The following is a 45,463-nucleotide window of genomic DNA, read 5'->3' as shown; positions in this document are numbered from 1 at the left end:
TAAATTATCTTTTATCCACGCTCTTCCCTTTCCACTTTTTAATGCTTTTTCTCTTAGTAAGGATTCGTTTCTTGAAGAAGGAGTTTTTGAAAAAAAAGTGGGCCCACCAGGACTCGAACCTGGGACCAACGGATTATGAGTCCGCTGCTCTAACCAACTGAGCTATGGGCCCTTGAAACGGAACACAAAAGTAATTTTTTTTAATGAAATTACTATTCTTTTTTAAAAGTTTTTCTTCTATGCCACAAAGGTTTTAATAACTTTGATAGATTTAAAAAAATTAAATGAAAGGGTTTGTTTCTAAAAATCTGCAAAGTTCTATCGAATACCTCAAGGGAGTAGGCCCGCATAAAGCAGATATTTTAAAAAAAGAAATTCAAGTCTTTTCCTTTGAAGATCTGCTTTTTTACTTTCCCTATAAATATATTGACAAAACCAGATATTACAGCATCAGAGAGCTGTCCGGCTTGCAGCATCCCGTTCAGTTTAAAGGTCAGATAGTTCAAATGAATGTTATTGGAATGGGTCGTAAACAAAGACTCTCCGCTATAGTGAGTGATGGCAGCGGTCAGGCTGAGCTGCTTTGGTTTAAAGGAGTGAAATGGTGGGCCGGAAAATTAAAACCCGGTACGAATTATGCTTTTTTTGGGAAGCCGAATGTTTTTAAGGGTAAAGTCAGTGTCGCACACCCGGAAGTCGAAACAGACTTGCAAAACCAAACACCCAAATCAATCTGGCAACCGGTTTATAACACCACAGACAAAATGAAACGACATGGTCTGGACTCTAAACAAATTGAAGTTCTGATAAAAACGATTTTTGAAAATGTAAACCAAAATGATATTTTAGAGACTCTCCCCGAATATATGATTCAAAAATTCAACTTACCTAATAAGTATGAAGCGTTAAAACATAAGCACTTTCCAACTGACTTATCCCTCGCTGAAAGAGCTACAAAAAGGCTGAAGTATGAAGAATTGTTTTACAATCAATTTCGGTCTCTTTTTTCAAAACACATAAGAAAAGTACATTTTAAAGGGCATGTTTTTAAAGAATTGGGTGATACTTTTAATCAATTTTATGAGAATAATCTGCCTTTTGAACTAACAAATGCTCAAAAAAGAGTCATAAAAGAAATTCGAAAAGATTTTCTTACCGGTCAACAGATGAACAGGCTTTTGCAGGGAGATGTGGGAAGCGGCAAAACATTGGTAGCCCTAATGGTCATGCTCATTGCAATTGACAACGGATATCAAAGCTGCATAATGGCTCCAACAGAAATACTGGCTAAGCAACACTTTTTAAGCCTGCAGGAATTTTTAAAAGGATTGCCACTTAAAACAGTGGTGCTTACCGGCAGCACTAAAAGCAAAGAAAAAAAGCAGATAAAAACGCTTCTGGAAAATGGTGATATCGATTTACTCATAGGCACGCACGCTTTAATTGAAGACAGCGTAATTTTTAAAAACCTGGGACTGGTTGTTATAGATGAACAACACCGCTTTGGAGTTGCACAAAGAGCAAAACTCTGGAGAAAAAATGATCCTCCGCCTCATATTTTGGTAATGACTGCCACACCCATTCCCCGTACACTTGCTTTAACACAGTATGGCGAGCTGGATGTATCCATGATAGACGAACTACCACCCGGTCGGAAAGAAATCAGCACTTTTCATGCAACTGATGGGGAACGTTTGAAACTTTTCGGATTTATGAAAAGAGAAATTGAAAAAGGCCGGCAAATTTACGTGGTATATCCGTTAATTAAAGAGTCGGAAAAAATGGATTATAAAGATTTAGAAGATGGGTTTGAAAGCATCAGTCGCGCATTTCCACTTCCGGAGTATCAGGTAGGTATAATACATGGTCAAATGAAAGCGGAAACCAAAGATTACGAAATGAAACGTTTTGCAGAAGGACATTCCCAAATTCTGGTAGCCACGACAGTAATTGAAGTAGGTGTAAATGTGCCTAATGCCAGTGTTATGGTAATTGAAAGTGCTGAGCGTTTTGGACTTTCACAGCTGCATCAGCTAAGGGGAAGAGTCGGTCGGGGAGCAGAAAAATCATACTGTATTTTAATGACTAAAGATGACTTATCTCAGGATGCCAGGAAACGAATTCAAACAATGACTCAAACTACAGATGGCTTTAAAATTGCAGAAGCAGACCTGGAGTTGAGAGGCGGTGGAGATTTAGATGGAACCCGGCAAAGCGGTGCGGCCTCATGGATACAGGTAAATCTTTCTGAAGATTATCCGATTCTGAAAACAGCCAGAGACATGGCAGAAATAATTATGGAAAAAGATCCTTTATTGAAAGATAAAAGTAATCAAACGATAAGATGGGTTATATCTAAAACTTATCGGGAGCAGGAAATCGACTGGAGTAAAATATCTTAATATACATTTTTAAATAAAATTTCCGTTTACCTTATTAAAGAATATAAAATGAATTCATTTTTAGAAAAAACAAAACCTATTCAAAATATCTTTCGACTCAGTCTGTTTTGCAGTTTGATTATACTTATGGTTGCCTGTGAAGAAGATGAGGCAAGCAGATTGGGAATGCTGCCTCCGGCTCACGGATCGAATGATGAAATTTTGGTTATAGCAGACAGCAGAGCGTGGGCAATGAATCATAAGGAAGTTGCTGAGGCTGTGTTTAAACGGGATTTTATTGGTTTGCCGCAGATAGAACCTGTTTTTGACATGCGACATGTGAGCTATGATGAGTTTAGTAATTTATTCAGACGAATTAGAAATATAGTTTTCATTGCCACTCAGGATGAAAATACAGAAATGGCTCAGTTTATCCGCAGAAACATTTCTGAAAGCAATAGCAGTAATATTTTAGAAAATCCCGACTTTTTGTACTTTTTTAAGCGGGAAGTCTGGGCAAAGCCTCAATTGGTTTTATTTTTCTTTCCAAAAAACAGAGAAACTCTTGCAGAACTTATGGAAAATCAGGCAGATAATATTATTTCCCTAATTCAGGAGCATGAGCTAAAAAGATACCGGGCATTGACTTTCTTTAAAGAAAAACAACCTCGTTTAATGAATGATATTCACAAAAATACCGGTATAAAAATGCAGATTCCCGGGGAATTTCTAACTGCTAAAACCGATGAACAATCCTATTACTGGTTGCGTAGAGACATAGATGATGCAAGCATGCATTTATTTATTTATGGAAAAGACGTATCCCGGGACACATTAGGGCGAAATCCGGGAATTCATCTGCGTGATGAGTTAGGTAAATTTGTCGAAACCCCCACCCCGGGAGCTTTCATGAAAACTGAGCATAACCTCCGACATTTTGAAACGGAAATTCAAATCAATAATAAAAATATAATGGTTACCAGAGGGCTTTGGCGCATGGAAAATGATTTTATGGGCGGTCCATTTTTAAACTATACCTGGTTTGATGAGTCCAAAAACAAAATTTATATGGTAGATGGCTTTGTTTATGCTCCGGCAGTTAGAAAAAGAAAGTATGTACGTAAATTAGAAGCCATTTTATCTACGATTGACTTTGAAGAAGTTGTCGCTAACTTGTAAAAAATCTTGATTTTGGGTGACCCATTGCACAAAACAGGCCTGTGAGATATAAGACACTTTTATCCCTCCCAACCACTACAAAGTAGTCATATCATTCAAAGGAATTATTTTTTCAACTTTGTTTTTACTGATAAAGTGTTTCAAAATGCTTTTTATATCTCTGTTTTCTTCCATCAGCTGAATGCAATCCCGCAAATCTTCTATACTCCTTACATAGTTTTTATCCGCATAACCATAACCTTTAAAAACTCCATTTTCAACTAAAACACAACTCATTTCCTCCTCCGATCTTCCTTTATCAATAAGCACAGCATCCGGCAAATCATATTCAAGTGTAGCAATTAGCTTTTCTGCACGGCGGTTATAGCTTTCAGACTTTTCTTTTTGTTTCATGGCACCCAAACAATTACCCATTGAAAAGTGAATGCAACTCTTACTGCAATCGCCCACTCCGCAAAGTCCGTAACAAAGTTCAAAAGCTTCACATAATTGCAACATTCTTTTCCCGGCCTCCATTTTAGAAGCAAATAATGCTATTGGCTTTTTCGCTGAATCGGTTTTTCCAAAGGTAAAATGTATATACCCAAACAAATCAACACTACTGTATATGGCAAAGGGATAGTTTTCTTTCCTTCGCGCACGATTATAGCGGGGCTGAAACCTTTTTATTTCTCCTGATTCCTTTATCAGAGATACCAACTCTGAGCCAGTCAGTTCATAATCTATTGAGTGAATCTCCTGTTGCATAAGTATTGTCCGCTCAGATTTGCTGAGCCTCAAATGAGTTAAAACTCTTTTTTTAATGTTTTTGCTCTTGCCGATATAAATAATCTCATCCTTCTCATTCCGAAAATAATAAATACCTGTTTTTTCCGGTAAGTGATTAATTTCCTGATAATAAGTTTTTGATTCTAAGCCCGAGAAATACTTATAAGAAGTGACAGTTTGAGTCTTCATCTTCGGCTCAAGCTTTAAAAGCTTTTCAAATAGTGCAACGGTAGCCAATGCATCACCGGCCGCCCTATGTCTGTCGTGTACAGAAATTCCAAGACTGGAGCATAATTTACCTAAAGAGTAAGAGGGTAAACCGGGAAATAGCTGTCTGCTTTTTCTAACTGTGCATATCTTTTCCCTTGAAAACACATAACCGAGTTCTTTAAATTCCTTGCAAATAAAACTGTAATCATAATTAACATTATGAGCAACAAAAATATTCCCCTCGGTAATTTCAACTATCTGCTTGGCTATTTCAAAAAACCTCGGTGCATCGGCAACCATTTCCTCAGTAATGCCGGTCAAAAAACTTATATATCTTGGAATTTCCGTCTCCGGATTTACCAGACTTATAAACTCATCAATAATTTTTTGGCCATCGTGTTTATAAACAGCAATTTCGGTTATTTTTCCTGTACTATGATTCCCACCGGTCGTTTCAATATCTATTATGCAATACAAGCTATACTTTTTATTTGAAAAACTTTCTTAAAAGTAAAACAGAATTATCGATTTTCAAAAAAGCAAGAAACACAAAGAATAGCTATAGAAAATATTTAGAAAATTAGTATAATCCTAAAAAACAATTTCAATTTTTTAAACTTTTAATTTATATATTGTGTAAAATGACTAACTTTAATAATTGGTTTGAGATAACTTCTTTAAAAATGACTAGAACTAATACATACATTCAAAGTAGAAACACTTTGCAGGCATATAATATACTAGACACTTTGCCTGAAAAAGAGTATGATAACATAACTGAGTTGATCGCGCATATTTGTAATGTACCTATTTCCTTTGTTAGTTTACTTGATACTGAAAGACAATTTTTTAAGTCCGGCTATGGAATAGATATAAATGAAACACCCATTGAACATTCTTTTTGCAAACATGCAGTAAAAAGCCCTGATGATATTTTCATCGTTTTAAATGCAAGAAAAGACAACCGATTCAAAAACAACCCTTTAGTTACCGGAAAGCCAAATTTTGTATTTTATGCCGGAGTTCCTTTAATTACTCCCCGGGGAAATCCAATAGGTACATTATGTGTGGTTGATAATAAAGAAAAAAAGATAAACGATTATCAAAAAAGAGCTTTAAAGAACTTAGCAAATCAGGTTGTTGCACTATTAGAATTAAGGAAAAGTCGTTTAGACATTAAAAATTCAAAACTAAAGTATGAAACCCTTTTTCGAAGCAGCCCTCAGGCTGTATTACTTTTCAGTTATGAAGAAAATAAATTTTTAGATGCTAATGCTGCTGCCAAAAAGCTATTTGGTTTCTCCGCAAATGAAATAAAAAAAATGGGTTTAGCCGAAATAGGTTTACAAAAACTTTCTCAAGAAACTTTAGATTTATCAAATCTCAAACAAAAAGAGCTCCATACACTTTTAGTCGGTGACCAAAAAGTAGTGAAAGTAGAAATCACTACAAGCGAACTACTCCTTGAAGGAAAAAAATGTTGCCTGATGGTATGTAATGACAGAACAGAACAAATAATTCAGGAAAATCGCAAAAAAATCGTAGATGCTATCAGTAATATTTTCAACCGGGAAAAAACAATTAAAGGCTGTTTAAAAAAGCTTTTACAATATATATACAAATTTGGCGAATTCAATCTGACTGAAATTTGGTTAACAGATTCAACTTCCTCAAAACTTTTACAAGCAGCTACGTTTACAAACACAACTGTTGGCTACACATTTTATGCAAAAAGTCAGTCTGTAAAAAGCTTTTTTCGGGGAGAAGGATTGCCCGGAACCGTTTGGGAAACTAAAAAGTCTAATATTTGGGATAATGTAGATAAAAAAAACTTATTCATTCGAAAAAAAGCTGCTCAAAAATCCGGGCTGACTAAAGTGTTTGGCATACCCCTTTTTCACAACAAAGAGATTATAGGTGTTTTGGTATGCGGCATTGAAAAGTCTAATAGATTATACCCATATTTTACTGATGTATTAAAGCAAATGGGAAATTTTATTGGTTCTGAAATAATTCGTAAACAATCCGAGATCGAACTAAACAGCTTTTTTCAACATTCACCTGACATCTTGGCTATAGCAGGTCCGGAAGGACACTTTAGAAAAGTTAACCCGGCTTTTACAAAGCTGATGGGATATACAGATATTGAATTAACTTCTCAACCATTTGAAAACTTTGTCTTTTCAACAGACACAAAAGATACCCTAAAAGAATTTAAAGAAACAATAAGTGGAGAAAGGCACTCTAACAACTTTGTCAATCGCTATATCACTAAATCCGGAGATATAAAATGGATTGCATGGAGTTCATCTGACCTAATCCGAGAGGAAGGGCTTGCATTTTGTTACGGAAGGGATATAACCGAACAGAAAAACATGCAGAATTTATTAGACAATGCTAATAAGTTAGCCAGAATTGGCAGTTGGGAAGTAGATTTGGTTAAAAACACAGTTTACTGGTCAGACATAACCAGGCAAATCCATGAAGTAGATGATGATTTTGTGCCGGACACTACAAACACCATAGGTTTTTATAAAGAAAACTATCAGAAAACCATCAATAAAATTTTTACTGATTGCATTGAAAATAAGAAGCCTATTGACTTTGAAATGCCCATAATCACCGCTAAAAAAAGAGAAGTCTGGATAAGAATAATTGGTCGCGCTGAATATGAAAACAATAAATGTGTTAAGCTAAGCGGAAGTTTTCAGGATATAAATCAAAAAAAAAAGGCGGAAATTGAGTTAAAAACCATTTTAAATGAAAAAAATACGATACTGGAAAGTATCAAAGACGGCTTCTTTACAATTGACAAAAACTGGATGATAACCTACTGGAATAGAGAAGCAGAAAAAATCTTAAGAGTTAAACGACAAAATATTTTAGGTGAAAATCTCTGGGAAGTTTTTTCAGATTCTGAAGAACTCAGCTTTTTCAAAAAATATCAAAAAGCAATGAAATCCGGAGTGGTTGTTCATTTTGAAGAGTTTTATCCCTCATTGAATATTTGGATGGAGTTAAGCATTTACCCTTCAAAAAAAGGACTTTCTACGTATTTTAAAAATATAACTACCCGAAAAATAGCGGAAGAAAAGTTACGTCAAAGCAATGAACGCTTTGAAATTGCAGCAGAAGCAACTAATGATGCAATCTGGGACTGGGATTTTAAAAAGAAAACCCTGAGTTGGGGAAAAGGATTTGAAACGCTTTTTGGATATAAAATTGAAGACCATAAGCCTAATTTAAAAACCTGGACAGACAGAATACATCCTGAAGACTTGGAAAGAGTGATAGGCAACCTTAATGAAGTAATACAATTGAATGACGAAAAACATTTTGAAGCAGAATACCGCTTTAAAAAATCCAATGAATCATATGCATATGTAGTAGACAGAGGTATTGTTGTTCGAAACAAATCAAACGAGGTAGAAAGAATGATTGGGGCAATGACAGATATAACTTTCAGAAAAAATTATGAAAAAAAACTCCGAAGTCTGAATGTAAAGCTTCGAAATCATTCAAGAGAGCTTCAAATTTCCAATGCTGAGCTGGAACAATTTGCCTACATTGCGTCTCACGATCTTCAGGAGCCATTAAGAATGGTTACTCGCTTTTTATCCCAATTGGAAAAAAAATATAACGATAAATTAGATGAAAAAGCTCGTCAGTATATCTTTTTTGCTGTAGATGGAGCTAAGAGAATGCGACAAATTATTCTGGATCTCCTGCATTTTTCAAGAGTTGGCCGATTAAACGAAATAAAAGAAGCCGTAAACATAAATAAAATCATAGATGATTATTCAACTCTGAGAAAAGAGTTAATAGGTCAAAAGGCTGTTACTTTAATCAAAAATAAACTACCTGAAATTTACAGCTTCAAAACCCCTGTAACTCAAATTTTCCATAACCTAATTGACAATTCTATAAAATATAGTAGGGAAAAAGTGAAACCTATTATAGAAATAAACAGTAAAGAAGAAGATGAATATTGGGAATTCTCAGTAAAAGATAATGGCATTGGCATTGAAGAGGAATATTTTGAAAAGATATTTATTATTTTTCAGCGACTTCATGACAAAGAGGAATATAGTGGAACCGGTATGGGTCTGGCCATTGTAAAAAAGATTATTGATAATATGGGAGGTAAAATTCGAGTTGAATCAACACCGAATGAAGGAAGTACATTTTACTTTACCTTAAAAAAATAATGATTATGAAGAGCGCTCACATACTTCTTGTAGAAGATAATGAAGGAGATATAATTTTAACTATTGAAGCTCTGGAAGAAAGAAAAATCATCAATAGAGTAGATGTTGTAAAAAACGGGAAGGAAGCTTTGGATTATTTATTTCAAAAAGGTAAATATGTTAATCAACAAGCACCCGATTTGATTCTGCTCGACGTGAATTTACCTAAAAAAAATGGTCACGAAGTATTAGAAGTCATTAAAAGTAATAAAAAAACAAAAAAAATACCGGTTATTATGCTAACCACATCTTCCTCTAAAACCGATATAGATTTGTCTTATGAGCATCATGCAAACTGCTACATCACAAAGCCTGTCGAAATGAGTGAATTCCTGAGTGCTATTTATACTATAGAAGATTTTTGGTTTCAGCTTGTTAAACTTCCAAAAGGAAACGCTTAATGACATTTCAAGAGAATGTATATAAAATCTTAGTGGTAGAAGACAACCCGGGAGATTTTCTGCTTGTAGAAGAATATATTGAAGAGTATATGCCGAACGCAGAAATTACTCATGTAAAAAAGTTTAAAGAGTGCCTGAATAAGCTCGATAATAAAAACTATTTTTTTGATATTATTTTGCTGGATCTCTCACTCCCGGATGTTACTAAAGAAATCATTACACAAAAAGCCGGACTTATAAGTGAAATTACTCCTGTAATAATCTTAACCGGCTATACAGATTTAGATTTTGCAACAAATTCATTGTCTTTAGGATTTTCAGATTATCTAATTAAAGATACTATCAATGCTTTGATTTTGTACAAAAGCATTCTTTACGCATTGGAAAGACATCGCTTTGTTCAGTCTTTACGTGAATCTGAAAAAAGGTATGTGAATTTATTTCATTCAAGTCCTGCTCCAATGTGGGTAAGTGATGCAAAAACAAAAGGCTTCTTAGACGTAAACAAAGCTACCATTAAACACTATGGCTATACCAAAGAAGAATTTCTGGAAATGACTGAAAGTGACATTAAGCCTAAGGACAATTTACTTTTTAAAAAATTGAAAATAAAACCTGCCATCAGAAATAACCTGCTGACTATTGAGCCGATCTGCCACCAAAAGAAAGATAAAAGCATCATTTTTGTTGAAATTATCAAAAACAGCATACATTTTAAAGATAAAAAAGCTGAAATAGTCATTGCCACAGATGTAACAGAGAGGACTTTTCATTTAAAAGAAATAGACCAACAAAATAGTAGATTACGTGAAATAGCCTGGACACAATCGCATGTCGTAAGAGCCCCTGTAGCCAGACTATTAGGCTTGGTAGATCTATTAAAAACAAATATGATTAAAGATTCTGAAAGAGAAAAAGTATTGGAACTTTTATATGCCTCCGCATCAGACATAGACAATATAACTAAAGATATAGTTGAAAAATCTCAGGTTGTCTTAAAATCAGATTTACCGAATTATCCGGAAACAAAAAAATAGTTTAAACTTAAAATCTGTTCTTACAAATCTAACTTAAACTTTCCGGAGGTTTCTCTGGCTGTAAGATAACCGGCATCTGCATGTCTGATAACTCCTGTAGCCGGGTCATTGTGTAAAACTCTGCGCAATCTTCTCTCAGCATCTTCAGTACCATCAGCTACTATTACCATACCTGAATGTAAAGAATAACCCATTCCTACTCCTCCCCCATGATGAAAAGATACCCAACTCGCTCCGCCGGCAGTATTTACTAGTGCATTTAAAATCGGCCAATCTGCAACAGCATCTGAACCATCTTTCATCCCTTCGGTTTCGCGGTTTGGAGAAGCTACAGAACCTGTATCTAAATGGTCTCTGCCAATTACAATTGGCGCTTTTACCTTCCCGTCTTTAACAAGGTTATTGAATAAAATGCCGGCCTGCTCTCTTTCTCCCATTCCTAACCAGCAAATTCGTGCCGGCAAACCCTGAAAAGAAATCTGCTTTTTAGCCATTTTTAACCATCTTATCAAACCTTCATTTTGAGGAAATAAATTCATCAGGGCTTTATCGGTAGTATAAATATCTTCCGGATCTCCTGATAATGCCACCCAGCGGAAAGGGCCTTTCCCTTCGCAAAACAATGGCCTCACATATGCCGGTACAAAACCCGGAAAAGAAAAGGCATTTTCAAGTCCGTGTGCATGCGCCTGGCCTCTCAGATTATTTCCGTAATCAAAAACGATTGCTCCCTTTTTTTGCATATCTATCATAAGCTCAACATGAGTTACCATAGTGTCTAAAGACAATTGCTTATATTTTTCGGGATTTTCTTCACGCATTACATTCGCCTCTGCTACACTCAAACCCTCGGGAAAATACCCGAACAACTCATCATGAGCGGATGTTTGATCTGTCAATGTATCAGGAATAATATCTCGCTCAATTAATCTTTTTAGCAAATCTACTATATTGCAAACGACACCTACCGAATAGGGCTTTTGCTCTTTTACTGCTTTCAGTGCCAAGTCAATTGCCTCGTCTACATCATTAGAAATCTCATCGATATAACGGGTTTCAAGTCTTTTTTTCACCCGCCATTCTTCCATTTCTGCAACTAAACAAACTCCTTCATTCATAGTAATTGATAGTGGTTGAGCCCCGCCCATTCCGCCTAATCCGGCAGTAACATTAAATTTCCCTTTTAAACTTCCGCTGAAATGTTTTTTAGCTAAAGCCAAATAGGTTTCATAAGTGCCCTGTAAAATTCCTTGCGAACCAATATAAATCCAGCTTCCCGCTGTCATTTGACCATACATCATCAAGCCTTTCTTTTCCAGCTCCCGAAAATGATCCCAATTGGCCCATTTTCCAACTAAATTTGAATTGGCAATCAATACTCGCGGAGCATCTTTATGACTTCTCAATACACCCACGGGTTTACCGCTTTGCACTAACAAAGTTTCATCTTCTTCTAAGGTGGTGAGTATTTTTAATATTTTTTCTAAATCCTCATGAGTCCTGGCAGCTTTGCCTATTCCTCCGTAAACGATAAGTTCTTCAGGCTTTTCAGCAACCTCAGGGTCCAGATTGTTCAGTAGCATTCTGTAGGCCGCTTCCTGCACCCATCCTTTACAGTTCAAATTTGTGCCGGTTGGTGATTTATATACTTTAGTTTCCATAATACTATTTTATGTCCAAAGTTAACAAGAAAAAATTGGAGATGTTCGATATAAAGAGAGATATGCGACTTTTAATCCCACCGATTAAAAAAATGATTCTTCAGTAAAGATTGATTGAAAGTAGTTTTGTGTTCTAACCTACACGTATTCTGGGATCCAGAATTGCATAAATAATATCTACCAAAATGTTTATCAGAACAAAGGCTGCTGCTGTAAATAAAACAGATCCCATAGCTACCGGAAAGTCAAAATTCATAAGAGCACGCACAGTTTCATACCCCAATCCTTTAAAATCAAATATAATTTCAACAAAGTAAGCGCCTGCAAGCAATGCTGCAAACCAACCGGAAACTGAAGTTATTACAGGATTTAGAGCGTTTTTTAAGGAATGCTTGTAAAGTATTTTTGAAAAAGCCAAGCCCTTTGCCTTAGCTGTTCTGATGTAGTCCTGAGATAAAACTTCCAGCATTGAACTTCGGGTAAGCTGAGTGATAATAGCTATAGGCCTTATTCCTAATGCAATTGCCGGCAGAATAAGGTTTTTCCATACGATTATATCCTCCCCATAATCATTTAATTCAAACAATGACCCAACATGGTTGAGCCCCGTATAGTCATGCCAAAGAAAGCCAAACAAGAGGGCGAGTATAATTCCTGAAAAATAGGAAGGTTGAGATATACCAATGATAGACAAAGTCACCGCGGCATTATCTATAAATTTATTATGGTTTATCGCTGCAATAATTCCTAAAAATATTCCCACAAAACTTGCCAGTAAAATGGCTGTTATGGCTAATATCATTGTTGGTGGTATTTTTTCTGCTAAAATTTCAGATACCGGCCTGCCGGTTTGTATGCTCCTTCGAAGATATGGCCATTTAACCACCAAAGCCTTTTCACCTCCTACCTGAAACAATGCTGCGTAACCATATTTTTCTTTTTCTTCCGGACTGCTGCCATGCACCCAAACAGGCATTAAATCGCCTAAATACATCAAAAATTGAACAGGCAAAGGCTTATCAAATCCATGTTCCTTCCGGATGGCTTCAATGGAAGAAACGTCAGCGCGCTGACCTAATGTAAGACGGGCAGGATCTACCGGTAATACATTGAATAAAAAAAACACAATGACTACTACTCCAAAAAGTACTAATATCCCGTAACCTAATCTTTTTAATAAATAATTTAGCAAATCTTTATTTTAAATACTCCTGTTGAATTTTCTCAAAATCAGGTATTCTTCTATGGTGCCATTTCCCTTTAACGGTTCCATTTTTCAAAACTAATAAACCGGGGTTAGATCTAATAATTGTTTTCAAAAAAATCGGGTCTCCCTCATAAAAAGGGAAAGCTGCCTGATGTTCATGCCTGAATTCTTCTATTGATTCTCTTGAGTTTGAAGCCAAAGCATAAAAATGGTAACCGGCATCCTGTGCTTTCTCAGCCAGTGGATTAATTTTTTCTTCAAAAACTCTGCTTCTGGTTTTATTTAAATCCCATGCGACAACCATAAAGCTGTAATTTTCATCAAAAAGCAAATCCTCTCTAACTTCATTCCCAAACTCATCAGTCGTTCTGAAATTAATTATTTTTCCTTCTTCACCGCTCACTAACTTATCAACTCTGTCAACATACTCCCAGGGAGCCCCCGGTAAGTTAGCCATATCAAACTCTTTTTTCTCTCCGGTTTCCGGGTTTTCATAAATGAAAATAAATTCGTAGACCGGCCTTTTATCTTCCGGCATGTATTCCGGGATTTGCTCCGGGATGTTTTTCCCTACTGCATAAGGTCTGAAATCGAACTGAGGCAAATCAGTATAAAAATTCGAAAAACAGTATAAAGTAGACAATATAAACACTATTCCCATTAAAGGATTGGACGCCGCCGAAGGGAGTAAAGGCTTTATGTGTTTCTGCCCGATATATAGAACCGCTATAAAAATCAGTAAAACTATGTCTTTTAAAAATGACTGCCAGGGCTCTAAAGGCAGGAAATCGCCAAAACAACCGCAATCAGTAACATTGCCGGTAACAGTAGTGTAACCTGTTAAAAATGTAAAAAAGATAATTATCAATAACAATAAAATGATGGTGAACTTTGTCATAAAGCCTATGAGCAAGGCAACACCTAAGACAACCTCCAGTACAATCATAAAAATTGCAAAAGCCAGCGACAGAGGAATCATAAAATCCATGCCGAAAACAGCAAAATATTCTTCCATTTTATAGGCAGTACCTAAAGGGTCAACTGCTTTTATAAAACCGGAAAAAATAAACAGACCCCCAACAATGAATCTGAAAAATTGTACAATCCACTTCATCTTATTTTTTTTAAAATTTCATAATTTAAATCTTGCTGAATAACGTTTTTTTGTATCGTGCATTGTTTTAGTTATTTTCGTTTGTCTCGTCGATTTTTATCAATCCAAAAACTGCATAGTTTATTATATCAACATAATGGGACTCAATTCCCTCTGAAATAATGGTTTTTCCACCATGGTCTTCAATCTGACGAATGCGCATAATTTTCATTAAAATCAAATCTACATAAGAGCCAATACGCATATCCCGCCACGCTTCGCCATAGTCATGATTTTTATTTTCCATCAAACGCATAGCTTTTTCAGCTTTGCTGTCATAAAGGGTTTTTGCTTCACCAACTTCCAGCATTCCACTTTCTCCATTCACTTCTTTATCTTTTAAATCTAACTGTATAAGCGCTATAATCCCATAATTAATGATTCCGATAAACTCTGAGGCTATGTCATCTTCAACCTTTTGCTGTCCGGTCTCTTGTATCGTCTGAATTCGCTTGGCCTTAATAAAAATCTGATCCGTAAGTGAAGCTAATCGCATTACCCGCCAGGATGTCCCGTAATCATGGGTTTTCTTTAAAAAAATATCCTGGCATTTTTTTATTGCCTTTTTATATTGTGATATAGTTTTTGTAGCCAATTTCTTATTTACTTTTGAAACTTAATTAAACAAAAAGTTATGGGTGATAAAGATAGTTTTTTTAATAAAAATTACACGATTAATGCCGGAGGAAAATTAATTACTCTTTCAAAACCATTAGTCATGGGTATTTTAAATACGACTCCTGATTCATTTTTCGATGGAGGAAACTACCAAAACGAAAAAGAGATTGAAAAAAGGATTTCAACTATGATAGAGGATGGGGCAGACATAATAGATATTGGAGGCATGTCTTCAAGGCCGGGTTCGGAAACTGTTGACAGCAAAACTGAAATAAACAGAATTGAATATGCCCTTACTTTTACTGCAAAAAACTTTCCTGATACTTTAATTTCTGTGGATACCTATCGTTCAGATGTTGCCAAATTCGCTCTGGACAAAGGGACGCATATCATAAATGATATCTCTGCCGGAGAAATTGACCCAGAAATCATCAAAGTAGCCGCGGCATACAAGGTTCCTTACATTTTAATGCATATGCAGGGAAACCCTGCTAACATGCAGAAAAATCCTCAGTACAAAGATGTTTTAGCAGATGTTTTTAAATTTTTATTACAAAAAACAGAACAACTGAGTCAATCCGGTATAAATGATATAATTATTGATCCGGGCTTTGGTTTTGGAAAAACTATGGAACATAACTTTAAATTACTTGCTCATCTGGATTATTTTAAAAATTTAAACAGACCGATTCTGGCGGGTACTTCAAGAAAATCTATGCTTTGTAAAGCTTTAAATATAAAACCGGAAAATGCTTTAAATGCAAGCAGCTGGTCAAATACTATCTCTCTTTTAAAAGGGGCTGACATTTTGCGGGTTCATGATGTGAAAGAAGCTGTTCAGGTATGTAAACTTCACAATTTACTGGATGAATACAGTCAACCGGATTAAACTAAAGTATTCAGGATTTCAACCAATCGTTTTGTTTGGTTTTCACGACTGTAGTTTTTCATTTTATCAGTCATTGTCAGGAAAGTTTTTTGCTGAGCATTTTCTTTCCATTTCTCATAGTTAGCCAGTAAAAAATCTTCAATTTGCATTTGCTCCGTTGACAGAAACATTTTACCAATACCGGAATCCAAAACTACTTCTCTGGCATCAGAATTTTCTGGACCTACCCCAAGTACGGTTGTACGGGCAGCTATAAAATCAAAAAGTTTTCCCGGGGGTGGCGGCTTTTGAGGAATGTCTTGCGCCAAAAGCAACAAAAGAGAAGATTTTTGTACCATTTTTTTAATTATCTCATTGTATGGCACATAATCACTGACTTTTACATTTTCCCGGTGAGGGAAACTTTTGAAAAGATGACGGGTCTCATTGTCCAAATTTCCGGTAAAGTCAAAACAAAAGTCTTTTTTAAAGGATTCATTTTTTTCGATTAAAGATTGAATTGCATTCAATACCACTTTTAAATCCTGTCCGGGTAATAAATTGCCGGGGTATAAAAGCAAAAACTTATCCTGCGGATTTTCGACAAAAAGTGATTCAGGGAAATTATCTTCATCAAATCCATTATAAACAAGCTCTACCTTTTTTGCCTCAGGAGTCAATTCATTCATTAAAGTTCGGCCAACTGCCAATGTAACATCAGCTTGCTTAAGCACTTTGTTTTGTAAGTTAAGGTCTTTCTTTTGAGTTGATTTTGTTCTTGGCAAAAACTGATTATAATAAATATTAACCCAGGGATCTCTAAAATCAGCCAACCAGGGCAAACCGATTTTTTCTTTTAGTTTCAGTCCCGCCAGATGCGTGCTGTGAGGAGGCCCGGTAGTTAAAATCGCTCGTATATTTTCATCTTCAATGATTTTTAAAGCACTTTTGTAAGCATAAGAAACAAATCCTTTGCGGGCATCCGGAATAAAAAAATTGGCTCTTATATATGTGGCTAATTTTGTTAAAAAAGATGAGTCCTTTTCCATTCCTCGCATTCCGACTGGAACCGTCTCATTTTTTCCTCCTTTTAGACGGGCATAAATAGCTAAAGGTTCGAAACTTTTCGTTTTATATACTTTTAGAGATGGGTCTATTTCTTCCAACAATTGATAATCGACAATTGGATAAGTTCCTTTTTTAGTTGTCAAAACAACCGGCTCCCAACCCAATTTTGATAAGTATTTGCAAAACTTTAGAACACGCTGTACCATAATACCACCGGCCGGTGGCCAGTAGTAAGTGATAATCAGTATTTTTGGCTTCTCAGATTGCGCATTCATTAATCAAAAGTAAACAATGATTTTTTCTCTTCCGGGACTTTTTTTCTATCGGAAAACCCAAAATACCATATCAAAGTCCCAATAAAAAATAAGCATAATATTAGGGAAAAGACAAGCGTAATATTACTGCTGACAAAATACACACTTGGTTCAAATCTGAAAACTAATTCATGATTGCCGGCGGGCAGCTTCATCCCTCTCAAAACATAGTTCACCCTGATATGGTCAACTTTTTCCCCATTTAAATAAGCATTCCAACCCTTTTCACCATTATAATATATTTCAGAAAAAACCACAAAGGCGTTTTGCTGTATATCAGCTTCATAAACAAGTTCCAAAGGAGAATATGACAACAGATTTATCTCTCCCCTTCCGCTGCTAAAATCAAAGTCATTAACATAATCCCTTTCTCTACTTTCAATCACAACCGTATTTCCAGTGTTTATTTCACCTAAAAAGTCGATTGCTTCTCTGGCCGTCTCAGCTATTCGGGCTTCGTTTACTACCCATGCATTTCCCAATGCCGATTGATTCAATTGAGCTGTTGGCGGAGCTCCCTCTTCTTGCTGAACTATAAAGTACTTAGTATTTAGCATATTTAATACCGGCATGTAAAATTCCCTTAGATGCTCATCTATTAAATCCTGATAACGCAAAAGCTTAGCCGGATGATAACCACCTACTGACTTGTGGTGATAAGAGGTTATTGCATCATTAAACGGACTTCTGGTTGTATTAAATACTCTGTAGTGAATATCCGGATCCTGTAAAATCTGTAAATCAGCTTGTGTAGGAGCAAAAATCTGCTCGTACTCGGCAGGGTTTAAAAAATCGTCATTATTAAAATAACGCTTGTTTACGGGCCACATATCAATTACAAATAATAAAGCCAGTATGCCTAAAAACACATTTTGGCTTAGTTTTTTCTGATAAAAGAAGAAAATAGCTGCTGATGCTGCTGCAACAAAAAATAAAGTCCTGAAAGCATCCATTCGCAACATAGATGCTCTGTCATCATGTATGGCACTGACTATCCATTGAGGCAGTTGGCTGTCAACACTTGCTCTAAAATCAAAAAATATTCCTCCGAGAATAGCAAAAGCGGCCGCTAATCCACCGGTAACACCCAATCCGATTTTTAAGGCATTTATAAGTTGATCTTTAGTGTATTTTAAATTAATTATATTCCATAAAGTAGCAAAAGCAAGCAATGCCATCGCCACCTGAGTAATCATTAAAATCATGGTTACTGCTCTGAACTTATTATATAGGGGGAAATAGTAAAAAAACAAATCAGTAAAAAATTCAAAGTTTTTACCCCAGGAAAGAAATAGTGTAATTATTACCGTAACTAAAAGCCAAACTTTAAACGGTCCTTTAATAAGAACTAATCCCATTACAAAAAGCAAACAAACAATAGCTCCCATATAAACCGGACCGGAAGTAAACGGCTGGTCACCCCAGTACATAGGTGCATTTTCAACAAAGCTTCGCGCTTGTGCCGGTGGTACATTATTAGATGTTAATGCCTGATAGGTACTACTGTTTTCGCCAATATCAATTGCATTTCCACCTCCGTAAAAGTTAGGGATTAAAAAAGTCATAGTCTCTAACTTTCCATAACTCCACATCAAAGCGTAATCTTTATCCAATCCACTGCTTCTGCGTTCACTTTCATCAACTAGTTCTGACTGACCGCCCCTCATAGTGTCATTACTGTGGTCAAGCAAAACCCATATTCTGGCCGTGTTAGCTCCAAGAGCTAATAAAGCTGCAATAAATAAAACACCGGTAACTTTTAAAAATTGATTTAAAGAATTCTCTTTGATTGCATATATTAAATAGACTATTCCAAAAATTAATATCATCATCATCAGATAATAAACCACCTGAATATGGTCCATATGAATCATGAGCCCGAGGAAGAAAGCTGCAACAGCTGCACCTAAAATAAGCTTCCCCCTGTAAGCCATCCAGATTCCGGCTAGTGCCGGCCCCAGGTAGATCATACTTCGCACTTTATTATTATGCCCCGCTTCAATAATTATAAAATTATAGGAGGCAAACGAAAAAGCAAATGCGCCAATCATACTTACAAAAGGAGACATTCCAAAACCAAGCAAGAGTATGTAAAACCCAAGCAGATAGTAGAAAATAAAATTAGCCGGTCTTGGAAAAATATTTTTCATTAAAAAAGTGTGGATATGACTCAAAACATTTTTGGGAAAGTTTACATCAATGATATAACCGGGCATTCCTCCAAACATAGAGTTTGTCCACAAAGGCTCTTTACCTGTTTCTTCCCTAAAATCAATGCTCTCTTGCGCACCACCTCTCCATTGAACAATGTCATCCTGGCGCAACTCCTTTCCTTGCATTACCGGGCTGGCATAAGCAAAAGCTATGAAAATGAAAACCCCTATGGCTATCAGATGGGGATACAATTTTTTAAAATCAAATTTTTGCATAAATATTTTTTTGGAGTATACGTCCTTATTAATAGTTCAAAAAAAAGAATTTTTTTAGCATTAAGCAAAAAACCCACCTAATAAAAAGTGGGTTTCTTTAAACTAAATTGCTTTACAACAAAGATATTTTTTAACGAATCAGAACAAGACTACCTCTCAGGGTTCTTTCCACACCATTTGTGAATCGAACATTCGCCACATAAACATAAGTTCCTCCGGTAGCTTCCGAACCATTATAAGTACCGTCCCATCCGTCACTTAAACTCATATTTGTATTGGTGTACACTTCTGCTCCCCAACGATTGAAAATTCGCATTTCCAATAGTTCAATGTCGTAACCAAATACCTGAAAAATATCATTAGTTCCGTCTGAATTTGGACTAAATGCATTTGGAATGTAAATCTTATACTCTTCTCTTTGTTCTACAAATACAGTAATACTTGCCTCGCTATAACAGCCGTCCTCATCCCAAAAAGAAATGGTATATAAAGTAGTTTGTCCGGGAGAAAAATCAGGAATCAGACAATCAAAACAGCTCAGACCTTGTTGAGGGCTCCAGCTAATACTGTCTGCCTGAATACCCTCCGGCATAATTGCAATTTCAGGAGTTACCGTTTCTCCACTGCTAATAAATAAGTCCGGACCTGTGTTTATAATTATTTCCTCCGGTTGAGAAATTTCAAAGGTTACAAAATCGGTACATCCCTTATTATCTTTAGCTACACCATTATAGATTCCGGCATTTAAATTGCTAAAATCCGTATCCGGAGTAAATGCTATACCATCAAGACTGTAAGTAAAAGGAGCGCCGTTACCACCGGTAGCTGCTAATTCCACTGATCCATTGTTTTCTCCAAAACAAGCTGCATCCGTTACCGAAGCAGATACTTCAATCAAATCCGGTTCTGTTAATGTAATTGACTTAACTATCTCACAATTATTATTATCTGTTATAGTAACACTGTAACTGCCGGCCTCTAAATTATCCGCTATATGCCCTGTCTGATTTACACCGGCACTCCAATTGTAAGTATATCCATCATTTACATCCGGATTTCCACCTTGAACATTTACACTTACCCATCCGTTTTGGTCTCCAAAACAAAGTAAATTTTGCCCGTCGATTTCAGCAATAATGGCAGAGGGTTCCTGTATTGAAAAAGATGCTGTTGCCTCGCATCCATTAGCATCTGTAGCCGTAACCTGATAACTGCCGGCAGATAAATCTGAATTTACAGAGGAAGAGTTTCCATCTGACCATTGATAATTTACCGGATTGGTAGCATTTAATACAGTGAGCTCTATACTTCCTGTATTCTCTCCGTTGCAAAGTACATCTGTTTTATCAGCTGTAATTTCTAAAGGAGCTGATTCTTCAATTGTTGTCTGAGCAACTTCCTGACAACCATTAGCATCAGTTACAACTACCACATAAGTGCCCGCCGAAATTTGATTTATATTTTGCGTGATTTGAAAATTACTCCATAAATAAGAGTAAGGTTGCACTCCACCACTTACAGTCAAATCAATTGAGCCGTCTGATGCACCGTTGCAGGTTGCATCTGTTGAAACCAGCTCAAGCATTATAGAATCAGGTTGAGAAACAGCCAAACTCTCAATAACTTCGCAACCAGCCTGATCTGAAACTGTAACCGTATAAGTTCCAACTGATAATCCACCGGCTATAGAAGTAGTATCTCCTGAAGACCAGTTATAAGAAAAAGGAGCGGCTCCACCTGAAACAGTTACAGTTGCACTTCCGTCCTGACCGTTAAAACAACTCACATCATTTACATTTACTGCATCAACAAAGAGTTGAGAAGAAACGGTAATCTCAACAATATTACTAACAGAAGAACAAGGACCGGATGTTACAATTCTTCTAATCCATGTATTTTGAGTAATCTGTCCGGGTAAAAGATTTGGGCTATTTGCTCCACCAATATTTGACCAGGTAGCGCCATTGTTTATACTGGTTTCCCATTGATAGCCATAACTACCCGTTCCTCCGGTTGGAATGAGCCCAGTAATAGTATCTGCAATTCCGGGGCCACACAAAAATTGATTTTCAGCAATGATATTATCATTAATTGAGTTGGTCACAAAAACGGTTACATCACTAGTCCCCTGACATCCATTGGCATCAGTTACCGTTAGTGTATATGTAGTAGTACTTCCCGGATTTGCCTGCGGATTCGGAATATTTGTTGCGCTCAAACCGGTAGACGGGCTCCAAGAATAAGATAAAACACCTACACCTCCGGAACCTTGTCCGCTTAGAGTTGTGACGTCTCCATCACAAATTGTGGCGTCTGTACCGGCATCTGCCAAAGGCAAAACTGCATTTGGATTAGCTCCCTGAAAAAAGCTACCGTTTGCTCCATTAGAAGCTCCATTACCGCCATCTGTTTCAAGAGTGGGTGTAATAACATTATTTAGGCAGGGATTTACAAATATTTTAATTCTGCCGCCTCCACCGCCTCCACCATTACCGGCAGAACTGCCAACTGAAGAGCTACCTGATGTAGAGCTGCAAAATAAAGCATTATGACTATCTGAAAATGCAGGAGTTCCACCGTTTCCGCCATTCCCGCCATTTCCACCTGATGCCTGTAAATTACCTGTTATATTGGCTGTTCCGGCAAGACTCTCCAACATTATTCCACCCCCGGAACCACCACCGGATCCTGCTCCTGCACCTCCACCACCGGTAAATGTAGCTTCATTCATACCGTTGCAAGCATCATCACAGCATCTTGGTGAACGACCGGGTTGGCCACCATTTCCACCGTTGCCACCATTTTGTCCGTTTGCCAATATTGTACCGCTAACTGTAATATCACTATTTGCCTGCAGTCTCACTAATCCTCCACCGGCTCCGCCTGCCTCACCCGGAGTACCTGCCTGCCGGCCTCTTCCTCCGCCGCCTGCACCTCCGCCACCGGAGCCCATATTTATATCATAAGACTGATCCAACTGATACGGCAGTAATTGATTTCCTCCCGCACCGGCAGTACCACCTCCAAAACCTCCACAGCTTGTTTGATTGGATACACTTGCTCCACCTCCGCTGCCTCCGACAGTTGCATCTCCTCCGACTCCACCATAACTTCCTCCGCCACCGCCACCGGCTCCGCCACTTCCGTGAACTCTTCCTCCATTATCCCCAAATGTACCACAGCTTTGCTTTGACCCCAATCCATCATTCCCGTTATCACCGCCTAACCCACGACCGGGGCCCATACCCTCTGCACCGGCAAAACCACCTACCGTTCGTAATGAACGACAGTTATCTTTAGTCCAGCAATCACTGATTCCACGGCAGTCAGTGAAGTTTCCTTCTGCCCAGCAACCACCCGGCAAACCACCTTCACCACCTGAAAAACCTGAATGATTCGCATCTATAGTACCTAAAACTTCTATCTCATCAGCAAAAACTATTAACTCACCACATCCGTTTACTGAAAATGGAGTAACTGTTACCGTTACTCCGGGATCTACTCTAAAAATACCGCTTACTGTATATGTACCTGATAAATTTGTATTTGAAGTTATTATTAAGTCTCCGGTAATATTATTACTAACACATTGTGAAAAGACCGGTTTGAAATTCAACAATAAAGCAAAACATATAAAAATAAAAATGCATTTTTTATTAAGTAACAGCATGGTTTTTTTAAATTTAGTAACGAAAGAAAATTTTATCCGAAAGTAGAATTTTTTTTCTAATTTTAAGAAATTTTTTTCTCTAATAGTGAATTTTGGCAAAAAGGCTATATCTGTTTAATTATCTCCGACTTTTCAATGATAATTTGATTTTTAAAGGTAAATCAGATACAGTTTATCTCACTTTTGATGATGGACCTCATCCTGAAAGCACAGATTTTATCTTAAATGAACTGAATAAAAATAATATGACCGGAAGTTTTTTCTTCCTGGGTAATCAGGTTGAAAAATTTCCTGATTTGACGAAAAAAGTAAGAGATTTAAATTTCTTTATCGGTAGTCATAGTTGGCATCATTTAAATGGCTGGAGTACAAATAACAAAGTTTATTTTGAAAATTACGATAAATGTGCCGATGCATTAGAAACTAATTTTTTCAGACCGCCCTACGGTAAAATAGGTTTGTTTCAACTTTTACATTTAATCAAAAAAAACAAAATAGTTTTTTGGAGCATCCTCAGCAGAGATTATGATACCAACTTAAGTGCTGCTGAAATTTTAGGTACCCTTAAAAAAATCACCAAAGGCGGAGACATCATAGTTTTTCACGAAAACGATAAATCTTTAGTAAATTTGAAAAATGTTTTACCGGAATATTTAGCTTTTTTGAAAGAAATGAAATGGAAAACTGGTAAAATCAGTGACTTAGTGTAAAAACCTCTTTAACCTTATGTATTCAATAGATACCCATGCCCACTTATATGCCAGGGAGTTTGACAATGACCGAAAAGAAATGATTGAACGGGCTATCGCTCAGGGAGTAAAAAAAATCTTTTTACCGAATATAGATTTAGCGTCTGTACAGCCAATGTTTGAAATGCAAAAACAATGGCCGGAAGTTTGTTATTCTATGTTAGGTCTTCACCCTTGCTCTGTAAAAGAAGATTACAAAGAAAGTTTAGAACTTTTGGAGAAAGAAATTGATAAAAGTATGGAAGGCAAAAACCCGAAAATATTTGCCATTGGTGAAACCGGTTTAGACTACTTTTGGGATGAAAGTTTTAAGGAAGAACAAAAGTTAGCATTAAATAAACATATAGAATGGGCGAAAAAATATAAATTACCATTAGTTTTGCATAACCGAAATGCAAGTGCTGATTTAATTGCAGAAATTAAATCAGCGCAAGATGGAAGTCTAACAGGTATATTTCATTGTTTTAGTGGCACAGAAGAAGAAGCCCGGGAAATTATCTCATTGGGGTTTATTTTAGGAATTGGAGGAGTAGTCACTTTTAAAAACAGTAAATTAGCAACTGAATTGCAAAATATTCCTTTAAATAAAATCGTTTTGGAGACTGATTCGCCCTATTTGGCACCAATGCCTTTTCGGGGGAAGCGAAATGAAAGTAGTTTTATTCCTTTGATTGCAAAAAAGATTTCAGAAGCAAAAAAGCTTGATACATCGACTGTTATTGAGGAAACGACACTTTCAGCATTGAAACTTTTTAATTTATCAGATTAATTATTTTATTTTTTTTAATGAACCTTTTGATATTTAACCCTTTTTTAAGACTTTTGGATTCATTATATTGCCGGAGAGGTGACCGAGTGGCTTAAGGTGCACGCCTGGAAAGCGTGTGTACAGTTGTAACTGTACCGAGGGTTCGAATCCCTCCCTCTCCGCAAAGAGAACACACATTTTAAACATTTTTAATTGCAAAATGAACACTATGAAAAAAACGATTTTTTTCAACCTGGTATTAATGATGAGCATTTTTATTGCTCCTATGAATTTGTTTGCCGAACAAGACGCAGCAGACGAAGACTTGATGAATGAAGAAATTGAAATGATTGAAGAGGAAACTGAACAGGCTCAGGAAGTAGTTGAGGAAGAAGTTCCTGAATTAGCCGACCTTGCGACTCCGGGAGCTGATGAAGAAGAGCAACTGAGAGGTCATCAGATAATCAAAAGATACTTCATTGAAGGTGGTCCTGAATTTATGGGTATAGTTCTTATCTGTTTAATCTTAGGATTAGCTTTTTCATTAGAAAGAATTATTACCATCAATTTAGCTTCTACCAATACCAAAAAACTATTGGAACAGGTTGAAAATGAACTTAAAAATGGCAATGTTGATGCAGCAAAGGAAATTTGCAAAGCCGACCGAAGTCCGGTAGCCAGCATTTTCTATCAGGGGCTCGACAGAGTTAAAGAAGGTGTCGATGTAGTTGAAAAATCCATCGTTTCTTATGGATCTGTTCAAATGGGACTTTTAGAAAAAGGATTGGTATGGATTTCACTCTTTATCAGTTTGGCCCCGATGTTAGGATTCATGGGTACGGTAATTGGTATGATCGGAGCATTCGATGCAATTGAAGCAGCAGGTGATATTTCTCCATCTTTAGTTGCAGGTGGTATTAAAGTAGCACTTTTAACAACCGTATTTGGTCTTATAGTAGCCATTATTCTTCAAATTTTTTACAACTACATCGTTTCTAAAATAGATGGATTAGTAAACAATATGGAAGATGCAACAATTTCTTTTGTTGATATTCTTGTAAAATATGACGTAGTCAAAAAACAATAATTATGATTGATTTTGCAATTTACGCAGCTTATGTATTAATAGCTATTTGTGCAATTACAGCAATTGTGTTTGGAGTTATGCATCTCTTAAGAGATCCCAAACAAGCACTGTGGAGTGTGGTTGGAGTAGTAGTAGTTGCCGTTGTTTTCGGAATAGGCTATGCTCTTTCATCCAGTGACTTTACATTCCCCGGTATGGAAGAAAAATTTAGTATTTCCCCCAGCGGTGTGCAAATGGTAGGAGCCGGTATTATAACTTTTTATTTACTTGCCGGAATTACAATTGTAGCCGGCGTGGTAACAGAAGTAATGAATGTTTTTAAATAATTCAGATAGCCAAACAATATTACATTTATGGCAAGAAGTAAAATAAAACCATCTCAGGAAATTAATGCAGGTTCAATGGCTGATATAGCTTTCCTGCTTTTAATTTTCTTTTTGGTAACAACAACCATCGAGAGTGACAGAGGTATACTTCACAGGCTACCACCATGGTCAGATGAACCACCTCCGGTAGTTGATATTAATCAAAGAAACACTTTAGTAATTTTGATTAATGCAAATGATCAGTTGTTGGTTAGAGATGAGCCTTTGAGTATTAATCAGTTGAGACAAACTTCTAAAGAGTTTATTGATAACAGAGGTCGTGACCCAAGAAAATCTGATAGCCCGGATGATGCCGTTATTTCTCTTCAAAATGACAGAGGAACCTCTTACAATATGTACATTCAAGTTCAGAATGAGTTAAAAGCCGCTTATACCGAACTTAGAAATGAGTACAGTCAACGTATGTATGGTAGACTTTATGATGATTTACCGGAGGATTTGCGGAGTGTTGTAAGAAGCGAATACCCAATGAGAATCTCTGAAGCAGAACCAAAAGATGTTTCAAATTAAACTAATTCTGAACTATGAGTAAATTCAAAAAAGATAAAGGGAAAGGGAAGCCGGGTATAAATACCGCTTCTTTACCTGATATTATTTTCATTCTACTGTTCTTTTTTATGGTTGTAACCGTGATTAGGGAATTGGAGTTGAAGGTAAGAGTTACCTTACCTCAGGCATCTGAAATAACAGTTATAGAGCCTAAATCACTTGTGAGCAATATCTATATCGGCCCTCCAACCAGACAATATGTTGAGCAATTAGGAACAGCACCCAGAATACAGCTTAATGATGCCTTTTCAACGCCGCAAGATATAGCACTATTTGTTGAAATGGAGAGAAATAAAGTAGATGAAAGACTTATACCGGCCATGACATGGTCTCTAAGAGTTGATCAGGAAGTTAGAATGGGTATTGTTAGTGACGTTAAACAGGAGTTGAGAAAAAGTGATGCATTGAAAATAAACTATGCTGCATTGCCTGATTTAGACTGATTTTTTATAAATTTTAAGATATATAACACTAAAAAACTGCTGAGAACTTAGCAGTTTTTTTTATTTTACTTATATTTATAGTAAAATTAAATTATGAAAAATACAATTGCTCTTATCCCTCTTTTTTTTCTAATGATTTCTTGTACCGACACTGATATAAAAACTGATAAAAGCATTTATATCACAGATGAAGGAGACACGCTACATTTAAAAAATCCTGATGCAACAGTTTACGCTCATGAAATAGATGGAGAAACAAAATATTTTGAAGCGGTTGGTGAGCCGGAACAAACAAAGAAAATTGTAGACGGCGATACTATTTGGATTTTTGACTTTAAAGAAAGACATAATCACTACTAAAATAGATTTTAATATCTGAACAGATTTCCCTCTTAAAGAAATCCTGTTGTTGAATAATGCAATTACAGGAAGTTGAATTTACAGGTTTCTTATCCAAACAACTCTTTCACTTCCTTTTTCATTATTTCTACTACTCTTTCCTTAGAGAAACTGTCTTCTTCTTCCATAACTTTCGTTAAGAGGATTCTGCTTAAATCTTTAGCTCCTGCATTTTCCGGAAGTTCTGATGCAGACATGTTTACCAATTTGACCACATCATCTCTTATAAGGCAGATTTCTGCCCAAAGCTGGGGAGAAACATAAATTTGCTGTGTGATATTATGCTCATACTCTGCCCTGATAGAGCTAATCAAAGCCATTTGCATTTGCTTGGACGTCATTTGAGGTTGACGTATCCTTTGCACTAAATTTACCGGTGAAATCCTTTCAATGAATAAGCTTAAGCGTTCATAAGCCTGAAGCCTGACCGGTAAGCCTTCTTTTTGTCTTGCAATCTGCATTTCAAGACGAATTTTTTTATACTCTGTTTCCAGGATTTTTTTTGTTACAAAATACGCAGTGGCAAAAACAATAATTGCCGGTATTGTAATCTTCATTATATCAAATATGGCTTCTGACATGGTTTTAAGTACTTTAAAATGACACTAATTTGACAGACGAATGTACAAAATTAAAGCCTATGAACTATAAAATACTTAGTTTTGTTGTGTAATCTACACAAATTTTAAAAATATGGTTGAAAATAAAAATCTAGTATCAATTACTGATGGAGCTATTCAGGAATTAAAAAAATTATTCAAAGAGCATAATTTACCTGAAGAACAAGGATTACGTATAGGAGTAAAAGGAGGTGGTTGTTCAGGATTTTCCTATATCATGGGTTTTGATAAAAAAAAGGATAACGATGCTGTTTTTGAACAGGATGGCCTTAAAGTTTTCATTGAAAAAGCTCATGGTTTATACCTAAGTGGAATGCAAGTCGATTATCAGGATGGTCTTAATGCCCGGGGATTTATTTTTAATAACCCGAATGCAGACGAAACCTGCGGTTGCGGAAGTTCTTTTTCAGCATAGCTATCATAGTATTTAATCAATAAAAAGGCGGGTAATTCATTTTACCCGCCTTTTTTATTTTTAGCGACAAATAAGGGTGAAAATTATCTGCTCATTAAGTACTCATTTAACTCATCCACAGAGAATGAATAGGTAAAAACATCATTTACCATATAGTAATTCCCCAGATCGTGGGTATAGTCATAAGCAAATTTTGCATACTCAAGTTTGGTTTCTTCAAATGTAAATAAAGTCATTACTTCTCTAACCTGACCTGCTGTCAAACAATTGCTTCTGGTCATTTGCTTGGCAATATTCATTTTACTGTCTTCAAAAGACTGAGATGAAATAGAAGATTTTGCTCTTTGAAAATCAGCCGGAGCCATTGGGTAATGACAACCTATAGGTCCGTTATATCCCGGAATTGGAGAAACGGGTACAGGTTCTGCACTGGTAGTCGTAGTTGTAGTATGATGGTGTGTCGAGTGAGAATGGTGTTCTCTAACTTGCATATCAACACCCATTCCGCCCATCTGCATATCTACTGAAATATGCACGCTTTCACCATTAGGATTTGTACCGTGGGTATGTGTTTCTGTAACAGTCACATTTCCACTACCTCCGTGTTGTTGATGGGATACCGGTGCTTGTTGTCTGCTTTGCTGTTGGGCAGGAGGAGTATGCTCAACCGGGAGGACATTCACATCCAGTGTTCTCAACACATAAAGTTCACGATCATCGTCTGCATCATCTCTACGGGCATTTAAATCTGTAGCAATTCTTCTAAACTTCTGACCGACACCCGTTTCACGACGCTCCCTGATATTCATGATGTACTCATGGCCTGCTTCAGGGTGGATTGTACGATTTACTTCGCCTAATTCCTCATCTTCAAAAATAATTTTTACACGATAACTGTTGGGCTGTAAATCTCTTAGTGCAACATTTGTCTCAGGACTATCATTTTGCCGAACACCGTTTAATACAACATAGAACCTTTCACCTTCTTCCGTGAAAAAGACTAAATCACATGTAGGACGTGCAAACAGACTTCCTGCAGTTACAAGACAAATTAAAATTAGTAAATTTAATGCTTTCATTTTTTAAGAATTTTTATGAATAATTTAGTTGGTAAACAGATTTTATGCCAAAAAATATATTTTACAAATTTCATTATCTATAAGCATTATTCTTCTTAACTTTATACCTTAACCAAACCCTTACTATATATGCTTAAACAGACTTTAACTCCTCGTTAAATAATTTATAAATATTTGTCTTCCAACATAAAAATACAAAAACAGCAAACATAACAAAAGATTTAATTATTATATTTACCCAAAAGGATGAAAATTCCGGTATAATCCAGCCTGCAAAGAAACAGACAATACAAATTACACAAGCCAAAATGGTTTTACTGTAAAAGGGAAAAAGCTTAAAAAAGTAAGCAATTGTAATTAATCTTAGTGTATTGATGATGACTAATGAAAGAAAACTGGCAATCGCAGCTCCGCTTAAACCGTATGCAGAGATTAAAAAATAGTTTAGTACAACCGCCAGAATTAATAACAACAGATTGAAGAAGGTATCAAACTTATATTTTTCTGATACAGATAAAATCATAAACCCTATACCTGCTGAAGCTTCAAACAGTTTTCCAATACCAACATAAATAAAAACGATAAAGCCCTGTGCATAAACATCAGGCATCATTTTATAAATATATTGGTGGTTGACAACTACCCAAAGAAAAATAAAGCCTCCGGTCAACACATTAGCTACAGAAGTTTTTCTGTAAATGCTTAAAACATCTTCTCTTTTGTGATGCATCCATTTATCAGAAACTATTGGAAAAACAATTTTATACAGAGATCTGGCCGGAACAGTAATAGCGGCAGCCATAAAAAAAGAAGTTGCGTAAATTGCCACAGCATCTAAGCCCACTAAACCGGTTAACATAACTGTATCAATCATAGCAATTAAAATGCTGGACAAACCGGCCATTAAAGTAAAAAACCCATATTTGAGAACCGGTTTAAGCTTTTGAGTGCTAAAAAAGTCAGAAACGAACGAAAGGGTATACCAGTTTTTTTTCTTTAAAAAAAGAAATTGCATTAAAGCTATTAAAAAATAGGTAGCTGTAAAAAACAACAGGAATAACTCAAAATTAAACTCCTGAAAATAATAAAAGACTAATAAAACGGAAAGGGCAATTCTTAAAATTACATCTCTCAAAAAAGAGGGATAAACGCTTGAAAGATTTGCTCTGGAGTAAATATCAAGCATATTAAAGTAAAGGGAGAAAAGGGCTATCGGAAAGATAAGTAAGTAATAATCAATTACGAGAGGCGACTCTGTGCGAACCAAATCAAGTATGGGCTCTTTAAAAAGAAAAAACAGGAAACTAAAAATTAAAAAACCAATGAAAATCCAAATATGCATAAAGCCGAAAAATCCGGATCTCATTTTAGTGGAATCTTTGTAGGCAGGATAATTTCTGATAAGTACATTTGCCATACCAAAAGCACATATATGGGCAAAAATCACAGAAACGTCTATAAGTACTCTGATTAGACCGACTTGCTCCAGCGGTAGTATATTGGGTAGTAACAATATTACATTCAAATAGCCGACAAGCATTCCAATATAGGACCAAATTGAGTTTTTAATACCCTGTGATGCAATTAATCCCATTTATTTGTCAATTTGTCTAAAGTAAGAAAGGGCATGAATTTGCATAAATTATTTTTTTACTTTACAATCGTCTGAAACATTGAATTTAAGAGCCTTTTTATGAACTTTAATTTCAGCAAAATTTGTATTAAACATTGTAAAGCAAGTAAATTGAATATTTATTAAGAATTTGTTAAGTTTGTAGTATTGATTGTCTTCAGCAAAATTAAAAAATTGTAATCTTAAAACAATCAACTTTAAAACTAACTAATAATTCATGATTTATGAATGCTAATCTACATAAGTTTCTGTTCATTTTCTGTTTCAGCTTTTTTGTACATAATACAATACATGCACAGTTAATCATTGACCAAACGTTAACAAACCAGCAACTGGCACAAAGTCTAGTAGGCTCAGGGGTTGCAATTTCAAATGTAACTATAACTTGCGGAGCAAATTCATACGGTCGCTTTGAAGCCGGAACATCAAATATCGGATTACCTGAAGGCGTATTATTAACAACCGGAAATGTTACAGAAGTGGCCAACCCTTCCAGCTTTTTCATGAGTTCAACTATTGGCACACCCGGAGACCCGACATTAAATCAAATAGTAGCTCCACAAACAACTAATGATGCTTGTGTCATGCAGTTTGATGTAATCCCTCAAGGAGACACCCTACGTTTTAGGTATAGATTTGGTTCTGAAGAATATCCTGATTATGTATGTTCTCAGTTTAATGATGTTTTCGGATTTTTTATTTCCGGGCCAAATCCTGCCGGAGGAAATTATAATCAAAATAATATCGCTATTATTCCCGGAACTAATTTACCGGTTGCGATTAACTCAATTAATTCAGGAATACCGGGTATATTTGGGGCCGGTGGATGTAATGGTCCAGGTGAGTCATTGGCTTATTCTGCCTTATATGTAAACAATGAGTTACCCGGATCTCCTACCTTTGGAACAATAGCCTTTGATGGCATCACCACTACTTTAACTGCTGAAATTGAAGTGGTTCCCTGTGAAACGTATACGCTAAAGCTTGCCGTTGCAGATGTCGTTGACGGAGCTTTTGATTCAGGTGTTTTCATTGAGGAGTTAACCAGCCCGGAAATCACCTTAGGCATAGAAACAGAAGCAGGCACTCCCTTTGCTATCGCAGGTTGCAATAATGGGATATTAACTTTTACTTCAAATTTTACCAGTCAGGATCCCATCACTGTTTTTTATAGTATTGGAGGAGATGCTGTCCCGGGTATTAATTATGAACCCTTTCAGGATAGTGTAACAATAATGCCGGGAGATACATCCGCAACAGTTACAGTAGTACCCCTAATAGACACATTCGGTGTAGGTGGAGATTCAATAGTTATAAGTCTTATTAATCCATGTACAAATCAAGCATTTGACAGTGTCGTTTTATTCATTCAAAATCAAATTGAAATTGAAGTGCCATTTACAGATACTACAATATGTGAAGGAGAAAGCGTGCAATTGGGTGTTTCAGGTGCCTTTTTATATAATTGGACACCCACTAACAGTCTTGACAACCCGAATATAGCCGACCCTGTTGCTACCCCAACAGATACAACCATTTATCAAGTCGTAGGGCGGATTGGGCTCTGTCCGCCCGACACAGCAGAAATCACCATAAATGTGAGCCCACAGCCCTTTGTTTTTGCCGGTCCCGATTTAACCATCTGTCAGGGTGATTCGGTCGTAATCAGTGATGCAATAAGTGATGCTAATAGTGTGAGCTGGGAACCGACCGGCAGTTTAGTAGATCCGAATGTTGTAAATCCGGTTGCTTTTCCAACCGTAAGTACAGAGTATTTTTTTACCGGTGACAACAATGGTTGCTCGTTTACAGATTCAATGATTATATTTGTTGAAACAGAATTAAATTTATCTGTAAGTGCAGATACTTCCATTTGTGAAGGAAACAGTGTTCAACTTTTTGCTACCGGAGGTGCAAATTACTCATGGACTCCAACAGCAAGCTTGAACAATCCAAACTCAGCAAATCCTATAGCAACACCTACAGATACTACGACTTATGTTGTAGTCGCTACTTCAAATAATTGTCCACCGGTAACTGATTCTGTTACAGTTAATGTTATACCTGTCCCGGGCCTTCAGTTACCACAAGATGAGGTAATTTGTATTGGTGATACAGTTGAACTCTCTGCACAAGGTGGGGATACATACTCCTGGTCTCCGTCAAATAGCCTCTCAGCTGATGATGTTTCGACTGTTTTAGCTTTCCCTCAAACAACTACTACCTATACACTTGTAACTACCACAGCCATTTGTGATGTTACCGGTACTGTAACAGTAGAAGTCAATAATTTACCGGATGTTATTGCGGCAGATGATTTTACCGCCTGCACAAATGAAGAATTTACATTATCCGCATCCGGAGCAAATGTTTATAGTTGGTCACCGGAAGATTTATTGGACAATCCGGATACGCAAAACCCAACAGCTGAATTACAAAATACGACTACTTTTTATGTAGTAGGTACAAATACATTAACCGGTTGCAGCAATATAGACTCAATGACAGTAACTATTGAAGGTCCTGTTGCAGATGCCGGTGAAGATATCAGTTTCTGTACAGGAGATTCCGGATTTTTAAATGCACAATCCCCGGCAGCCGGAAATACTTATGAATGGATAACAACTAGTGGACTCTCAAATGCCCAAATCCTAAATCCGGAAGTAAGCCTTACTAATCCCGGTTCTTCTAATTTAATAGAAGATTACGTGTTTGCAGTTACAGATGCAAACGGATGTGTAGCATATGACACAGTCGCAGTAACGGTCTTTCCATCTGCTCAGGCAGATATATTTGTGGTATCTCCACCTGCTGACAATCAAGGTAATTATGTAATTATGGAAGGTGAATCAGCAATTGTAAATGTAATTGATGGAGTAGACTGTAGCTGGTCCCCGACAACAGGGATTGACAATCCTCTTTCCTGTTCAGTTTCTATGAGCCCGGATACCACCACTACTTATACAGTTACAAGCCTTAGTCCGGATGGTTGTGATGCTATAGCTTCCGTTACTATTTTTGTAGAGTTTGAAAAAGGAGTAATAGTACCAAGCGGTTTTACTCCGGATGGCGATGGATTAAATGACGTGCTAAAGCCTATACTTACCGGCACCTATCAATTAGAAGAGTTTAAGATTTTCAATCGCTGGGGACAATTATTGTTTGAAACTACCGATGAAAACATTGGATGGGACGGCACATTTCAGGGAGCAGAACAACCGGTTGCCGTTTATGTATATTACTTAATTGTAAGAGATCATACAGGTGACACAGAAATCATAAAAGGCAATGTTACATTATTAAGATAATGTAATTTTTTGTTTAATTTTTTTTAAATAACATTTGAAAAGTTCTAATAAGCTAATTAGATTTGAACCCTAAAGTTTAAATAATGAATAAAAAATCATCGATACTACTTTTTTTAGTTTTTATGTTTGTTTTAATTAACAAACCCGTAAAGAGTCAATTGGTCATTGACCAAACATTAACAGATGTTCAACTTGCGCAAAGCCTTGTTGGTTCAGGGGTTACTATTTCCAATGTAAATATAACCTGTGGGGGAAATTCCTATGGCCGCTTTGAAGAAGGAACCTCTAATCTGGGAATATCTGAGGGTGTTTTATTAACTACCGGTATTGTTACCGACGTTGCTAACCCTTCCAGCTTCTTTATGAGTACTACAGTAGGCACTCCGGGGGATCCGACTCTCAACCAATTGGTTGCACCACAAACAACAAACGATGCTTGTGTTATGGAATTTAATGTAATTCCTCAGGGTGACACTCTTAGATTCAGATATAGATTTGGCTCGGAAGAATATCCGGACTACGTTTGTTCAGAATTTAATGATGTTTTCGGGTTTTTTATCACCGGACCGGATCCGGCAGGAGGAAACTATAATCAGGAAAATATAGCAATCATTCCGGGCACGAATTTACCTGTTGCCATTAATTCAATAAACTCCGGAGTGCCGGGTATCTTTGGCACAGGTGGATGTACGGGCCCCGGTGAATCACTGGCATACTCCAGTTTATTTGTCAATAACGAATTAGCCGGCTCACCAACATTTTCATCTATAGTATTTGATGGTATAACTACCATTTTAACGGCAGAGATTGAAGTAGTTCCTTGCCAAACCTATACTTTAAAACTGGCTGTGGCAGATGTTTTTGACGGCGCATTCAATTCAGGTGTATTTATTGAGGAGATAAGTAGTCCTGAAATATTTTTAGATGTAACCACCGAAGCCGGTATTCCTTTCGCTGTAGCGGGTTGTAATAATGGGATTATTGAGTTTTCTACTAACTTTACAAGCTCAGACCCTATTACCATATTTTTTGATCAAAGCGGAACGGCTCTGCCGGGCATTAACTACAATCCTTTACCGGACAGTGTAGTTATTCAACCGGGTGACACTTCAGTCTCCTTACTCGTTGAAGTGCTTGTTGATTCATTAAACTTAGGAGGTGACAGCTTAACATTAAGTCTTATAAACCCGTGTACAGGTCAAGCCTTTCAAAGTATAACTTTATTTATTCAGGATAATATTGATGTACAAGTTCCATTCGCTGATACAACTGTTTGTGCAGGAGAAACAGTACAATTAGATGCTTCGGGTGCCTTTTTATATAATTGGACTCCGGAAGCAACTCTTAGTGACCCGAATATTAAGAACCCGATAGCCAACCCCTTAGACTCAACACTATATACTGTAGTCGGTCGAATCGGGTTATGTCCGCCGGATACAGCCGAGATAATGGTAAATGTCATCCCAATACCGCAGGTATCTGCCGGTCCGGATCAAATTATTTGTACGAATGATACCCTAATACTTACTCAGGCTTTTTCAGATGCAGACACTTCTTACTGGTCTCCTTCCACTTTTATGACAGACCCAACAGTAGTTAATGCGGAAGTGTTTCCAACTTCTACTATTCAGTATATACTAACCGGTGAAAATGATTTTTGTGTAGCTTCTGACACGGTAGAAGTAAGCGTTGCTACAGAGCTGAGTCTGACACTTTTACCCGATGCCGATACTGTTACAATTTGCGAGGGTGAATTTATACAGCTAAGCGCAAGTGGTGCACCAAATTTCACCTGGGAGCCTGCTACCGGTCTCTCGGATGCTAACATTTCAAACCCTGTGGCCTTCCCTACGACTACAACAACTTATGTAGTTACCGGAACTTCTAATAATTGCCCTCCGGTTTCTGATACCATAACAATAGAAGTAATTCCTGTACCGGAACTTATCGTAAGTGATGAACAGGATATTTGTATAGGAGATTCAGTACAATTATTTGTAAGTGGAGCTACTGATTACAGCTGGACTCCCAATAGCTTCATAGATGATACCACTTCTGCTAATCCAACCGTATTCCCAGAAACAAATACGCAATATGTAGTAACAGTTGTAGAAGGTATTTGTGTAATTACCGACACTGTTCTGGTAAATGTTAATCCTTTACCTACTGTAAATGTTTCTAATGATACCCTGATTTGTTTAGGTGATACGATTCAACTGACAGCTTCAGGAGGAAATGATTACAGTTGGTCACCGGATGTAAATATAGTTGATACAGAAACACAGAATCCATTAGTGTTTCCTGATGTAGAAACCACATATACCGTAACAGTAATAAATACAGCTACTACTTGTGTAAATTCTGCTGAAGTAACCGTAGATTTAAGCATACCTGAAGTTGATGCCGGAACAGATGTTTTTGTTTGTCCGGGAGAAACCGCTTCTATTGGAACGCAAGGGTTACCGGGTTATACTTATGTTTGGTCACCTGAAGAAGGAATAGATAATCCAAATGTAGGAAATACAATTATCTCTTTAGAAAATAATACAGAAGATGACATTTCAAGCTTTTACTACCTTACAGCTACCAGTCCTGAGGGGTGTTCTATTACAGATAGCATAGAAGCAACTGTATTCACACCGGCACTTACGGCTACCACTGTAGATCCGCAACCGGATTCAGAAACAGGAATCACAACTATATTCCAGGGTGAAACCGTTCAATTAGAAGCAATAGATGCCAGTGATTGTGTTTGGTCACCTGATATGTGGTTGGATAATGCCAATAGTTGCTCACCTATAGCAACTCCTGATAGTTCAACCTGGTATTATGTTACAGCGACAAACATGAATGGCTGTACAGGTACAGATTCTGTTTTCATTGAAGTAGAATTCCTTTCTGACATATTCGTACCTAATGCTTTTGCTCCAGGCAGAGGAGGTGAAAATGCTACGATTAATGTGTTCTTGATTGGGCGTTATAACTTAAAGTACTTCCGGATTTTTAATCGTTGGGGTGAGTTGGTATTTGAAACAAATGACGACCAGATGGGATGGAACGGAACCTTTAAAGGCAGCCTTCAACCAAATGGTACATACGTTTACTTTGTTCGTTATGAAGATGATGAAATGGTAGAGCGTGATAAAACCGGAACGATTCACCTTCTTAAATAAAGATTGGTTTATTAAAAACACACGAAAGGGAAGCTATATTAAACAGCTTCCCTTTTTTTATTTTTTCAAAGAATTAAAAAGTAATATCCCCCAGGCTACCAAAAACAATATCCCCCCGACAGGTGTCACGGGGCCGGCTATTCCTCTAACAAAAGAAGGTATATACTCACTGAATGCCAGTAAGTAAATGCTCCCGGAAAAAAGCAATATCCCGAAAAGCATCAATTTAGGAATTATGATGCTAATATTTTTATACTGAAGGCAAAGAAGCAAAATGATTAAAGCGGAAAGCGTGTGGAAGATTTGAAATAATAATGCCGTTTCAATATTTTTAATAGCTTGTTCATCTATAATATCATCAAGCCAATGAGCTGCCATTGCACCAATCATTACCGATAAAAAACCCGAGAGGGCTATAATGGCTAAAATTTTATTATGTTTCATAACTCATGCGTAAATTAATTACCGACTCAGCCGATAAAATTCATAACCTCATCAAACTCTTTTTTCACAGCCTTTTCCCATTCCTTTTGAGTTTCTTCATCAATGTTTAGAAAGGAAGCTATCCAACCGGAAACAGCTTCTGTTTTATTCATGTAAAAAGGCCTTTCAAAATAAAGATTGCCCGTTCTTCTGATTAAAAAATCATTGGGGTGATAAACCATTTCAAAATGAACTGAATATTCAACTTCGGCCATCAAAAGAGCATTATAGGGGTGTAATCCGGAACGTACATTTTTTAATGCTTTTTCTATTATAGAATATAATTGTGTTCCGTAACGATGAAAATAAATCATATAAGGCACTTCTTCACCTTTTCCAACGAGCTCAATCCATTTATCAAACTGTAGTGCCATAAATGTTTTGTCATCTGCTTTTTCGGCTCCTACCAGCTTAATGCTATCTGTTTTGCAGGGATAATCTTCATATTTGAGTCCCTTTTGTTTAACTATATAGTTAGTGAGACGCTCTGCCATTTTGCGGTAACCTGTCAACTTGCCGCCGGCAATAGATATCAGACCGGATTCAGATATAAACACTTCATCTTTTCTCGAAAGTTCTGAGGGCTCCTTGCCCTCTTCAAAAATCAGAGGTCTTAATCCTGCCCAGCTGGATTCAATATCAGACTCGGTCAAGTCAACTCCCTTTAGAACTCTGTTTATACTTTTTAATAAATATTTAACATCCTCTTTTGTTACGAAAGGGTTATCAGGATTTTTATCATATACCGTATCGGTAGTTCCTAAATAAACTATTCTTTCGCGTGGGATTGCAAATATCATTCTGCCATCAGCAGAATCAAAGTACATGGATTGTTTAATAGGTATTTTTTCTTTTGGAAATACTAAATGTATTCCACGGGTTAACTGCAATCGCTTTTGACTCAGCGAACCATCTAATTTTCTTAAATTATCAACCCAGGGACCGGCTGCATTAATTACAAAATCAGCATTTAGCTCAAGCTCAGAATTATTGATTTTATCTTCCGCAACTAAACCTGAAATTTTACCCTCTTTATAGATAAACCCTTTTACATTGATGTAATTGACAGCCGATGCATTATAGACAGCAGCCGTTTTTAACAATTCAATAACCAAACGGGCATCATCAGTGCGATACTCACTATATAAAAATCCACTTTTAACCAGTGATTCTTTCAGTAAAGGCTCATTAAGAAGTGTATCTTTTTTGCCTAAACGCTTCTTTTTATCAATTTTTTGAACATTTGCCAGATAATCATATACTGAAAGGGCAAAGGAAGTCATCCACTTACCTAAATTTCCCTTTTCAAATATGGGCAATAACATTTTCTCCGGAATAACTAAATGCGGAGCTATCTTATGAACAATAGCTCTTTCGAGTCCTACTTCTCTGACAAGCTTGAACTCCATTTGCTTCAGATATCTCAGTCCGCCATGAATTAGCTTTGTAGACCGGCTGCTGGTACCGAAAGCAAAATCATTTTTTTCTAAAACAAGTGTTTTAAATCCTCTTGAAGCTAAATCTAAAGCAGTACCCGCTCCTGTAATTCCGCCACCAATAATAATTACGTCCCACTTAGTGTTTTGTATGTTATCCAGTAATTGATGCCTGTTTAAATTGGAAAAAGATACTGCTTTAGAAGCTTCACTCATAAATGTAAGTGTGGTTTAAAGTTCGTCTACTATAGTGACTTTTTTCATGATAACATCTTCCATCGGTCTGTCCTGACGATTGCGCTCAACGCCTTCTATAGTTTTAACAACTTCCATTCCTTCCAAAACTTTTCCAAAAATACTGTGTCTGCCATCTAACCATGGAGTAGCAACCGTTGTAATAAAAAACTGACTACCTCCGGTATTTGGGCCTGCATTAGCCATTGAAAAAATTCCCGGGCTATCATGCTTTAACTCCGGATGAAACTCGTCCTGAATAGAATAACCGGGGTTACCTCTTCCGGTTCCGTCAGGACAACCACCCTGAATCATAAAGTCAGGTATTACTCTGTGAAAAATAAGACCATCGTAAAAACCGTCTTTAGCCAGTTTAATAAAGTTTTCTGTTGTAATTGGAGACTTATCTTCAAATAACTCACCTTTAATAGTGCCATGGTTTGTTTCTATGATTACATAGCGATTGTTGCCTGTTCTTTCTGTTCTTTCCATTTCTGTGTTTTGATTTGTAATTGTTTCCGTTCTTTCCGCAGTTTCTGTCCTATCGGCAGTTTCTGTCCTTTCAGATGATGAAGTCTCAGCATTACCGTTTGTACCTGCCTGACAGGCGACAAAGATAGTCAATAAGAAAAAATGTAAGCTTAGTAGTTTCATAAATTTATGTTTATGTTTAAAAATTGAATATTGGTGCAAAGTTAAATCTTTTCAAAATATCTAATAACTTGTTTTTTTAAAAGAAATTCCTGATCCTCCAGGCTAAGTTTTGGTAAGGACTCATTTTGTTTCCAATGTGGCCAGCCATCGCTATCCTGTCCTTCAAGTAAAAAATAGCCTTCCTCACTCAAAAGTCTGCAAATGGCTATGTGCATAAGGTCTTGTTTTTCTTCTTTAGAAAATTTCTTTTTGATAATTCCCAATTCCCTTATTCCGATTAAAAATAAAATAGCATTCAAATCAGGATTTTTCTTAAACTGCCGAAAAACCCTTACCTGCACTTTTCTAAATTCATCCTCTATATTGCTTTTCGTTAAAATAGCTTTTTCCATATATTTTTAAAAACCTTTTATTCGTGAATAGTAAATTTATCTTTATCGTTTAAAAAACGAAATTTATCTCTGTAAGAGACTAAATGCTCTTTGTTTAGTTCAATGGTAGAAACGTCTTCACTGTCGGCAGCATTCCATACAATTTCACCGTCCGGGGATATTAAAGAACTGTATCCGGAATGGTAAATCTGATTTCCATCATAACCTACTCTGTTAACTGCGGCAATATAAGTCTGGTTTTCAATAGCTCTGGCTTTGAGCAATGTTTTCCAGGCATCTATTCTTCTGTCCGGCCAGTTGGCTACAAATATTTGCAGGTCATAATGATTGTTATTTCTGCACCAAACAGGAAACCTTAAATCGTAGCAAATCTGAAGCGAACAATTCCAACCTTTTAAACTTACAGTAGTTTGACTATTTCCGGCTGTATAATGATTTTGCTCTGCAACTAATGAAAACAAGTGTTTTTTATCATAATGACTATAACTGCCATCCGGACGCATCCAAATCATTCTGTTAAAATAATTGGTGTTTTCCTCTATAACTAAACTACCGCAAACTACTGCATTAAATTCCTCCGCAACTTTTTTCATCCACTGAATTGTACTTCCACTCATGCTTTCTGCTAATCTTTCAGGACGCATACTAAATCCGGTTGTAAACATTTCCGGTAAAATAATCAAATCCGTTTCCTTTATATTTTTTGATAATAAAAGATCCAGTTTTTTTAAATTTTCTATTTTTTTCTCCCATACTATATCAAACTGTACAAGAGTTACATTTAAATTTTCCATAAATTTTCCAGTGCTTGTTTTAAAGTTGATTCTTGCTTAGCAAAACAAAAACGCAAGTATTTCCCTTTTGGTTTATCATCGGTAGGGTAAAATGGACTTAGCGGAATAGAAGCAACTCCAAATTTTTGCGTCAGATGAATGGCAAACTCCGTATCAGCCATATCAGAAATCTCAGAATAGTCTGCCAGCAAGAAATATGTACCTGAACTCTTTAATGGCTTCAGCCTGCTTTTTAGCAAACCATTATAGAAAAAATCACGTTTTTTTTGATAAAAATCTGATATATCCAAATGCGTTTCATTATCCTTTAAAAAATCGGCTAAAGCATATTGCATGGGAGTATTTACACTAAACACATTATACTGATGAACACTTCTAAAAATTTTAGTGAGCTGCGGAGAACCTATTGCATATCCAATTTTCCAACCGGTAAAGTGCAGACTTTTTCCAAATGAATAAACAGAAAGAGTGCGGTCTTGCAGTCCATCATAGAGGTTCATGGGTTTAAAGCGATTTTCATCAAAAACAATATGTTCATATACCTCATCGCTCAAAATCAGGCAATTTGTATTTTTAGTTAACTCTGCTATAAAATGAATATCACTTTCCGGTAAAACAGAGCCGCAAGGGTTATGAGGGTTATTAATGACAATCAATTTTGTTTGGCTGTTAAATGCCTTTTCAAGCTTTTCCTTATCAATTGAAAAATCGGGCTCACTGAGATTAATAAAAACCGGTATTCCGCCGGCTAAACGAATTGCAGGAGCATAACAATCATATGCAGGAGAGAATAAGATAACCTCATCTCCCTTTCCGACTACACTCATTATAAAAGTAAAAATAGCCTGAGTAGCGCCGGCTGTAACGGTTATTTCACTTTCGGGATTAAAATCAGACTGATATTGTGTATTGTATTTTTTGGCAATTTCATTTCGTAACTCCGGCACGCCGGGCATTGGCGCATATTGATTTTTACCTGACTTCATGTGTCGATACACATTTTCAATTAAGGCCGCCGGACCGTCAAAATCGGGAAAACCCTGTGATAAATTAATTGCCTGATGTTCTGCTGCCTTTGCTGACATTACTGAAAAAATACTGGTACCGGTATCTTTCAAACGAGCATTTATTGTGAAATTGCCTGATTGAATATTCATTTTTAATTTATTTTAACTCTCTGTAAAGTTATCTAAAATACCCATGAAATTAAAATCAGCGCTATATTGATGAATTTCAGCTACTCCCGGGTTGAAAATGCTTTATTTTCTTTTAAGTGATTAATGAAAAGCTCCAAAGATTTGCAGATAACCTCAAAAGTTACTTTTTTACGGCTAATAAAAATCAGGCCTAATGCATACTGCGATTCATCACTGTTAAAAATTTTATAAATTTCAGGTTTGTGTAAGCGATATGCTTCCCTTAGTAGACGTTTAATTTTATTTCTTTCAAAAGCTTTACGAAATGTTTTTGTGGGAACGGCAAATATCACCTGAGCGGGGTATGGCTCCTGAAACTCTGTTCGCAACCAAAGGAACTTTATGGGGCTGATAGTTAGGTGCTCTCCGGATTCAAAGAGAGCTTTAATGAGAGGCTTATTCTTTAGCCGTTCTTTTTTTGAAAGACCGTATGTTTTCAAATTGTCGGCTTTCGTTTAAAAATATCAACGACTAAAAATAAAAAAAATATCTGCCCTTAAATATTTTAATAGCAGATATTTTATAAATTTTTCAAAAAAAGATTTACTTCAGCTTTCTTTCGTCAGAAACTGTAAGTCTTTTTCTTCCTTTAGCTCTTCTTCTTGAAAGTACTTTACGACCATTTTTAGTGCTCATGCGATCACGAAAACCGTGCTTATTCTTTCTTTTTCTTATTGAAGGTTGAAATGTCCTTTTCATAATTTAAATTTTATTTATCGGCTCAAACCTATTTGAACCTATGTCCTGTCAAAACAACAATGTGCAAAAAATAATCTGCTCACTTTTTAAAAGGATTGCAAAGATATTTATTCGAGTGTTCTTAAACAAACTTTTAGAAAACATTTTAGCATAAATCTTCCATAATCTTAAATAAGCGATGTATCAATATTTATTTTAAAATTAATTTATCATATTTGCCTTCTCAATTTTTTTTATGGTAGATGCCTGGTTTTTTATTATAAATCCTGTTTCAGGAGGTGGCAAAGGAATCAAAAAATGGCCAAAACTCAAAAGGGTTTTAATAAATAACAATATAGAATTTAAAGAATTTTTTACCATTGGAAATGGAGATGCTACGAAATTGGCTATCGAATGTATTAGCAATGGAGCTGAAAAGATTTGTGTGGTGGGAGGAGATGGCACGCTGAATGAAGTTGTTAATGGTGTTTTACAGCAAAAGCATAAGCCCTCAGAAGAAATTTTGATAAGTATGTTTGCTGTTGGAACGGGTAATGACTGGGTTAAAACCATGAAAATCCCTACCAATACCAAAGCGTTTGTCAACACATTAAAAGACCCGCAATACATTTTTCAGGACAGCGGGAAAATAAGTTTCCAAAAAGACGGAGTGCAAACAGAGAGGTACTTTGCGAATATAGCCAGCATTGGATTTGCCGGAATCGTTACAAAAAAAGCAAATCTCTCTTTAAAAGGCGGAAAAATCTCGTATATACTGGCTTTGTTAAAGTCATTGAGAGCTTACCGTTCAAGTCGTTTAAAAATCACTTTTAACGACATTTACATATATGAGAACATATACAATGTGAGTGTTTGTATTTGCAAATATGCCGGAGGAGGTATGAAATTTGGTCCGGCAGCGAATCCCGGAGACGGATTATTTGATTTAACAGTAATTAAAGACTTGCCGGCTATGGAAGTAGTAAGAAACATTTTATTTCTGTTTTCAGGCAGTTTTATTAAACATCCGAAAGTAAACACCTACAGAACCGAGAAACTGAGCATAGAAAGCAAAGAAAATGTTTTGATAGAAACAGATGGTGAATTTATCGGAAACTTAAATGCCGAAATCAGTATCGTTAAGCAGGCATTGAAAGTAACTTGCTACAATGAGTTTAATGATGAGGGGTAATGCTTCGTAAGACCCAAGAGGGGAAGTAGGCAGGAGGCAGTGTAGAAAGACCCAAGCCCCAAGAGACCAAGACCCAAATTTCAAGAATTCTAAAATTTAAGGACGGCAATTTTATTAGCGAGCTATTAAAAGGGAAAACCTAAAAAATTTCCGTCATTACGAGCGCGACTACCGTAAATATTGGGTTTTGTACATGTTCTCAAGTCGCGTGTGGTAATCTCCTGAATAGAATGAGCTTGAAATGGAAAAATATGCTTCCTATCCTGATCTAAGCGTCTCTTAGACCCTTAGTAAGAGCATTATTTCACCTACAAACCTCAATTATAATCGAAAATACATCCTTTTTCTCTACAATCTTTTTCCTTGATAAAAAGCAGAAAAAGACCCAAGAGTCCAAATTCCAAGAAGACCAAGACCCAAGAAAAATGGAAAAATTATGATGGAAAATGGCAAATGTAGGGGAAGCTACCTGACACCGGTTGTCACTCTGAGTGGCAGCGAAGAGTCTCCTAATTAATACGGAGATGCTTCCTATCGTCAGCATGACAGAAAGAGGGAAGGGATTTCTTGTTAAAAAAAGGGTTATAAAACCTCTTTAACTCAT

Annotated in this window: 37 protein-coding genes and 2 tRNA genes; 18 read left to right on the top strand and 21 right to left on the bottom strand. The window is 36.5% G+C overall.

Annotated elements, in window-relative coordinates; all coding sequences use genetic code 11:
- Nucleotides 1-98: 98 nt before the first annotated feature.
- Nucleotides 99-172: transfer RNA gene (locus tag EA412_09205), tRNA-Met, on the bottom strand.
- Between the two features lie 112 nt (nt 173-284).
- Here EA412_09205 and recG point away from each other — a divergent pair.
- Together recG and EA412_09195 are read left to right on the top strand one after the other, a co-directional pair.
- Nucleotides 285-2,402, top strand: coding sequence for an ATP-dependent DNA helicase RecG (gene recG / locus EA412_09200; protein ID TVR78323.1), 2,118 nt, complete (start codon nt 285-287; stop codon nt 2,400-2,402).
- A 48-nt stretch (nt 2,403-2,450) separates the two neighbouring features.
- Nucleotides 2,451-3,560, top strand: a complete 1,110-nt coding sequence (locus EA412_09195) for a DUF4837 family protein (GenBank protein TVR78322.1) — start codon at nt 2,451-2,453, stop codon at nt 3,558-3,560.
- Between the two features lie 75 nt (nt 3,561-3,635).
- Here EA412_09195 and EA412_09190 read toward each other — a convergent pair whose 3' ends face one another.
- On the bottom strand, nt 3,636-5,015 hold the full coding sequence (locus EA412_09190; protein TVR78321.1) for a hypothetical protein: 1,380 nt from the start codon (nt 5,013-5,015) through the stop codon (nt 3,636-3,638).
- A gap of 164 nt (nt 5,016-5,179) precedes the next feature.
- Here EA412_09190 and EA412_09185 point away from each other — a divergent pair, with 164 nt between their 5' ends.
- The 3 genes from EA412_09185 to EA412_09175 are packed head-to-tail and all read left to right on the top strand — an operon-like array spanning nt 5,180 to nt 10,223.
- Nucleotides 5,180-8,746: a PAS domain S-box protein gene (locus EA412_09185; protein TVR78320.1), complete on the top strand. Its 3,567-nt coding sequence runs from the start codon at nt 5,180-5,182 to the stop codon at nt 8,744-8,746.
- A gap of 5 nt (nt 8,747-8,751) precedes the next feature.
- Nucleotides 8,752-9,186 carry a response regulator gene (locus tag EA412_09180; GenBank protein TVR78325.1) on the top strand — a complete coding sequence of 145 codons (435 nt, stop codon included), beginning with the start codon at nt 8,752-8,754 and terminating at the stop codon, nt 9,184-9,186.
- A complete protein-coding gene (locus EA412_09175) occupies nt 9,186-10,223 on the top strand; it encodes a PAS domain S-box protein (protein ID TVR78319.1) in 1,038 nt (345 codons plus the stop codon). The genes EA412_09180 and EA412_09175 overlap by 1 nt, the downstream gene beginning before the upstream one ends.
- 20 nt (nt 10,224-10,243) lie before the next feature.
- Here the strand turns inward: EA412_09175 and hutU are convergent, their stop codons facing one another.
- From hutU to EA412_09155, 4 genes are all read right to left on the bottom strand, one after another.
- Nucleotides 10,244-11,884 (bottom strand): urocanate hydratase, encoded by a 1,641-nt coding sequence (hutU, locus tag EA412_09170; GenBank protein ID TVR78318.1) that lies wholly within the window; start codon nt 11,882-11,884, stop codon nt 10,244-10,246.
- Between the two features lie 133 nt (nt 11,885-12,017).
- Nucleotides 12,018-13,076, bottom strand: coding sequence for an ABC transporter permease (locus tag EA412_09165; GenBank protein ID TVR78317.1), 1,059 nt, complete (start codon nt 13,074-13,076; stop codon nt 12,018-12,020).
- Nucleotides 13,077-13,080: 4 nt separating this feature from the next.
- A complete protein-coding gene (locus tag EA412_09160) occupies nt 13,081-14,205 on the bottom strand; it encodes a DoxX family protein (GenBank protein TVR78316.1) in 1,125 nt (374 codons plus the stop codon).
- Nucleotides 14,206-14,272: 67 nt separating this feature from the next.
- Nucleotides 14,273-14,839 (bottom strand): DUF1599 domain-containing protein, encoded by a 567-nt coding sequence (locus tag EA412_09155; GenBank protein TVR78315.1) that lies wholly within the window; start codon nt 14,837-14,839, stop codon nt 14,273-14,275.
- A 39-nt stretch (nt 14,840-14,878) separates the two neighbouring features.
- On the opposite strand from EA412_09155, the gene folP reads away from it, so the two are divergent.
- Nucleotides 14,879-15,751, top strand: coding sequence for a dihydropteroate synthase (gene folP / locus EA412_09150; protein ID TVR78314.1), 873 nt, complete (start codon nt 14,879-14,881; stop codon nt 15,749-15,751).
- Here the strand turns inward: folP and EA412_09145 are convergent.
- From EA412_09145 to EA412_09135, 3 genes are all read right to left on the bottom strand, one after another.
- A complete protein-coding gene (locus EA412_09145) occupies nt 15,748-17,073 on the bottom strand; it encodes a hypothetical protein (protein TVR78313.1) in 1,326 nt (441 codons plus the stop codon). The genes folP and EA412_09145 overlap by 4 nt on opposite strands.
- On the bottom strand, nt 17,073-19,451 hold the full coding sequence (locus tag EA412_09140; GenBank protein ID TVR78312.1) for a hypothetical protein: 2,379 nt from the start codon (nt 19,449-19,451) through the stop codon (nt 17,073-17,075). The genes EA412_09145 and EA412_09140 overlap by 1 nt, the downstream gene beginning before the upstream one ends.
- A gap of 220 nt (nt 19,452-19,671) precedes the next feature.
- On the bottom strand, nt 19,672-23,310 hold the full coding sequence (locus EA412_09135) for a hypothetical protein (GenBank protein TVR78311.1): 3,639 nt from the start codon (nt 23,308-23,310) through the stop codon (nt 19,672-19,674).
- Between EA412_09135 and EA412_09130 the strand changes: the two genes are divergently transcribed.
- The 8 genes from EA412_09130 (at nt 23,301) to EA412_09095 (ending at nt 27,533) form a co-directional block, all read left to right on the top strand.
- Nucleotides 23,301-23,921, top strand: a complete 621-nt coding sequence (locus tag EA412_09130; protein ID TVR78310.1) for a polysaccharide deacetylase family protein — start codon at nt 23,301-23,303, stop codon at nt 23,919-23,921. The two genes, EA412_09135 and EA412_09130, sit on opposite strands and share 10 nt — an antisense overlap.
- Nucleotides 23,922-23,937: 16 nt before the next feature.
- Nucleotides 23,938-24,729 carry a TatD family deoxyribonuclease gene (locus EA412_09125; protein TVR78309.1) on the top strand — a complete coding sequence of 264 codons (792 nt, stop codon included), beginning with the start codon at nt 23,938-23,940 and terminating at the stop codon, nt 24,727-24,729.
- 72 nt (nt 24,730-24,801) lie between these two features.
- A tRNA-Ser gene (locus EA412_09120) sits at nt 24,802-24,893 on the top strand.
- Nucleotides 24,894-24,937: 44 nt separating this feature from the next.
- Nucleotides 24,938-25,795 (top strand): MotA/TolQ/ExbB proton channel family protein, encoded by an 858-nt coding sequence (locus tag EA412_09115; GenBank protein ID TVR78308.1) that lies wholly within the window; start codon nt 24,938-24,940, stop codon nt 25,793-25,795.
- Between the two features lie 2 nt (nt 25,796-25,797).
- Nucleotides 25,798-26,121, top strand: a complete 324-nt coding sequence (locus EA412_09110) for a hypothetical protein (protein ID TVR78307.1) — start codon at nt 25,798-25,800, stop codon at nt 26,119-26,121.
- 27 nt (nt 26,122-26,148) lie between these two features.
- On the top strand, nt 26,149-26,691 hold the full coding sequence (locus EA412_09105; GenBank protein ID TVR78306.1) for a biopolymer transporter ExbD: 543 nt from the start codon (nt 26,149-26,151) through the stop codon (nt 26,689-26,691).
- Between the two features lie 14 nt (nt 26,692-26,705).
- Nucleotides 26,706-27,173: a biopolymer transporter ExbD gene (locus EA412_09100; protein ID TVR78305.1), complete on the top strand. Its 468-nt coding sequence runs from the start codon at nt 26,706-26,708 to the stop codon at nt 27,171-27,173.
- Nucleotides 27,174-27,266: 93 nt separating this feature from the next.
- A complete protein-coding gene (locus EA412_09095) occupies nt 27,267-27,533 on the top strand; it encodes a hypothetical protein (protein ID TVR78304.1) in 267 nt (88 codons plus the stop codon).
- Between the two features lie 89 nt (nt 27,534-27,622).
- Here EA412_09095 and EA412_09090 read toward each other — a convergent pair whose 3' ends face one another.
- Complete coding sequence (locus tag EA412_09090; GenBank protein TVR78303.1) at nt 27,623-28,153, bottom strand: hypothetical protein; 531 nt, start codon at nt 28,151-28,153, stop codon at nt 27,623-27,625.
- Nucleotides 28,154-28,265: 112 nt separating this feature from the next.
- On the opposite strand from EA412_09090, the gene EA412_09085 reads away from it, so the two are divergent.
- Nucleotides 28,266-28,607, top strand: coding sequence for an iron-sulfur cluster assembly accessory protein (locus tag EA412_09085; GenBank protein ID TVR78302.1), 342 nt, complete (start codon nt 28,266-28,268; stop codon nt 28,605-28,607).
- Between the two features lie 83 nt (nt 28,608-28,690).
- Here EA412_09085 and EA412_09080 read toward each other — a convergent pair whose 3' ends face one another.
- The 3 genes from EA412_09080 to EA412_09070 form a co-directional block, all read right to left on the bottom strand.
- Nucleotides 28,691-29,686, bottom strand: coding sequence for a DUF4476 domain-containing protein (locus EA412_09080; GenBank protein TVR78301.1), 996 nt, complete (start codon nt 29,684-29,686; stop codon nt 28,691-28,693).
- A 133-nt stretch (nt 29,687-29,819) separates the two neighbouring features.
- Nucleotides 29,820-31,280, bottom strand: a complete 1,461-nt coding sequence (locus EA412_09075; protein ID TVR78300.1) for a hypothetical protein — start codon at nt 31,278-31,280, stop codon at nt 29,820-29,822.
- Between the two features lie 48 nt (nt 31,281-31,328).
- Nucleotides 31,329-31,514, bottom strand: coding sequence for a hypothetical protein (locus EA412_09070; protein TVR78299.1), 186 nt, complete (start codon nt 31,512-31,514; stop codon nt 31,329-31,331).
- Nucleotides 31,515-31,543: 29 nt separating this feature from the next.
- On the opposite strand from EA412_09070, the gene EA412_09065 reads away from it, so the two are divergent.
- The gene (locus tag EA412_09065; GenBank protein TVR78298.1) at nt 31,544-34,627 is read left to right on the top strand and encodes a gliding motility-associated C-terminal domain-containing protein; all 3,084 of its coding nucleotides are present in this window, start codon (nt 31,544-31,546) and stop codon (nt 34,625-34,627) included.
- An 83-nt stretch (nt 34,628-34,710) separates the two neighbouring features.
- Nucleotides 34,711-37,800: a gliding motility-associated C-terminal domain-containing protein gene (locus EA412_09060; GenBank protein ID TVR78297.1), complete on the top strand. Its 3,090-nt coding sequence runs from the start codon at nt 34,711-34,713 to the stop codon at nt 37,798-37,800.
- 57 nt (nt 37,801-37,857) lie between these two features.
- On the opposite strand, the gene EA412_09055 is transcribed toward EA412_09060, so the two are convergent.
- The 8 genes from EA412_09055 to EA412_09020 all read right to left on the bottom strand — a co-directional run bounded on the left by EA412_09055 (nt 37,858) and on the right by EA412_09020 (nt 43,688).
- Nucleotides 37,858-38,244: a DUF423 domain-containing protein gene (locus EA412_09055; GenBank protein ID TVR78296.1), complete on the bottom strand. Its 387-nt coding sequence runs from the start codon at nt 38,242-38,244 to the stop codon at nt 37,858-37,860.
- A 26-nt stretch (nt 38,245-38,270) separates the two neighbouring features.
- Nucleotides 38,271-39,935, bottom strand: a complete 1,665-nt coding sequence (locus EA412_09050) for a glycerol-3-phosphate dehydrogenase/oxidase (GenBank protein ID TVR78295.1) — start codon at nt 39,933-39,935, stop codon at nt 38,271-38,273.
- A 15-nt stretch (nt 39,936-39,950) separates the two neighbouring features.
- Nucleotides 39,951-40,445: a peptidylprolyl isomerase gene (locus EA412_09045; protein TVR78324.1), complete on the bottom strand. Its 495-nt coding sequence runs from the start codon at nt 40,443-40,445 to the stop codon at nt 39,951-39,953.
- A 203-nt stretch (nt 40,446-40,648) separates the two neighbouring features.
- Nucleotides 40,649-40,999 (bottom strand): hypothetical protein, encoded by a 351-nt coding sequence (locus tag EA412_09040; protein ID TVR78294.1) that lies wholly within the window; start codon nt 40,997-40,999, stop codon nt 40,649-40,651.
- A gap of 17 nt (nt 41,000-41,016) precedes the next feature.
- Nucleotides 41,017-41,793 (bottom strand): amidohydrolase, encoded by a 777-nt coding sequence (locus EA412_09035; protein ID TVR78293.1) that lies wholly within the window; start codon nt 41,791-41,793, stop codon nt 41,017-41,019.
- A complete protein-coding gene (locus EA412_09030) occupies nt 41,781-42,950 on the bottom strand; it encodes an aminotransferase class I/II-fold pyridoxal phosphate-dependent enzyme (GenBank protein ID TVR78292.1) in 1,170 nt (389 codons plus the stop codon). Before EA412_09030 ends, EA412_09035 begins: the two co-directional genes overlap by 13 nt.
- Nucleotides 42,951-43,030: 80 nt before the next feature.
- Nucleotides 43,031-43,429: a ribonuclease P protein component gene (locus EA412_09025; protein ID TVR78291.1), complete on the bottom strand. Its 399-nt coding sequence runs from the start codon at nt 43,427-43,429 to the stop codon at nt 43,031-43,033.
- 103 nt (nt 43,430-43,532) lie between these two features.
- Complete coding sequence (locus EA412_09020; protein TVR78290.1) at nt 43,533-43,688, bottom strand: 50S ribosomal protein L34; 156 nt, start codon at nt 43,686-43,688, stop codon at nt 43,533-43,535.
- A 235-nt stretch (nt 43,689-43,923) separates the two neighbouring features.
- On the opposite strand from EA412_09020, the gene EA412_09015 reads away from it, so the two are divergent.
- Nucleotides 43,924-44,859: a diacylglycerol kinase family lipid kinase gene (locus EA412_09015; protein ID TVR78289.1), complete on the top strand. Its 936-nt coding sequence runs from the start codon at nt 43,924-43,926 to the stop codon at nt 44,857-44,859.
- Nucleotides 44,860-45,463 lie beyond the last annotated feature (604 nt).

The organism is Chitinophagaceae bacterium, assembly GCA_007695095.1.
Lineage (GTDB): Bacteria > Bacteroidota > Bacteroidia > Chitinophagales > REEL01 > REEL01.
The sequence above is the reverse complement of the archived record's forward strand: the minus strand, read 5'-3'. Positions and strand labels throughout refer to the sequence as shown.

Coding starts and splice junctions, on each gene's coding strand:
- recG (TVR78323.1), top strand. CDS start 285: ATGAAAGGGTTTGTTTCTAAAAATCTGCAAAGTTCTATCGAATACCTC.
- EA412_09195 (TVR78322.1), top strand. CDS start 2,451: ATGAATTCATTTTTAGAAAAAACAAAACCTATTCAAAATATCTTTCGA.
- EA412_09185 (TVR78320.1), top strand. CDS start 5,180: ATGACTAACTTTAATAATTGGTTTGAGATAACTTCTTTAAAAATGACT.
- EA412_09180 (TVR78325.1), top strand. CDS start 8,752: ATGAAGAGCGCTCACATACTTCTTGTAGAAGATAATGAAGGAGATATA.
- EA412_09175 (TVR78319.1), top strand. CDS start 9,186: ATGACATTTCAAGAGAATGTATATAAAATCTTAGTGGTAGAAGACAAC.
- hutU (TVR78318.1), bottom strand. CDS start 11,884: ATGGAAACTAAAGTATATAAATCACCAACCGGCACAAATTTGAACTGT.
- EA412_09160 (TVR78316.1), bottom strand. CDS start 14,205: ATGAAGTGGATTGTACAATTTTTCAGATTCATTGTTGGGGGTCTGTTT.
- folP (TVR78314.1), top strand. CDS start 14,879: ATGGGTGATAAAGATAGTTTTTTTAATAAAAATTACACGATTAATGCC.
- EA412_09145 (TVR78313.1), bottom strand. CDS start 17,073: ATGAATGCGCAATCTGAGAAGCCAAAAATACTGATTATCACTTACTAC.
- EA412_09140 (TVR78312.1), bottom strand. CDS start 19,451: ATGCAAGGAAAGGAGTTGCGCCAGGATGACATTGTTCAATGGAGAGGT.
- EA412_09125 (TVR78309.1), top strand. CDS start 23,938: ATGTATTCAATAGATACCCATGCCCACTTATATGCCAGGGAGTTTGAC.
- EA412_09115 (TVR78308.1), top strand. CDS start 24,938: ATGAAAAAAACGATTTTTTTCAACCTGGTATTAATGATGAGCATTTTT.
- EA412_09110 (TVR78307.1), top strand. CDS start 25,798: ATGATTGATTTTGCAATTTACGCAGCTTATGTATTAATAGCTATTTGT.
- EA412_09105 (TVR78306.1), top strand. CDS start 26,149: ATGGCAAGAAGTAAAATAAAACCATCTCAGGAAATTAATGCAGGTTCA.
- EA412_09100 (TVR78305.1), top strand. CDS start 26,706: ATGAGTAAATTCAAAAAAGATAAAGGGAAAGGGAAGCCGGGTATAAAT.
- EA412_09095 (TVR78304.1), top strand. CDS start 27,267: ATGAAAAATACAATTGCTCTTATCCCTCTTTTTTTTCTAATGATTTCT.
- EA412_09090 (TVR78303.1), bottom strand. CDS start 28,153: ATGTCAGAAGCCATATTTGATATAATGAAGATTACAATACCGGCAATT.
- EA412_09085 (TVR78302.1), top strand. CDS start 28,266: ATGGTTGAAAATAAAAATCTAGTATCAATTACTGATGGAGCTATTCAG.
- EA412_09080 (TVR78301.1), bottom strand. CDS start 29,686: ATGAAAGCATTAAATTTACTAATTTTAATTTGTCTTGTAACTGCAGGA.
- EA412_09075 (TVR78300.1), bottom strand. CDS start 31,280: ATGGGATTAATTGCATCACAGGGTATTAAAAACTCAATTTGGTCCTAT.
- EA412_09065 (TVR78298.1), top strand. CDS start 31,544: ATGAATGCTAATCTACATAAGTTTCTGTTCATTTTCTGTTTCAGCTTT.
- EA412_09060 (TVR78297.1), top strand. CDS start 34,711: ATGAATAAAAAATCATCGATACTACTTTTTTTAGTTTTTATGTTTGTT.
- EA412_09055 (TVR78296.1), bottom strand. CDS start 38,244: ATGAAACATAATAAAATTTTAGCCATTATAGCCCTCTCGGGTTTTTTA.
- EA412_09050 (TVR78295.1), bottom strand. CDS start 39,935: ATGAGTGAAGCTTCTAAAGCAGTATCTTTTTCCAATTTAAACAGGCAT.
- EA412_09045 (TVR78324.1), bottom strand. CDS start 40,445: ATGGAAAGAACAGAAAGAACAGGCAACAATCGCTATGTAATCATAGAA.
- EA412_09040 (TVR78294.1), bottom strand. CDS start 40,999: ATGGAAAAAGCTATTTTAACGAAAAGCAATATAGAGGATGAATTTAGA.
- EA412_09035 (TVR78293.1), bottom strand. CDS start 41,793: ATGGAAAATTTAAATGTAACTCTTGTACAGTTTGATATAGTATGGGAG.
- EA412_09030 (TVR78292.1), bottom strand. CDS start 42,950: ATGAATATTCAATCAGGCAATTTCACAATAAATGCTCGTTTGAAAGAT.
- EA412_09020 (TVR78290.1), bottom strand. CDS start 43,688: ATGAAAAGGACATTTCAACCTTCAATAAGAAAAAGAAAGAATAAGCAC.
- EA412_09015 (TVR78289.1), top strand. CDS start 43,924: ATGGTAGATGCCTGGTTTTTTATTATAAATCCTGTTTCAGGAGGTGGC.